Annotated in this window: 37 protein-coding genes; 22 read left to right on the forward strand and 15 right to left on the reverse strand. The window is 61.5% G+C overall.

The genetic code is table 11. From position 1 onward, the window contains the following. Positions 1 to 124: 124 nt before the first annotated feature. Genes MKS85_RS26420 through MKS85_RS26430 form a run of 3 tightly spaced genes read right to left on the reverse strand, consistent with a single transcriptional unit; the run spans position 125 to position 2,937 of the window. Positions 125 to 874, reverse strand: coding sequence for an enoyl-CoA hydratase-related protein (locus MKS85_RS26420; protein WP_160893284.1), 750 nt, complete (start codon positions 872 to 874; stop codon positions 125 to 127). 28 nt (positions 875 to 902) lie between these two features. After that, positions 903 to 1,838 carry an iron-sulfur-binding ferredoxin reductase gene (locus tag MKS85_RS26425; RefSeq protein WP_188250900.1) on the reverse strand — a complete coding sequence of 312 codons (936 nt, stop codon included), beginning with the start codon at positions 1,836 to 1,838 and terminating at the stop codon, positions 903 to 905. After that, the gene (locus MKS85_RS26430; RefSeq protein WP_047227128.1) at positions 1,831 to 2,937 is read right to left on the reverse strand and encodes a diguanylate cyclase; all 1,107 of its coding nucleotides are present in this window, start codon (positions 2,935 to 2,937) and stop codon (positions 1,831 to 1,833) included. The genes MKS85_RS26425 and MKS85_RS26430 overlap by 8 nt, the downstream gene beginning before the upstream one ends. 467 nt (positions 2,938 to 3,404) lie before the next feature. Between MKS85_RS26430 and MKS85_RS26435 the strand changes: the two genes are divergently transcribed. The 6 genes from MKS85_RS26435 (at position 3,405) to MKS85_RS26460 (ending at position 18,610) form a co-directional block, all read left to right on the forward strand. Continuing rightward, the gene (locus MKS85_RS26435) at positions 3,405 to 4,928 is read left to right on the forward strand and encodes a fumarate hydratase (RefSeq protein ID WP_047227110.1); all 1,524 of its coding nucleotides are present in this window, start codon (positions 3,405 to 3,407) and stop codon (positions 4,926 to 4,928) included. A 357-nt stretch (positions 4,929 to 5,285) separates the two neighbouring features. Beyond that, the gene (locus MKS85_RS26440) at positions 5,286 to 9,743 is read left to right on the forward strand and encodes a SpvB/TcaC N-terminal domain-containing protein (RefSeq protein ID WP_310663164.1); all 4,458 of its coding nucleotides are present in this window, start codon (positions 5,286 to 5,288) and stop codon (positions 9,741 to 9,743) included. Between the two features lie 3 nt (positions 9,744 to 9,746). Then, entirely contained in the window at positions 9,747 to 12,554 is a 2,808-nt protein-coding gene (locus tag MKS85_RS26445; protein ID WP_188250902.1) for an RHS repeat domain-containing protein, read from the forward strand. A gap of 65 nt (positions 12,555 to 12,619) precedes the next feature. Continuing rightward, entirely contained in the window at positions 12,620 to 15,433 is a 2,814-nt protein-coding gene (locus MKS85_RS26450; RefSeq protein WP_188250903.1) for an RHS repeat-associated core domain-containing protein, read from the forward strand. Between the two features lie 77 nt (positions 15,434 to 15,510). Beyond that, the gene (locus MKS85_RS26455; RefSeq protein WP_188250904.1) at positions 15,511 to 17,277 is read left to right on the forward strand and encodes an ATP-binding protein; all 1,767 of its coding nucleotides are present in this window, start codon (positions 15,511 to 15,513) and stop codon (positions 17,275 to 17,277) included. Next, positions 17,270 to 18,610, forward strand: coding sequence for a sigma-54 dependent transcriptional regulator (locus MKS85_RS26460; RefSeq protein ID WP_107321951.1), 1,341 nt, complete (start codon positions 17,270 to 17,272; stop codon positions 18,608 to 18,610). Before MKS85_RS26455 ends, MKS85_RS26460 begins: the two co-directional genes overlap by 8 nt. A 118-nt stretch (positions 18,611 to 18,728) precedes the next feature. Here the strand turns inward: MKS85_RS26460 and MKS85_RS26465 are convergent, their stop codons facing one another. Beyond that, on the reverse strand, positions 18,729 to 19,058 hold the full coding sequence (locus MKS85_RS26465; RefSeq protein ID WP_139049252.1) for a hypothetical protein: 330 nt from the start codon (positions 19,056 to 19,058) through the stop codon (positions 18,729 to 18,731). Positions 19,059 to 19,392: 334 nt separating this feature from the next. Here MKS85_RS26465 and MKS85_RS26470 point away from each other — a divergent pair, with 334 nt between their 5' ends. From MKS85_RS26470 to MKS85_RS26500, 7 genes are all read left to right on the forward strand, one after another. Then, on the forward strand, positions 19,393 to 20,148 hold the full coding sequence (locus MKS85_RS26470) for a fimbrial protein TcfA (protein WP_188250905.1): 756 nt from the start codon (positions 19,393 to 19,395) through the stop codon (positions 20,146 to 20,148). Between the two features lie 88 nt (positions 20,149 to 20,236). Then, positions 20,237 to 20,734 (forward strand): CS1 type fimbrial major subunit, encoded by a 498-nt coding sequence (locus MKS85_RS26475; protein WP_047227118.1) that lies wholly within the window; start codon positions 20,237 to 20,239, stop codon positions 20,732 to 20,734. A 65-nt stretch (positions 20,735 to 20,799) separates the two neighbouring features. Then, on the forward strand, positions 20,800 to 23,487 hold the full coding sequence (locus MKS85_RS26480) for a TcfC E-set like domain-containing protein (protein ID WP_076383661.1): 2,688 nt from the start codon (positions 20,800 to 20,802) through the stop codon (positions 23,485 to 23,487). Then, positions 23,484 to 24,629: a CfaE/CblD family pilus tip adhesin gene (locus tag MKS85_RS26485; protein ID WP_188250906.1), complete on the forward strand. Its 1,146-nt coding sequence runs from the start codon at positions 23,484 to 23,486 to the stop codon at positions 24,627 to 24,629. Before MKS85_RS26480 ends, MKS85_RS26485 begins: the two co-directional genes overlap by 4 nt. A gap of 297 nt (positions 24,630 to 24,926) precedes the next feature. Further along, positions 24,927 to 26,246 (forward strand): MFS transporter, encoded by a 1,320-nt coding sequence (locus tag MKS85_RS26490; RefSeq protein ID WP_047227120.1) that lies wholly within the window; start codon positions 24,927 to 24,929, stop codon positions 26,244 to 26,246. 302 nt (positions 26,247 to 26,548) lie between these two features. Further along, the gene (locus MKS85_RS26495; RefSeq protein ID WP_310663165.1) at positions 26,549 to 26,842 is read left to right on the forward strand and encodes a hypothetical protein; all 294 of its coding nucleotides are present in this window, start codon (positions 26,549 to 26,551) and stop codon (positions 26,840 to 26,842) included. A 338-nt stretch (positions 26,843 to 27,180) separates the two neighbouring features. Further along, entirely contained in the window at positions 27,181 to 27,801 is a 621-nt protein-coding gene (locus MKS85_RS26500; RefSeq protein WP_107321946.1) for a flavin reductase family protein, read from the forward strand. Between the two features lie 115 nt (positions 27,802 to 27,916). Here MKS85_RS26500 and MKS85_RS26505 read toward each other — a convergent pair whose 3' ends face one another. Further along, the gene (locus MKS85_RS26505; protein ID WP_310663166.1) at positions 27,917 to 28,162 is read right to left on the reverse strand and encodes a hypothetical protein; all 246 of its coding nucleotides are present in this window, start codon (positions 28,160 to 28,162) and stop codon (positions 27,917 to 27,919) included. 41 nt (positions 28,163 to 28,203) lie between these two features. Further along, positions 28,204 to 28,557, reverse strand: a complete 354-nt coding sequence (locus MKS85_RS26510) for a putative quinol monooxygenase (protein WP_107321945.1) — start codon at positions 28,555 to 28,557, stop codon at positions 28,204 to 28,206. 327 nt (positions 28,558 to 28,884) lie between these two features. Between MKS85_RS26510 and MKS85_RS26515 the strand changes: the two genes are divergently transcribed. Continuing rightward, positions 28,885 to 29,814 carry an AraC family transcriptional regulator gene (locus MKS85_RS26515; protein ID WP_047230390.1) on the forward strand — a complete coding sequence of 310 codons (930 nt, stop codon included), beginning with the start codon at positions 28,885 to 28,887 and terminating at the stop codon, positions 29,812 to 29,814. A gap of 133 nt (positions 29,815 to 29,947) precedes the next feature. On the opposite strand, the gene MKS85_RS26520 is transcribed toward MKS85_RS26515, so the two are convergent. Both MKS85_RS26520 and MKS85_RS26525 read right to left on the reverse strand, forming a co-directional pair. Then, positions 29,948 to 31,396: an aldehyde dehydrogenase family protein gene (locus MKS85_RS26520; protein WP_310663167.1), complete on the reverse strand. Its 1,449-nt coding sequence runs from the start codon at positions 31,394 to 31,396 to the stop codon at positions 29,948 to 29,950. Further along, positions 31,393 to 33,030, reverse strand: a complete 1,638-nt coding sequence (locus MKS85_RS26525) for a 5-guanidino-2-oxopentanoate decarboxylase (RefSeq protein WP_188250908.1) — start codon at positions 33,028 to 33,030, stop codon at positions 31,393 to 31,395. Before MKS85_RS26525 ends, MKS85_RS26520 begins: the two co-directional genes overlap by 4 nt. Before the next feature lie 115 nt (positions 33,031 to 33,145). On the opposite strand from MKS85_RS26525, the gene MKS85_RS26530 reads away from it, so the two are divergent. Continuing rightward, the gene (locus MKS85_RS26530; protein ID WP_188250909.1) at positions 33,146 to 34,027 is read left to right on the forward strand and encodes a LysR substrate-binding domain-containing protein; all 882 of its coding nucleotides are present in this window, start codon (positions 33,146 to 33,148) and stop codon (positions 34,025 to 34,027) included. Positions 34,028 to 34,194: 167 nt separating this feature from the next. On the opposite strand, the gene MKS85_RS26535 is transcribed toward MKS85_RS26530, so the two are convergent. Next, the gene (locus MKS85_RS26535; protein ID WP_188250910.1) at positions 34,195 to 35,214 is read right to left on the reverse strand and encodes an alpha/beta fold hydrolase; all 1,020 of its coding nucleotides are present in this window, start codon (positions 35,212 to 35,214) and stop codon (positions 34,195 to 34,197) included. A 170-nt stretch (positions 35,215 to 35,384) separates the two neighbouring features. Then, a complete protein-coding gene (gene metE, locus MKS85_RS26540) occupies positions 35,385 to 37,697 on the reverse strand; it encodes a 5-methyltetrahydropteroyltriglutamate--homocysteine S-methyltransferase (protein WP_188250911.1) in 2,313 nt (770 codons plus the stop codon). Positions 37,698 to 37,804: 107 nt separating this feature from the next. Here metE and metR point away from each other — a divergent pair, with 107 nt between their 5' ends. After that, positions 37,805 to 38,722, forward strand: a complete 918-nt coding sequence (gene metR, locus MKS85_RS26545; RefSeq protein ID WP_047230407.1) for a transcriptional regulator MetR — start codon at positions 37,805 to 37,807, stop codon at positions 38,720 to 38,722. 246 nt (positions 38,723 to 38,968) lie between these two features. On the opposite strand, the gene MKS85_RS26550 is transcribed toward metR, so the two are convergent. The 4 genes from MKS85_RS26550 to MKS85_RS26565 all read right to left on the reverse strand — a co-directional run bounded on the left by MKS85_RS26550 (position 38,969) and on the right by MKS85_RS26565 (position 42,072). Then, on the reverse strand, positions 38,969 to 39,466 hold the full coding sequence (locus tag MKS85_RS26550; protein ID WP_188250912.1) for a GNAT family N-acetyltransferase: 498 nt from the start codon (positions 39,464 to 39,466) through the stop codon (positions 38,969 to 38,971). Then, positions 39,463 to 40,101, reverse strand: coding sequence for a LysE family translocator (locus MKS85_RS26555; protein WP_188250913.1), 639 nt, complete (start codon positions 40,099 to 40,101; stop codon positions 39,463 to 39,465). Before MKS85_RS26555 ends, MKS85_RS26550 begins: the two co-directional genes overlap by 4 nt. 24 nt (positions 40,102 to 40,125) lie before the next feature. After that, complete coding sequence (locus MKS85_RS26560; protein ID WP_047230398.1) at positions 40,126 to 40,542, reverse strand: NUDIX domain-containing protein; 417 nt, start codon at positions 40,540 to 40,542, stop codon at positions 40,126 to 40,128. 165 nt (positions 40,543 to 40,707) lie between these two features. Continuing rightward, positions 40,708 to 42,072 carry an HD domain-containing phosphohydrolase gene (locus MKS85_RS26565; protein WP_047230399.1) on the reverse strand — a complete coding sequence of 455 codons (1,365 nt, stop codon included), beginning with the start codon at positions 42,070 to 42,072 and terminating at the stop codon, positions 40,708 to 40,710. Positions 42,073 to 42,301: 229 nt separating this feature from the next. Here MKS85_RS26565 and MKS85_RS26570 point away from each other — a divergent pair, with 229 nt between their 5' ends. The 6 genes from MKS85_RS26570 to MKS85_RS26595 all read left to right on the forward strand — a co-directional run bounded on the left by MKS85_RS26570 (position 42,302) and on the right by MKS85_RS26595 (position 52,486). Further along, positions 42,302 to 44,593: an EAL domain-containing protein gene (locus tag MKS85_RS26570; RefSeq protein ID WP_188250914.1), complete on the forward strand. Its 2,292-nt coding sequence runs from the start codon at positions 42,302 to 42,304 to the stop codon at positions 44,591 to 44,593. After that, entirely contained in the window at positions 44,590 to 46,464 is a 1,875-nt protein-coding gene (locus MKS85_RS26575; protein WP_160893306.1) for a bifunctional diguanylate cyclase/phosphodiesterase, read from the forward strand. The genes MKS85_RS26570 and MKS85_RS26575 overlap by 4 nt, the downstream gene beginning before the upstream one ends. Positions 46,465 to 46,509: 45 nt before the next feature. Next, positions 46,510 to 47,469 carry a cytochrome c peroxidase gene (locus MKS85_RS26580; RefSeq protein ID WP_310663168.1) on the forward strand — a complete coding sequence of 320 codons (960 nt, stop codon included), beginning with the start codon at positions 46,510 to 46,512 and terminating at the stop codon, positions 47,467 to 47,469. Beyond that, complete coding sequence (locus MKS85_RS26585; RefSeq protein ID WP_188250916.1) at positions 47,466 to 49,271, forward strand: DAHL domain-containing protein; 1,806 nt, start codon at positions 47,466 to 47,468, stop codon at positions 49,269 to 49,271. Before MKS85_RS26580 ends, MKS85_RS26585 begins: the two co-directional genes overlap by 4 nt. Further along, positions 49,264 to 50,670: an ATP-binding protein gene (locus tag MKS85_RS26590; RefSeq protein ID WP_107321936.1), complete on the forward strand. Its 1,407-nt coding sequence runs from the start codon at positions 49,264 to 49,266 to the stop codon at positions 50,668 to 50,670. Before MKS85_RS26585 ends, MKS85_RS26590 begins: the two co-directional genes overlap by 8 nt. Before the next feature lie 196 nt (positions 50,671 to 50,866). Then, positions 50,867 to 52,486 (forward strand): FMN-binding glutamate synthase family protein, encoded by a 1,620-nt coding sequence (locus tag MKS85_RS26595; RefSeq protein WP_047230405.1) that lies wholly within the window; start codon positions 50,867 to 50,869, stop codon positions 52,484 to 52,486. 108 nt (positions 52,487 to 52,594) lie between these two features. Here the strand turns inward: MKS85_RS26595 and MKS85_RS26600 are convergent, their stop codons facing one another. Continuing rightward, positions 52,595 to 54,016, reverse strand: a complete 1,422-nt coding sequence (locus tag MKS85_RS26600) for an amino acid permease (protein WP_047230406.1) — start codon at positions 54,014 to 54,016, stop codon at positions 52,595 to 52,597. Positions 54,017 to 54,409: the final 393 nt, after the last annotated feature.

Consider the following 54,409-nt stretch of genomic DNA (forward strand, 5'->3'; position numbering starts at 1 on the left):
CGACGCCTTCGCGAGCAAGCTCGCTCCCACAGGGGAGCTGTGGTGTTCATGGCTAATGTGTTCAACACAAACCCAATGTGGGAGCGAGCTTGCTCGCGATGAGGCCAGCCCATGCGCTACAAAACTAATGCCTGTTGATAAACCCCGACAGCGCCGCCACCGCCTCCGGCGAGCGCAGTCGCTGGGTGAACAGCCTGCCCTCCTCTTCGATCACGGCGCGCAGTTGTTCCCGATCCGGGGCCTTCATCAGTTGTTTGCTGATGCGCACCGCTTCAGCCGGCAGCGATTCGAAGCGCAGTGCCACGTTCCGCGCCTTGGCCAACGCCGCCTCGCCACTGTCCAGCGCCTCGGTGGCGATGCCCCAGGCTGCCGCCTGTTCGCCGCTCAAGCCCTCGCCCAACAGCAGCAACTGCGCAGCCCTGGCCTGGCCGAGCAGCCTCGGCAGAATCAAGCTGGAGCCGAATTCCGGGCACAACCCCAGGTTGACGAACGGCGTTCGCAGCCGCGCGTCCCGGCTGACGTAGACCAGGTCGCAATGCAACAACAACGTGGTGCCGATGCCCACAGCCGGCCCGGCCACGGCGGCGATTACCGGTTTACGACAGTCGAGCAGGCTGAGCATGAATTCGAATACCGGGTTGTCGAGATCGGCCGGCGGCTGTTCGAGAAAGTCGACAATATCGTTGCCGGCGGTGAAGCAATCATGAGACCCGCAGATCAGCACCGCGCTGATCTGCGGGTCGGCGTCAGCCATCGCCAGGGCTTGGGCCAATTGGCTGTACATGGCCCGGGTCAGGGCGTTTTTCTTTTCCGGGCGATTGAGGCGCAGGGTCAACAGGCCGCGTTCGCGCTCAAGTAGCAGGGTGTCGGTCATGGTCGGTCTCGCGTCTGAAGATCAGCGCTCAACCACGGGTCAGGAAGACATCGGCCAGCAGTTGATTACGCGGCAGGCCAGCCAGGTAGAGGCGCTTGGCAAAGGCCTCGACCCGGTCGGGATGGCCGCAGAGTAAGGCCTGGGTTTGCCGGGAAACAAGCCGCAGTTGCGCCAACGCAGACGGCGCCTCGGCCGTGGTCAGCAGCTCCACGGTGAGGTGTTGATGCTTGGCCGCCAGCGCTGCCAGCGGTTTGGCCAGATAGTGCCCGGCGGCATCATGGGCTACGTGAATAAGACGAATCGTGCCTTGGTGATGCTGATGCAGGGCTGAGCGCAAAAGACCGAACAACGGTGCCAGGCCGGTGCCGGCCGCCAGTAGCCACAGCGGCTTATCGTGCCACTCGGGATCGTAATGCAGGGCGCCGCCGCGCAATTCACCGAGAAAAATCGGGTCGCCCGCTTTCATCTGTCGCGCCGCATTGATGAACTGGCCGGGCTCGCGGCAATCGAGGTGAAACTCCAGGAAGCGGTCTTCTTCGGGCAGGCTCGCCAGGGAATACGGCCGGGCGACATCGCCGGCCCACAACACCAGGTGCTGGCCCGCCCGATAACGCAGCGCCCGCTCAGGAATAATGCGCAAGCGCAGCACGTCGGGGCTCAGCCAATCCGCGGCGGTCACCTGGGCGGCACGGCCGTCGCGTTGCGGGTCAAAGGTGTGGATCTGCACATCCTCGATCACCTGGCACTGACACGCCAGCCGCCAGCCTTGCTCGCGCTGCGCGGGGCTCAAGGCGTCGGGCCGACTGTCGCGCACGTCACCGTTCACGCACTGCACCAGACACGCATGGCAGCTGCCGGCGCGACAACTGTAGGGCACGGCCACGCCGCCCTGATTCAACGTGTCCAACAGATTGCTGCCCGCCGCCACCGTCCACTGCCGGTCGGCGACTTTTACTTCAGGCATCGACATTCTCCCAGGCAGCGGCGCACTGATTGCGGCCGTCTCGCTTGGCACGGTACAAGGCCTGGTCGGCACGCTGCAATGCGTTGTCCAGATCGTCGCCGGTCTCCAGCATCGTCATGCCCACCGACAGGCTGAGGGAGCCGATCTGCAAGCCGATCAACTCGACTTCAGTAAATGCCAGGCGCAGCCGCTCGCAACAGGCCGTCAGCCGCGAGGGGTCGCAGGCCGGCAGCAGCATGACGAACTCTTCGCCACCGTAACGGGCCAGCACATCACCTTCGCGCAGGCAGGCCGTGGCGATGCTGGCGAACGCCTGAAGCACCTGATCACCGGCGGCGTGGCCGTGCAGGTCATTGATGCGTTTGAAATGGTCGAGGTCGATCAGGGCCAGGCCATGGGCAACATTGGGCCGGAGTGTGTTGAGCTCACGGGACGCCAGGCGCAGGAAGTGCCGGCGGTTGAATAAGCCGGTCAGTTCATCCGTGGCCACCAGGTCTTCGAGCTGACGCATCATGCCGCGCAGGGTGTCCTGATGCGCCTGCAAGGCAAACCGCCGCTGACGCATGCGTTGGCGCGAGTTCTGTACGTAACTGGCATAGAGCACCAGCCACACCAGCACGATAAACAGCACGCACACCTGTAACGCGGCCAGCGTGGGGTCAGGAAGCCTGAAGAAGTAACCGTCCCAGAGGGTAATGGCGGTGAAACTGAAAAACACCAGCATCGCGCAGCGCACGAAAGCCCGACGGGACAAGTGGAACAGCCCGAACAGCAGGATCAGCACATAGAACACCAGGAACACGCCCCGAGCCTGGTCCAGATGCGCCATCATCCAGGTCTGCCAGCCCAGGCCAATCAGTACCTGTATTTCAGTAAGACTGGGGTCGGCGAACCGCAGATTGCGGTCGGTGATAAACAGCGCGAACAGCCCTGCCTGGCACAACACCACCAACACGCTGCCGATGATGACATCGCGCAACGAATCGAGGTAATGACCACTGAAATATGCCAACCACAACAACACCAGTGCCAGCGCGTAAGTCGCGGCCGCCAAGGCGAAGCGTTTCAGCAAAAGACGTTGAATGGCGTTATGGGTCAATCGTTGACTCACCATGGGAAAGGAACTGACAGGAGGCGTCCTACGCTACAGGCCAGACGCCACTTTAGTGGCGTGCAGGGCAAATGACCATTCAATTCTGGAGCAGAAAAATGGCGTCAAAGCAATGGCCTAAATTGACGCAGTTGTTCGAGGCTGGCTGGTCCCCTTGTGGTGAGGGGATTTATCCCCGTTGGGCTGTGAAGCAGCCCGAAAATGACTGAAGGCAAACAACCTGACACACCGAGGTGACTGACTTTCAGGGCTGCTGCGCAGCCCAGCGGGGATAAATCCCCTCGCCACAAAGGCAGCTCGCTCCCACAGGGTGCTCGCCTGCGATATACTGCCGCGCCTTTTTAGTGTCGCGCCAGCATGCCCGGCGTGCCTTAAGAGGTGCCGTCCGTCGACCGATGCACCCAAACGGACGGCACCTTATTGAATGTTCCCGTCTTTAGAGAGGAGCGCGACTCATGACCGTGATCAAGCAAGATGACCTGATTCAGAGCGTTGCCGACGCCCTGCAGTTCATTTCCTACTACCACCCCGTGGATTTCATCCAGGCGATGCACGAAGCCTACCTGCGCGAAGAATCGCCAGCGGCCCGTGACTCCATGGCGCAGATCCTGATCAACTCGCGCATGTGCGCCACCGGCCATCGGCCGATCTGCCAGGACACCGGCATCGTGACCGTGTTCGTGCGCGTGGGCATGGACGTGCGTTGGGATGGCGCGACCATGAGCCTGGACGACATGATCAACGAGGGCGTGCGTCGCGCCTACAACCTGCCGGAAAACGTCCTGCGCGCGTCGATCCTCGCCGACCCGGCTGGTGCGCGTAAAAACACCAAGGACAACACCCCCGCGGTGATCCACTACTCCATCGTTCCGGGTAACACCGTGGAAGTGGACGTGGCGGCCAAGGGCGGCGGTTCCGAGAACAAGTCCAAGATGGCCATGCTCAACCCATCCGACTCCATCGTGGACTGGGTACTGAAAACCGTACCGACCATGGGCGCCGGCTGGTGCCCACCGGGCATGCTGGGTATCGGCATCGGCGGCACTGCGGAAAAAGCCGCCGTCATGGCCAAGGAAGTGTTGATGGAGTCCATCGACATTCACGAACTCAAGGCCCGCGGCCCGCAGAACCGCATCGAAGAGATGCGCCTGGAGCTGTTCGAGAAGGTCAACCAACTGGGCATCGGCGCCCAGGGCCTGGGTGGCCTGACCACCGTGCTCGACGTGAAGATCATGGACTACCCGACCCACGCCGCGTCCCTGCCGGTGTGCATGATCCCCAACTGCGCCGCCACCCGCCACGCCCACTTCGTGCTGGACGGCACCGGCCCGGCGTCGCTGGAGGCACCACCGTTGGACGCTTACCCGGAAATCGTCTGGGAAGCCGGTCCATCGGCGCGCCGCGTGAACCTCGACACCCTGACACCTGAAGACGTGCAGAGCTGGAAACCGGGCGAAACCGTCCTGCTCAACGGCAAGATGCTCACCGGTCGCGACGCGGCGCACAAGCGCATGGTCGAGATGCTGAACAAGGGTGAAACCTTGCCGGTGGACCTCAAGGGCCGCTTCATCTACTACGTCGGCCCGGTCGATCCGGTAGGCGACGAAGTGGTAGGCCCAGCCGGCCCGACCACCGCCACGCGGATGGACAAGTTCACCCGCCAGATCCTCGAACAGACCGGCCTGTTGGGCATGATCGGCAAGTCCGAACGCGGCCCGACCGCTATCGAAGCGATCAGGGACAACAAGGCGGTCTACCTGATGGCCGTCGGCGGCGCCGCTTACCTGGTGGCTCAGGCGATCAAAAAGTCCAAGGTTCTGGCGTTCGCCGAACTGGGGATGGAAGCGATCTACGAGTTCGAGGTCAAGGACATGCCCGTGACCGTTGCGGTCGATAGCAAAGGCGAGTCGGTACACATCACCGGCCCGGCGATCTGGCAGAAGAAAATCAGCGACAGCCTGGCGGTAGAAGTGCAGTAACACGCACGTTGACGCCGTAAAAAAGGCCGGTGGGCGACAAACTCACCGGCCTTTTTTTATCAGCAGAAAACCTGTGGGAGCGAGCCTGCTCGCGATAGCGGTGGGTCAGCTTGCATCCATGTTGGATGTGCCTCAGTCATCGCGAGCAAGCTTTGCTCCCACACTGGATCTTCAGTGGACCCCGACCTATGTTCAGCCAAGCCTCCCACACAATGCTCCCCGCCGGGCGTGAGTAGAGCCGTTCATCGGCATGCCCGCCTACCTGTCAGATCTGACAGGTTACCCAAGGACCATCTCTTGGCATCCTGAAGTCATGCCGGGTATTCGCCCTGGCGTCGGCTAACAGAGATGATCCCGATGGCAGAACAAGCGCCCCTCCAGATCGTGACCCCGACCATCGCCGGCAGTGCTTCTATCGCCACCCTCGGTAACAGCCTCGGCCCTGTCGGTACGCGAGGGGCAAGTTCTTTTGAACTGCCGTTACCCCTGTCCGCCGCCCGCCACCTGACGCCGGCGCTGACCTTGAATTACAGCAGCCAGGGCGGCAACGGCATCTTCGGCATCGGCATGCAGCTTTCCATCGCCAGCATCACGCGCAAAACCAGCAGAGGTGTGCCGCACTACGCTGATGAGGATGTCATGGTCGACGCCGATGGGGTTGACCGCTGGCCCGAATTCAACGCCGAACCGCTCATTCGCCCCCTGGCGGGCCCCGGCAGTGCAACGTGCTCGGTGGTGCGTTATTACCCCAGGACTGAAAGCAGCTTCGATATTTATGAGCTGTGGACACCCACCGACGGCCAGGCACCCTTCTGGCGTGTCCAGGGCAGCAACGGCCATGTGTATTGCTACGGTAAAACCGAAGCGTCGCGCATTGCCGAACCTGAAGCCGAACCCGAGCCCGATCCCCCAAAACCACCACGCATCGCCGAATGGTTGTTGCTCGAAGAAGTCAGCCCGGCAGGCGAGCACATCTATTATGAGTACCAGGCCGACCCCGGCGCGCTGGACGGCCCCCACGACTATCGCGCCCAGCGCTACCTGCGGCGGGTGTGCTATGGCAACGCCAGCGCCAGTGACACCCTGTACTGCTTCGAAGAGCCCGACCCGGCCCAGCACAACTGGCACTTTCACCTGCTGTTCGACTACGGGCAACGCACCCTCGATCTTGCGCAACAACCTTCCTGGCAAGCCCCCGAAGAGGCGCCCTGGCTGCTACGCAGCGACCCGTTTCACACCTATCGATACGGTTTTGAGGTCGGCACCCGGCGCTTGTGTCATCAGGTGTTGATGTTCCACCACTTCCCCGCCGTGGCCGATACTGAACCTGCCCTGGTCCGGCGGCTGGTGCTGGAATACACCGCCACTGCGCTGGGTTACAACCTGCTGACGGCCGCCCACTATCAGGATTGGGACACTGAAGGCGGTGTCGATTACAGCCCTCCGGTGGAATTGCAGTACACCGATTTCGACCTCAATCTGGCACCCGAAAAATTCTTCGACCTGGAGACAATGCCCGCCCTCGAAGGCAACCGGCATTACCAATGCGTGGACCTGTATGGCGAAGGTCTGCCGGGGTTTCTGTGCCGTTACACCGATGCCTGGTACTACCGCGAGCCTGAGCGCGCCGGGCCCGATGACGATGCCATCGGTTATGGCCCGTGGTCTCGCCTGGACAGTATCCCGGTCGCCAGCCAAAACCCGGCCGTGATGCAGGTGCTGACTGACCTGACCGGCAGCGGCCGCCTCAATTGGGTCATTGCCCAACCCGGCATGAGCGGCTTCCATACCCTCAACCCGGACCGTAGCTGGTCGACCTTCACCCCGTTTGATCGTTTTCCGACGGAGTTCCTGCACCCCGCCGCGCAACTGGACGATTTGACCGGCGACGGTTTACGCTCACTGGCCATGGTCGGCCCCAAAAGCGTTCGGTTGTACCCCAATCTCCGCGAACAGGGGTTCGCCCCAGGGGTGAATGTGCCCCATGAACCGGACAGCCCCCTGCCATTGTTCAGCGACTCGCGCAGCGAGCTGGTGTTGTTCGGCAATTTGCTGGGCAGCGACAGCACCGAGCTGTGCCGGATTCGCTTCGATGAAATCAAGTGCTGGCCGAACCTGGGTCACGGGCGTTTCGGCGAAGGTTTTGTCATGAGCGCCCTGCCCTTCAGCTACGGCCAATTCGACGCTGACCGGGTGCGGATCGCCGACCTGGACGGCGCCGGAGCGCCCGCGCTGATCTACCTTAACAGCGACTGTTTCGATATTTACCTCAACCACGGCGGCAATGGCCTTGAGCAAACTCCCGTCAAGGTGCCATGGCCGGCGGGCGTGCGGTACGACAATCTGTGCCAGGTCAGCCTGGCCGATCTGCAGGGGCTGGGTTGCGCCAGTCTGATTCTGAGCGTGCCCCACATCTCCCCCGATATGAAGCCCAGGCATTGGCGTTATGACTTCGTCGCGGCGCGGCCCTATCTGCTCAACGCCACCCATAACAACATGGGCTGCAGCACCACCCTGACCTATCGCAGCAGTGCGCAATACTGGCTGGATGAAAAACAACAGCGCCGGGCGCAGGGCGAGCAATTGGCCTGTTATCTGCCCATGGCCCTGCCGTTGTTGGCACGTCAGCAACAGCTGGATGAAATCACCGGCAATTGCCTGACCCAGCGCTTCACCTATTTCGAGGGCGACTACGACGGCTATCACCGTGAGTTCCGGGGCTTCGCTCGGTTGTACCAGGTGGACAGCGAGTTGCCCGACGGTGAAGTGCAAAGCGGCTTTACCGCGCCAGTACTGGTCAAGACCTGGTTCCACACCGGCCGAACCGTCAACCAGCCTCTGAAGGACTGTTTCGACGGCGACGATGACGCCGTGCCGCTTGGCCCGGCGCTGTTGAGCTGTTTTCATGAAGGCGACGAGGCCGACGAGATTATCGTGCCCGACCCTGAGACCGCCCGGGATATGGCTTATGCCTTGGGCGGCCAGGTGTTACGCACAGAAATCCATCCCGCCGAATCGGACGATACGGCCCGGCCCTACACCGTGACGCAACAACGCTATCTGCTGCGCCAGCACCATCCCCATCACAAAAGCCTGCTGGTATTGGAACTGGAGGCGCTCAGTCATCAATATGACGGCTTTACCAATGACCCGCAGAGCCAGCACGGCATCAATCTGAAATGGAATCTCTACGGCCAGCTTGTTCACGGCTTCATCGTCCATTACGCCCGACGCCTTACGCCGCTCGATCCGCCCCCCTTCGACGATGAAGACGAGAACACCTGGTGGCTCGACGCCCATGATGAGCAGCAGCAGGTGTTCCACCTTGTCGAGAGCCGGGCCGAGCACCTGCACCTGTTCGACGAAACCGGGTGGCGTCAGCGCCTGGGCCTGCCCTGGCGCAGTCGAGCCAACGCTTTGCAACGCCCCAAGGGCGAACTGCCGCAAGGCCTCAACCCTCGCCAGATCAGCTATGAAACCTTCCTCGCACATCACGACTCCCCGCAATGGCAAGCCGCACGGCAATTGGTTGCGCTTGAGGAACAGAACTACCTGCGTGACGACCAAGGCGATATTGCCTTCCAGGCGTTGCTCGGCCCGCTGGAGACGGCCGAGTTTGACAAGCAGGCACTGGACGCCTACGACGCCGTGCCACCGCCGTTCGACATCCGCGGGCAACTGGAAGAAATCGGCTTTGAGCCCATGCAGCTGTTTCTGCCTGAAGATCCGGACGAAGACACCGCCGAAAATCTCTGGTCGAAAAAGAGCGGTTTTGCCACCTACCAATCGCTTGATGGTTTCTTCCAGATCCACGCCCTGCAAGAAACCCAGAGCCATGGTGTTACAACCCTGACGTACGATGCCTATCACCTGATGACCACCGCCATTACCCTGCCGGACGGCTGTACGACCCAGATCGAATACGACTATCACTCGCTGTTGCCGCAGAGCATCATCGACGCCAACGACAACGTGCAGCAAGCGCTGTATGGCCCCGACGGCGTGCCTTTGGGCATTACGTTTTTCGGCAGCGAAAATGGCCTGCCGGCAGGCTTCGATGCCATCGACACCTACGAGCTGCCCGACGACCTGACACCGGCTTATGCCATCGAACACCCCGAAGCCACCCTGGGCAGAATCGCCAGTGCCGTGCGCACCGACGAGTTCAGCTGGATGGGCGCGCTTGACCTCGCCCAAGTCTCCCTTGCGCAGCGCAACGAGTGGATCAGCGCCCGCTACTTGATGCCCAGCGGCCATGTCCGCGCCAGGGCACGCATTCACCTGGCGCGGCTGGCCGAACGCAGCGCCGCCGAAGAACAGTTGTGGACGCTGATCCAGGCCACGGCCCGGGAGCCGGTTCACAGCGTCGTGCTGAGCGCCGATCGCTACCCGGACGATCCATTGCAACAGGTCCGCATCACCCTCAGCGCCATCGACGGATTCGGCCGCACCTTGCAAACCAAGCAGCGGGTCGAACCCGGGGAGGCCTATGCCGTGGCCGAGGACGGCTCGCTGGAGCTACAGAACGGGCAACCGTTGCAGCACCTGGCCGACCCGCGCTGGCGCGTCAGCGAACGGGTCGAGTACAACAACAAGGGTCTGGTCACGCGGGTCTATCGGCCGTATTTCGCCGACGCCTGGCGCTACATCAACGACGCCTCGCTGCGTCTGCACGGCTACCACGACCAGCAGTTCTACGATCCACCAGGACGCCTGGTCAAGGTCATCAATGCCAAGGGCTATGAAGCCTGGCATGTGCATCATCCCTGGTACTTGTGCGACCACGACTACAACGACACGGACCCGGGAAGCTGACGAGTGAGCAGGCTAACTCATGGCGGTACACCGGTCCTGTCGGTACTTGACGCACGAGCAGGCTCGGTCAGGCGAGTGGACTACTGGCGCCGATCGCCGAACGACGACACCCAAACGCTGGTCACGGCCCAGGCGTATGACGTCGCCGGGCGCCTTATCGCCCGATGGGACCCACGTTTCTACGGTACGGACACGGCCAACCTGCGCAACGACTACAACCTCACCGGTCAGCCGCTGCGTACCCGCAGCGTCGATGGCGGATGGCGCCTGGCATTACCGGGCCTGGCGGGTGAAACCTTGCAACGCTGGGATGAACGCGGCAGTCATTGGCGTATTGCCTATGACCCCCAACTGCGTCCGGTGGCTCTGGAGGAAAACAGTCAGGTCGCAGTCGATACCTTCATCTACGCCGATGCCACGGCCGATGCCGATCACAACCTTCGCGGTCGGTTGCTCGAGCAGGTCGACCCCTCGGGTACGTTGCTTCTGGACAGTTATAGCCTGGTCGGCCTGCCGCTCTGTGAGACGCGTATTTTTCACGACAGCAAGGCGTTTACCAGCCGTCGTCTCTTCGGGCCTTCGGGGGCTGTGCTTGAGCAGACCGATGCCGGTGAACACCAGCAACAGTCGCGCTACGATCTGGCCGGGCAGCTCAAGCAGGTGCAGTTGCGACTCAAGGGGCAAACCGACTGGCAGACGGTGTTGCACGATGCCCAATACAATGCCGCCGGGCAAATCATCGAACAGCACGCAGGCAACAGCGTCATCAGCCACTGGAGCTATGACCCGGCCAGCGCTCGCCTGCTCAGACAACGTTCACAAAAAGCCCCGGCCACCGCACTGGTGGACTTCGAATATGTCCACGACCCGATGGGCAACATCACCCGCATTCTGGACCATACCTATACGCCTACCCATTTCGCCAACCAACGAGTCGATGGCCATCGTGCCTTCAGCTACGACTCGCTCTATCGGTTGACCAGTGCCAGCGGTTACGACGATGGCCCGCCCTCGGATATACCTGGCCTGCCCCAGCCAACCGACCCCAACAACCGGCTCAACTACCTGCAAACCTATGAATATGACGAGGGCGGCAATCTGACCAAGCTCACCCATGTGCGTGAGGGTGCCGGCTACACCCGGCAGATGTTCATCGACCCGGGCAGCAATCGAGGGGTGCGATACCAGCCTGGAGATCCTGCCCCGTCATTCGACACACTGTTCGATCGCCATGGCAATCTCCTGGCATTGCAGCCTGGGCAGAACCTGCAATGGAACGCTCGGGACCAACTGGAAATGGTCACCCTGATCGACCGCGAAAACGCCGCCAATGACCAGGAACATTACCGCTATAGCCAAGGGACCCGGGTCTACAAACGTCACGAAACCCATACCGCCAAGCGCGACCATTTCCAGGACGTGCGCTATCTCCCGGGCCTGGAGATCCGCACCCGGGACAATGGCGAAGAACTGCACATCATCATCCTCGACACGGGCTTGATCAACGTCCGCTGCTTGCATTGGGTAATGGGCAAGCCGGCAGATATCGACACCGATCAGTTGCGCTACAGCCTGGAGGACCACTCAGGCTCAAACATGATGGAGCTCGATCAGCATGCGCAACTGATCAGTCACGAAGGCTATTACCCGTTCGGCGCCACGGCGTGGCTGATAGCCCGTCCCGGCGTAGAGGTCAGTTACAAGACCGTGCGCTATTCGGGCAAGGAAATGGACATCAGCGGGCTGTATTACTACGGCGCACGTTACTACGCGCCGTGGCTGCAGCGTTGGGTCAGTGCCGACCCGGCAGGGGATGTGGACGGGCTGAACAGGTATGCGTTCGTGGCCAACAATCCACTGCGTTATGTGGATACGGACGGGCAGGCAAAAGCCGAGAGCGTGATCGTGCTTTATTCAGGCTTTCTCTCCGAACTCAGTGGAGAGTCCAGCCAACTGCTCGGGCAGCTTCACAACATCATCCAGCAAAAAGGCGTGTTTAGAAGCCTGATGGGGAATCTGGGGGGAGAGCTGGTCAAAGGCGTCTTCGGCTATGAGACAGGCGTGCTGGGTGGCGAGGTGGTCGATCTGGTGCTGCCTGATGCCCCTTTCACAACGCCCTACACCACCACGGGTGGACTGATCGGTGGCAACGTCGGCGGCGATGTGGCCGGCGAGATCGCCGATCCGTTCGTGCATAGCGCAGGGTTGGTGGGCGCGCTCATACCGCAGACCTCAAAAATATCCGTTGAGGCGATCGATCGCAGACTCGGTATCGAGGGTGCGGTTAAAGACATCAAGAACTGGCGGCAGATGAAAGATGAGGTGATCCACCCGGCGCTCAACTCAGTCCTCAACCCCAGCTTCGTGATGAACCGGGTGATGGGGTCGTGGATCCCGATCATCGGCGGCACACTCAATATGTTCGCCCGGGCCATCGAGGGCGAAGACATCAAAAACCGCCTCGACCCCGTCAAGATCGGCAAAATCGAAACGCTACTCGCCGACTGGAAAACGGCTGTGGAGCAACGCGCTGCCTGGGCCGAAAATGCTTTCGATGCGTTAGGCTCCGATGTCATCTCCCCCGCAGACCTGCTGCCCAACGTTAACTTCATGACGTCCAAGGAAGCCCTGGCACCGATCAGTCGCGCCGCCTTGCGCAAAAGAACCCAAGCCACCCTGGCCAACATCAAGGCCGCGCAGCAGGGAATCACCGCTTACAAGGAAATGGGCACGACGGACAATTTGTGGGCGAGTTGGCATGCGCATCCTGTCGGCCATGGCAAGGGCCGCCCGAAATGGATGACCACGTGATCCAGGCAGCGCGGCTCCTCGTGCATCAAGGTTCAGACTGACACCCCTCTGGAGGCCAGAGCCCCATGAGTACCGTGCATTTGCGCACTCCAGACGTCGTTGCCGTGGATGGCCGTGGCTTGCCTGTGCGGCAAACCACTTACTTGCGCAACCAGGCATCGCCCCCCGCCGTCGCGCTGATATCGCGCCAGCACCACAAGAGCATCGGCCATCTCGTCGAGCGGTGGGACCCTCGCCTCTTCGGTCACGCGCCCAAACCCAACCTGACAACGCTGCATAGCCTCACCGGTCAGCCGCTGCATACCGACAGCGTCGATGCCGGATGGCGCCTGACATTACCGGGGCTGGCGGGTGAATCCCGACAGCGCTGGGATCAACGCGCCCATCATTGGCGCGTGACTTATGACCCTCAGTTGCGCCCGATAGCCCTGGAGGAAAACGGCCAGGCTGAAGTCGACACCTTCATCTACGCCGATGCCATGGCTGATGCCGATTACAACCTGCGCGGGCAATTGCTTGAGCAGAGCGATCCCTCCGGCACGGTGCAGCTGGACAGTTACGGGTTGACGGGCGAGCCGTTACGCCAGGTCCGCCGTTTTGCCGATGCCATCCCCCACATCTGCGAGCAGACCCTCGACGCCCTTGGCACGCCCGTGAGCCGGACCGACGCCGCTGGCCACCGGCATTACTTGCGGCTGGACATCGGCGGGCAACTCAAACAGGTGGACCTGCAACTCAGGGACCAGGACACGCCACAACCGATTCTGCTGGACGCCCGCTACAACGCCGCCGGCCAGATCGAGCGCCAGGATACGGCCAACGGCGTGACCAGCCGCTGGACCTATGACCCGGCCAACGATCAACTGAGCAGCCTCAAGACCGGAAAATCCGGACAAGCCCTGCTCCAGAACCTGACGTACTTCCATGACCCCATGGGCAATGTGCTGCGTATCGAAGACCATACCGTCGCCCCCCTGTACTTTGCCAACCAGCGCGTAGACGGTCATCGCGACTTCACCTACGACTCGCTCTACCGTTTGATCAGCGCCAGCGGTTTCGAGGGCGAGACACCTCAGCTGCATCCCGGCTTACCCGAGCCGATCGTCCCCATCGACCCCGGCCACCGTTTCAACTACACCCAGCTGTATGACTACGACACCAGCCACAACCTGACCCGACTGCGCCATGTTCGCGACGGCAACAATCACACCCGGACACTGCGCATCGACCCTCACAGCAACCGAGGCGTGCAGTGGACCGAAGGCGATCCGGAGCCGGATTTCGACGCGCTGTTCGATGCCCATGGCAACCAGCTTTACCTGCAACGCGGCGCGCAGTCGCTGGTGTGGGACGCCCGCGACCAGCTCACTAAAGTCACGTTGCTCAAACGCGACAACGGGTTGCTGAACGATGACGAAACCTGCCTCTACAGCCAGGGCGAACGGGTCAGCAAGACCCACACCACCGCCAGCACTCGCCACGAAACGCGATATTTGCCAGGCCTTGAAATCCGCACCAGCAGCCACGGCGAACAACTGCACGTGGTCACCTGTGCATTGGCCCATGGCAGTGTTCGTTGCCTGCATTGGGAAGCCGGCCAGCCAAGCGACATCGAAGCCGACCAATTGCGCTACACCCTCGACGATCATTTGGGTTCCAGCACCTTGGAGCTGGACCGTCACGGCGCCTTGATCAGCCTCGAGCACTACTACCCCTTTGGCGGCACCGCCTGGCACGCCGCTCGTTCCAGAATTGAAGTCGACTACAAGACCCTTCGTTATTCAGGCAAGGAAATGGACAGCAGCGGGCTGTATTACTACGGCGCACGTTACTACGCCCCGTGGTTGCAGCGCTGGGTCAGTGCGGACCCGGCGGGGGATGTGGATGGGTTGAATCTGTATGGATTTGTCGGCAATAACCCGATGACGTTGACCGACTACCAAGGGTTGATACTAGAGACCCCGGCGCAGAGAGACGCTAGAAAAGCGCAGAGCGCAGCCTATTGGCAACGCTGGAAAAACTATAACCGGCTGGACAGGGAGATCAAAAAGTTCACGGACATCATGAAGCTGACTTCACGCAGAGCCAGCGAAGCGCAAACTCAACTGGCCAGCCATCGCTCGGCAACAGCGCACGCCCAGGCCTCTGCGGTACGTGTGGGTAGTCACGTCGGTGCACAGGTTGTCAGCTACGGAACGGGACTCGCGGTAGGCTTCGGCGCCGCGGCGCTGGGCAGCGTGGCGGGACCACCCGGCATCGTCATGGGCGCCGCGCTGGGGTTCGTCACCAGCAAAGCGGTGAGCGTTGGCCTGGATTATGCGCTGGAACGATTGAGCCTGAGCGCAGCGGTCAACTTCAAGAGCCGGAAACTGGACCCTGAAAAAATCGTCAAGAAAGGCGAATACAAGAATCTTGACCTCTTTCACTATGCCAAGGCAAAAGCCCGGGATCTGGCCCACGCCGTCAGCGCGCCCACCCAGAAAAACGTCCTGAAAGCGGGAAAGGAAGTGACCAGCACTGGCACCAAGATCGCGCTGAAAGCGACAGGAACCGTGGCCTCCAGCGAAATAGGAGCCGTGACCAGCATTGTTTTGGGAACCATTGAGATCATTCATGAAATTGGCGCCGCAAGCCATGAACTGACCGAGGAGAAAATCGCTCGGGCAGATGCGCACATCAACGGCATGGTGGAAATATTGAACGCACAAATGGCCCACATCGAGACGCTGTTTGCCGAGGCGGAACTTGACGCAGTCAATACCTACCGACCGCTCAGCAAAGTAATCGGCCAGTCCAGTGGCGACACGCCTCAAAGCCTGAGAAGGGAGATGGAAGCAACCATCGGCCGCTTGAGGAAGACACAAAGCATGCTCCGATAACGCCGGAGCGAGGCGCATCACCGCGGGCAGACGGCATGCTATCGTGCCTGTCCCTGCCCAGTCCTTGAAACAGTCACATGCCGGCAATGCCTCGTCCCTTGCGTCTGTCGTTGTACACCCTGCTGATCCTCAGCGGCGCCATCATTGCCGCAACCCTGGCCGTGCGGCACGCCGAACGCCAGGCACTGGAAGAGGATGCCAGCCGTGCGAACCAGCAACTGGCGTTGTACGCCAACTCCCTGCATACCCTGATCGAGCGCTACCGCGCCCTGCCCGCCGTGCTGGCGCTGGACCCCGAGTTGCGCTCGGCCCTCAAGGGGCCGGTCAGCACCGCGCAACAGGACGCGCTGAATCGCAAACTGGAACAGATCAACGGCGCCGCAAAGTCTTCCACACTGGAATTGCTCGACCACACCGGCCTGGCCGTCGCGGCCAGCAACTGGCGTCTGCCCAGCAGTTATGTCGGACACAATTATGGCTTTCGGCCGTATTTCCTCCAGACCCGCACCCAGGGCACCGGACGGTTTTATGCGGTGGGTGTGACCAGTGGCATTCCGGGCTACTTCCTGTCCAGCGCAGTGACCGACGACAACGGTGAGTTCCTGGGGGCGATGGTCGTGAAGCTGGAGTTTCCCGAGCTGGAACGCGAATGGCGGCAGGGCAGCGACACCCTGCTGGTCAGCGATGCCCGGGGCATCATTTTCATCGCCAACCGAGAGGGCTGGCGTTATCGCCACTTGCAGCCGTTGACCGACAGCGACCACGCCGAGCTCAAGGCCACTCGCCAATACGACAAGCAACCGCTGCAACCCTTGGCCGTCAAGCCGCTGCGACGCTTTGACGACAACAGTCATCTGGCCCGGGTCGAGGCCCCCGACGGTGCCGTGGATTACCTGTGGGAGTCCCTGCCATTGACCACCGAAGGCTGGACGCTGCACTTGCTGCGCCGCCCGCAGATCGCCTTCGAAGACCGTCGCAACGCCGGGCTCGCCGCCGCCGGGCTATGGCTGGCCCTGGTGTTTCTGTTGCTGTTTCTCAACCAGCGCTGGCGCCTGGCAAAGCTGCGCCAGCGCAGTCGTGAAGAACTCGAACGGCTGGTAGAAGAACGTACCCGGGATTTGCGCACCGCCCAGGACGGACTGGTGCAATCGGCCAAACTCGCAGCCCTGGGACAGATGTCGGCGGCCCTGGCCCATGAAATCAACCAGCCGCTGACGGCCCAGCGCATGCAACTGGCAACCCTGCGCCTGTTGCTGGACCATGGCCGGGTCGATGATGCCTACAAAGCCATCAAACCCCTGGACGACATGCTGACCCGCATGGCCGCCCTCACCGGCCACCTGAAAACCTTCGCCCGCAAAAGCCCCAGCGGCCTGCGCGAACGCCTCGACCTGGCGGTGGTGGTGGATCAGGCACTGCAACTGCTGGACACACGCCTGCGGGACGAACAGGTCAGTACGGTGCTGCACCTGACCCGCCCGGCGTGGGTGCGTGGCGATGCAATCCGTCTGGAACAGGTTTTGATCAACCTGCTGCGCAACGCGCTCGATGCCATGGCCGGCCAGCCGCTCAAACGCCTGGAAGTGCGCCTGGAAGCCGATGAGCAATTGTGGCGCCTGACGGTCAGTGACAGCGGCACCGGGATCGCCGAGGAACACCTGAGCCAGGTATTCGACCCGTTCTTCACCACCAAGGCAGTGGGCGACGGCCTGGGTTTGGGCCTGGCGGTTTCCTTTGCAATCATTCATGAATCCGGTGGCCGACTGACGGCGGACAACCATGAAAACGGCGCACAGTTCTGCGTGACCTTGCCGATCGATCAGGAGGCGCAGTTGCATGCTTAACCCTTGCACATTGAAAAAGGTCATCGTCGTCGACGACGAGGCCAGCATCCGCAGCGCCGTGGAGCAATGGTTGAGCCTGTCGGGTTTTGAAGTGCAGTTGTTCAGTCGCGCCGAAGAATGCCTGGCGCAATTGCCAGGACATTTCCCGGGGGTGATTGTCAGCGATGTGCGCATGCCCGGGCTCAGCGGCCTGGAGCTGCTGGCCGAAGTGCGCCGACGCGACCCGGATCTGCCGGTGATCCTGTTGACCGGCCACGGCGACGTGCCGATGGCCGTGGAAGCCATGCGCGACGGCGCCTACGATTTCCTGGAGAAACCCTTCACGCCCGAAACCCTGCTCGGCAGCCTGCGCCGGGCGTTGGACAAGCGCACGCTGGTATTGGAGAACCGTCGTCTGCACGAGCAGGCCGACGTCAAGGACAAGCTCGATGGGACACTGCTTGGGGTTTCACGGGCGCTGCAAAACCTGCGTCGCCAGGTGCTGGACCTGGCGACACTGCCGGTCAACGTGTTGATCCGCGGCGAAACCGGCAGCGGCAAGGAACTGGTCGCCCGTTGCCTGCACGACTTCGGTCCTAGGGCAAACAAACCCTTCGTGGCCTTGAACTGTGCGGCCATCCCCGAACCGCTGTTCGAGGCCGAACTGTTCGGCCATGAAAGCGGCGCCTTCACTGGCGCCCAGGGCAAGCGCATCGGCAAGCTCGAATACGCCGACGGCGGCACGCTGTTTCTCGATGAAATCGAGAGCATGCCCCTGGCTCAACAGGTCAAGTTGCTGCGGGTGCTACAGGAACAGAAGCTCGAACGCCTGGGCTCGAACCAGAGCATCCATGTGGACCTGCGCATCATCGCCGCCACCAAGCCCGACCTGCTCGACGAAGCCCGCGCCGGACGTTTTCGCGAAGACCTGGCCTATCGCCTGAACGTCGCCGAGCTGCGCCTGCCGCCATTGCGTGAACGGCGCGAGGACATTCCTTTGTTGTTCGATCATTTCACCCACAACGCCGCCGAACGCCTGGGTCGCCCCGCCGTGCCCTTGAGCGGTGCGCAGTTGAGCCATTTGCTCGGCCACGACTGGCCGGGCAATGTGCGTGAACTGGCCAACGTCGCCGAGCGTCACCTGCTGGGACTGGATCAACCCCGCGTCCTCGACACGGAGCCGGGCCAATCCCTCGCCGCCCGGCAGGAAGCCTTCGAAGCTCAATGCCTGCGCGCCGCCCTGACGCGGCACAAGGGCGATGTGAAAGCCGTGCTCGAGGAATTGCAGCTGCCGCGTCGCACCTTCAATGAAAAGATGCAGCGGCATGGGTTGAGCCGGGAGATGTTTTTGTAGGGTTGGCGTTTTTTGTGGCGGCTGTACTGGCCTCATCGCGAGCAGGCTCGCTCCCACAGAAGTGATGTGTACACAGGTCGAAATGTGGGAGCGAGCCTGCTCGCGATGAGGCTGCCCGCTAGCCCGAAATCAAGCCGGCGAGCATTCGTTTCCGGTCGCCCACGTCCAGTGCCCGGTAGGCCTCCAATAGCATTTCCTCATCAGGCGTCAATGGCGGCTTGGCGATTTGGGCGCGCTCACCGACCAAGACGTACTGCGCGTCCACGCCGATAACCACCAGCTTGGCCACCAGATCGGCCGGACATTTCTGCCGCCCCGATACCACTTCTTTCAAACGCTGCGGACTGGATTCACCAGCGGCACGGGATGCCGCAGCCAATGACAACCCACAACGGTCAATCTCCTCGCGCAGACGAACGTGGATATATCCCACCAAATCTATTGACATGGTGTAACTATCCCACCAAAATAATTCGGACAAACAGCAATCATCTTCGCCTCACAGGAGTCACCACCATGGCCCGTACCGACGCTGTACACCCGGGAAGTCACCTCAAATCACGGGAGCAAGCGTGTCGGAGCGTCAGGGCTGGAATCTACTCTGGAAATTTCCTACATGGAACAGAGAAGCATCTGTAGCACAAAAGGAAGTGTCGTAAATATAGCTCGCCTCTAGTCGTGAGACTCTTCCCTCTCGTCACCGACCTTCATCGAAGGCAAGAGCGCTTCAGCAGACGCATTGAATAACGTTGAGTTTTTAGCTTTTTTACTTGAGGTCTGACATGGATTTGAATCAAACGTTTACCCACCGTTGGGCTGCCTTGGGCAAGCTGGCGCTTTTGATGCTGGCGTTCGGCTTATCGTCGCCGGCGACCGCCAATCTGGTGGTTTATCCGATGACCAGCACGATCGGCGCCGAGCAGGATGGTATTGGACAGATCCAGCTACATTCCAAGTCGGACAAAGTGCAGTACATCAAGGTCAGTGTGGTCCAGATCCAGCGCCCGGGCACGCCGGATGAACACGAAAGCCCAGTGTCTGCGGCCGATACGAAGGGTATCGTCGTGTCGCCACAACGCACGGTACTCGCTCCCGGCGCCAGCCGCACGGTACGGATTATCGCGCAGGCGATGCCCAGCGAGGAAACCGTCTACCGGGTTTATTTCGAGCCAGTGGCCGCTCCACAAGATCTGGCGGCAGAAGACGACGACCCGAAAGGCACGCAACCCAGAATCGGCGTAAACCTGATCTGGGGCGCGCTCGTGCGCCTACTGCCCGATGACCGTCAAATGAGCGTCGGCTTGCAACAAAGCGGTGACGCGCTACGCAATGACGGCAACGTGCGCATCGGTGTATTGCAGGTCGGACGCTGCACCGACGTCAAGGGCGAAAAAGACTGCCTCTGGAACGATGTCAATCGCAGCTTGTATCCGGGCAGCACGCTCCCTGTCCAGACATCCGGCACAAGCGGCAATCTGCTCATGCGCTTTGTGACCAGCGACGACAAACGGCCACGGACTTTGGCCGTGCTGCCGTAACCCACTCCCCCCTCACATTTTTCAATCTGAGCCATGTGCCTGCACATGGCTGGGCCCCTGTTCACCCATAGAAAAGAGGAAACACCCCATGAAACTGCTCAAATTCGCCCCGTTGGCACTGGCCGCACTGGTCTCGATGCCCGCCCTGGCGGTTGAGAAAAGCATCCTGGTCTATGCCGATGTCGATCCGACACTGGAGTTGCTCCAATCCGATGGCAGTGCCCTGCCGCCCTCCATGGAGATGAGCTACCTGCCGGGTGCGGGTCTGCAACCCACGCGTCTGGGCACGCGGGTCTTCAGCAATGACACCGATAAGGACATGACCATCAGGCTGATCACCAGCCCCGTCCTGGCCAACATGACCAACCCGGCTTCCACCGCGGTTCCCCTGTCCGTCACCTTTGGCGGCAGAACGTTGAGCACCACCGGCGTCGCCTTGTCGGCGGCCGACCTGTTCCCCGGTGGCGACCCGACCAGCGGCTCGATCGAGCAGATGCTGGAGATCAAGCAAACCACCGTTGGCGCTATCGCAAACGCTGGCCGCTATGAAGGCATCGTCAGCCTGGTGCTGACTCAGCAACCGTAAACACAACCGTTCCTCCCAAGGGGGTACGGCGTCGTCGTACCCCCTTTCCTGCATCAAGGCCACGTATGAAACGCCACTTCACAGCTATCTCCATCTCCCTTTCATGGGCGCTGGCCGAAGGCGCCTGGGCCGCGACCGACGCCTTGACTCAGGTGCCGGCCGGCTTCGAAGCCTTGGTCGAAGGGCAGGTGGAACAGCTCGAACTACAACTGTTCAACCGCAATCTCGGCGTGCACCCGGTGCTGGTCCAGCCCGGCCGGATCGAATTCAAGCAGCCTGAGCGCATCGCGGCCCTGCTGGTGGAAGCCGGCGTACTGGCCTCGCCTCAGGAACTGCTGCCATTACTGTCACAGCCCTTGCCCAGCAATAGCCAGCTGGCCTGCTCCTACGGCCTGGCCAGCGAGGCAAGTTGCGGCTATCTCGAAACCGAGGCAGTGGCCGTGATTCTCGACGAGGCCGGCGCCCGTCTCCAGGTCCTGCTGCGCAAGGACTGGCTGCCGACCAACGAGGCCTCGGCCCTGCGGCTGCATACACCGAGCGAGGCAGAGAATGCCCTCGTCCACCGGCAAAACATCAATATCGCCCAGTCCGACAGTTACCGCGCCCTGGGTGCCAGCGGCCTCGGCGCACTCGGCCTGGGAGAAAACAGTCATCTGGGGTTCACCTGGACCTATCAGGCCAACCAGAACAAGCGCGGCAGTGACAGCAACCTGGAATTCAACAACGCCTACTACCGGCGAGACTTCGACCGTGAACACTACGCACAGGCGGGACGCATGGACATGAGCAACCTGTCCAGCGCCGAAGGCGGCAACTTCAACTTCAGCCTGCTGCCCCTGGGCCGGATCGACGGTGCCCGTGTCGGCACCACCCTGGCCTACCTCAATCGCGACGTCGTCGGACAGGGCACGCCCATCTCCCTGATCCTGACCCAACGCGCCCGCGTCGATGCCTTTCGCGGCGAAGAATTGCTCTCCACTTCTTATCTGGATGCCGGTGTGCAGAACGTCGACACCCGGACCTTCCCCAACGGCAGTTATCCGGTGACCCTGCGGGTGATCGAAAACGGCCAGGTAACCCGTACCGAAACCGTGCCCTTCAGCCGCACCGACGGCAACGGCCTGGGGGATGACACCGTGCAATGGTTTTTACAGGGTGGGCGCACGGCCGAGCATTCCCTGTACGAACAAGATCCCGCCGCCGTGGCCCAGACCGGCCTGCGGGTACCGCTGCTCGATAACCTGGCGCTCACCAGCGCGATCACCTGGCTGGACACCGCGTTCTACAACGAAAGCCGCCTGGACTGGGCCGGCACGCTGGGCGCCAGCAGTTGGTCGCTGTCGGCCGCCCTCCTGGAGGGCAACGACGGGGCGAGCGGCAACAGCCAGCAGTTCACGTTCAACCATGGCCTGTCCTGGAACCTCTATCGCTACTCGCTGCGCAGCCCGTCCTGCGAGCACAACCGCCGCACCTACCAGCAGAGTGGCTGCAACGAATCGCTGACGGCCAGCGCATCGCTGCCGTTGGCCGGCGGCGCCCTCACCGCCGGCTATAGCTACAACCGGTATGCCCAGGTGAATCCGTCCTACTACTGGAACACGTTGCCCGGCGAGCCGGACCTGACCGACGAACTGACCACCGCCACCTGGGCCCGCACCCTGCAGGTGGGGTTCTCCCGCGGGCATCGCCTGGGCCAGTTCCACCTCACCCACCGTGTGGGCGCGTTTCGCAATCAGAGCGGCAATCGGCCGACCGACCACGGCCTGTACCTGAGCCTCAGTCTGTCCCATAACCAGCGCTCGACATCCGGTGGCTTCCGGCAGACCAGTGTCGGCCTGGACGCGCGCCGCGAGCAGGCCGCCAGCGACAGCGTCCGGACCAGCCTGGCCCACACCCGTGTCTGGGACAGCGAGCAAGGTCGCAACGAGATGAATACCGGGCTGGGTTACGACGACCTGGGCCGCTGGGACGCCGAACTGGCCGGGCGACTCGAACGTAGCTGGGGCGAAACGAGCCTGGCGATGTCACAGCGCGGCGGTGACCGGCATGATTCACGCCCTGGGCTCAGCGGCAACCACTCTTCCTCACTGGCACTGGGGCGCGAAGGTTTCTTCTGGGGCCCCGGCCAGGGCGGCACAGGCCCTGGTGCCGCCGTCGGCATCGTCGCTGCGCCAATGGAAAACGCCACCGGCGCCGCGGCCAAGGTCAGTGGCGGCTACGGCGCCCAGACCAGCATCGGCTTCGGCGAGAAACGGCTGATTCCGATCAATGGCTTCGAGGTCTCCCAGACTCGCATCAGCGATGCCGATGCCTCGCGCCAGAACCTGAGCTCGGTGAATGTCGGCAACGGCAGCCGCGACTGGTTCCTGCCACCCGGCAAGCTGGCGGTACAGCGCATCGAGTCCAGCCTCAGCTACACCTACATCGGACGCCTGGTGGACGCCCGGGGACAACCGCTGGCACAGGCGGCCATCCTCAACGCAGCGATGATGGAAACCGCCGAGGACGGCAGCTTCGTCGTCGATCTCAACAAACCCCCGCAACCGTTGTTCGCCCTGGACCTGAACGGTGTGCATGCCTGCGCCGTGCAGTCGGCCACCGCTCGCAGCAGCTTGCGCCAGGTCGGCACGCTGACCTGCCAGAGCACCACCCTGGACGCTCTGCCCAGAGACCTGCGCGACCCCGACCGACTGGAACGCTGGACCGCGCGCCGCAGCGCCGCGTTATCGTCAGACAAGAGAAACCAGCCATGAATCTGATCTTTCACCGTTGGGCCCGTCGCCTTGGCGCATTGATTGGCGCGTTCGCTGCGCTACCGGCGCTCGGGGACATCCATCCCGGCAACCACTATCAATCCGAGATGCTGCAATTCGACCGCTCGACTCCGCCCGCCGATCATTACATCTGGACGCGGATGACCCATGGCTGGCACGAACAGCCCGTGGCAGGCGCAGGCTATAAGACAATGCATTTTGTCTGTCTGTCCAACACCGATCCAGCAACAGGCCAGTGCCTGACCACCACCGGAGGCAGATATGGCACCACCGAGATAAAGCTGCGTTTCACGGAGAAACGCAGCCGACTGTCCGTGGTTCTGACCGTCAAAGGCAACATTACACGCAGACTCCCGATCCACAGCCCCTGCGGGGTGTGGGGTTCCAGCACCTGGATGCTGACCTCGACATCACATGGCAATTGCGAGGGAGTGGATGCGACGGGCACGGCCTCCACCCTCTGGATTCCTCGGTCAGAACTCGCCAAATTGCCTGCCGGTGGCATCTGGACGGCGCAATTGGTCATGAAGCTCAGGAGGTTCTACTCGCAGCCAATCGGAGACGCCCATATCTACACCGTCGATTTCAAGCTGGACGTGACCGATCACAATAACGTGCAGATCTACCTGCCCGCCCACGGCATCAGCACCCCGCAGGTGGACCTGAACCTGCGCACCCGCCCGTTGATCAATGGCCCCGGAGGTATCGTCTCCGGCCAGGCTGTCGTCGATGCCTGCCTCTACGACGGCTACAACTCCAACAGCCAGCGTTTCGAAATGCGCGTCACCGACAAAAACCCCGTACCCGGCATGGCCGGGCGCTTCTTCGTGAAGCACACCTCCGGGGGGACGGACGAACGTAACCGTATCGAATACCGAGTTCGCACCCGCACCGCCAACCTGGGCGAGACACAGCATGTCTCAGGTCAACCGGTGACCTTTACCGGTATCAACAATGCCGATATCCGCGCCGTGCGCTTGCCCAACGTCCCCTTCCCGGTCGTGTGCACGCCCTGGCCGATCACCCTGGAGACGCCGCAGTTTCGGCAGATCGACAAGAATACCGGGCAATATCGGGGAGAGCTGAACCTGGAGTTCACGCCTTCAACCTCGTCGCCCTGAGCCTTTGGGTGTCGGTACTGGCGCCATCGCGAGCAGGCTCGCTCCCACAGGGTTCTGTGTATGCAGGTCCAATGTGGGAGCGAGCCTGCTCGCGATGAGGCCAGCAGCCAAGCATGATGACCTTCAGAATGAGCGGATTCCCGCTCATTCCACCGCCAAAATGAGCGCCTATCCGCTCACCCAGCATTCAAAACCCCTCTAGACCGGCCTTCTCCCACCTGGCACAGCTCCTGCTATAGCCCTGGCAGGCTGCGTTCCCACGCGCTCCACAAAAACAATTAAACGAAGGATCCTTCAATGGATAACTCCAACGCCCTTCCCCTCGGGTCGGCCGCCGCGCCCGCCCGTGAAAGAACCACTGCCAGCCGGATCAAATCGATTTTCAGCGGTTCGGTCGGCAACATGGTCGAGTGGTATGACTGGTACGTCTACGCCGCTTTCTCGCTGTACTTCGCCAAAGTATTCTTCCCGGCCGGGTCCTCCACCGCGCAACTGATGAAAACCGCCGCGATCTTCGCCGTGGGCTTCCTGATGCGCCCGATCGGTGGCTGGCTGATGGGCCTGTACGCAGATCGCGCCGGGCGCAAGGCGGCGCTGATGGCCTCGGTATACCTAATGTGCTTCGGCTCGCTGATCATCGCCCTGAGCCCCGGCTATGAAACCATCGGCGTCGGTGCCCCCATCCTGCTGGTAGTGGCCCGCTTGCTTCAGGGCCTGTCGGTGGGCGGTGAATACGGCACCTCGGCAACCTATCTGAGCGAGATGGCCACCAAGGAACGTCGCGGCTTCTTCTCCAGCTTCCAGTACGTGACCCTGATCTCCGGCCAGCTCATCGCCCTCGGCGTGCTGATCGTGTTGCAACGGTTCCTCACCACCGAAGAGCTGTATGCCTGGGGCTGGCGCATTCCATTCGCTATCGGCGCGTTGTGCGCGATAGTGGCGTTGTACCTGCGTCGCGGCATGGAAGAAACCGAGTCGTTCACCAAAAAGGAAAAAGCCAAGGAAAGCGCCATGCGCACCTTGATGCGCCATCCAAAAGAGTTGATGACTGTGGTCGGCCTGACCATGGGCGGCACGCTGGCGTTCTACACCTACACCACCTACATGCAGAAATACCTGGTGAACACGGTCGGCATGAGCATTTCCGACTCCACCACCATTTCCGCCGCCACCCTGTTCCTGTTCATGTGCCTGCAACCTTTGATCGGCGGTTTGTCGGACAAGGTCGGTCGGCGGCCGATCCTGATCGCCTTCGGCATCCTGGGGACGCTGTTCACCGTACCGATCCTGACCACCCTGCACACCATCCAGACCTGGTGGGGCGCGTTCTTCCTGATCATGGCCGCGCTGATCATCGTCAGCGGCTACACCTCGATCAACGCCGTGGTCAAAGCCGAGCTGTTCCCCACCGAGATCCGCGCCCTGGGCGTCGGTTTGCCGTACGCCTTGACCGTATCGATCTTCGGCGGCACCGCTGAATACATCGCCCTGTGGTTCAAGAGCATCGGCATGGAAACCGGCTACTACTGGTACGTGACGGCGTGCATCGCCGTGTCGCTGCTGGTCTACATCACCATGAAAGACACCCGCAAGCATTCGCGGATCTTGACCGACTGACCTGCGCACACACAAAAACGAAAGGGGCGAACCTGTACGGGTTCGCCCCTTTTTTTGTGCTTCGTGTCTGAAGATTTATCCGACATTAATCTCTGGTTAATGCCCGCCCTACATCCTCATCCTCACCAAAACGCTGTTCGGGTACGCCGGTGATGACATTTATCGCCGATCAGTAACAACGAGCAACCAATCGATAAATACGATTTGTTTGAGCATTTTTTTGCGCTTTTTAATCGATTTAACAAGCGTAATATGAATTCCACACCCAAGGCGATCAACGCCAACCACTTCGGAGAACGACCATGAAAACCAAACTGATCCTCGCCCTGACCCTGTCCGTATTGGCCGCCAACACCTTCGCCGCCGATGGCTTCGACCGCACTCAGTCGGCCATTGCCGCTGACGGTTACGACCGCACCGGCGCTGCCACCGTTGCCGCCGACGGCTTCGACCGCACCGGCTCCAACGCTATCGCCGAAGACGGCTTTGACCGCACTGGCTCGAACGCTATCGCTGAAGACGGCTTTGACCGCACCGGCTCGAACGCTATCGCTGAAGACGGCTTTGACCGCACCAACACCGCCTCTCTCAGCTAATCCCAACGAGGCTCTCTCACAGCCCGGCTTCGGCCGGGCTTAGTTGTTTTTGGGGTACAGGAAAACGGTCAGCCTCAAGCCCAACACAAAAGTGGTCTCACTGAAGAACAAATTGTGGGAGCGAGCCTGCTCGCGAAGAGGTCAGCACATTTAACCCCTACGTCCCCTGCTACACCGTCATCGCGAGCGGGCTCGCTCCCACAGGATTGTGTGGCAGACGAAGTTCCGTGAACCCTGAAGAGCAAATGAGTGAGCAGGCTTGCCAGGTGCTGACAAAAACAGTCGCCCCCTGCACTATCCACAACATCCTCAAAATCCATCCCCAGGACCCTCGCCTCATGCCCGACGACATCCACTACTACGAACCCGCCCAGGGCCACGGCCTGCCCCACGACCCGTTCAATGCCATCGTCGGCCCACGCCCCATCGGCTGGATTTCCTCCCAGGACGCCGAAGGGCACCTGAACCTGGCGCCCTACAGTTTTTTCAACGCCTTCAACTACATTCCGCCGATCATCGGCTTCTGCAGCGTCGGGCGCAAAGACAGCCTGAACAACATCGAACAGACCGGCGAATTCGCCTGGAACCTGGCGACACGCCCGTTGGCCGAGCAGATGAACCAGAGCTGCGCCATGGTCGCGCCAAAGGTCAATGAATTCGAACTGGCCGGTTTGACGCCAGCGCCATCACGGGTGATCCAGGTGCCACGCGTGGCGCAAAGCCCGGTGTCCTTCGAATGCAAGGTCACCCAGATCATCCAGTTGCAGCGCGCGGACAAGGCATTGGTGCCCAGTTGGCTGATTCTCGGCGAGGTGGTCGCCGTGCATATCGCCAAATGGTTGTTGAAAGATGGGGTATACGACACCGCCGCTGCCGAGCCGATTTTGCGCGGCGGCGGGCCGGCGGATTATTTCCAGCTGGGTCCCGAGGCGCTGTTCAAGATGCACCGTCCTCAATAGCAGTGCACGACACAGCGTTTATCTGTGGGAGCAAGGCTTGCCCGCGATGAAGACAACGCGGCCTGTCTTTTGAACCGAGGTGACTGCATCGCGGGTAAGCCTTGCTCCCATAATGTTAATCTCGCGGGTTCCAGATCAGCTCGCCCTCATCGCCCACACCCTTGAGATGGGTCAACTCAATGACCGCCGCCGAGTCGGCATCAGTGGCCGTCTTGAACGTCTGATCTTCAAGCACCTTGTTAAAACGCGGCGCACCGGAACCACCAATGGCTTTGGTGGCAATCGCCGCGTAGTAGCCGCCGCCCTCTTTGGGAACGACCGCGGAAACAGCTTCGAAGGTTTCAAAGGCTTTACGTGCCATATTGCGCATCCTGGCGATGGAAAATGACGCTCATTAAACCTTCAACCCGCCAGTTTGTGTACCTTCGCCAGGCACCCTTCGGTCGCCTGGGCGGCGGACACTTCCCGGAAGGTGTGGAAATCCAGGCTGCTCACCACCAGGTCCTGTACCAGCTCGGCGAAGATCGCCATGGCCGGTGAGTTGAAATAAGCATCCATCGCCTGTTGATTGACCCAGAGCCCGGACACCAGCCACAGATCGGCGTCGCATTGCGATTGCTGCAAGGCAAAATGCAGGCATCCGGGAGCCTGGCGCGAAGGCGCGATCAGCGTACTCAGGCGTGCACCCAATGGCTTGGAGCAACCGGAACGGGCCCGCACAAAGGCCATATGACTGACGGGGATCTGTGTAGACATGTTCAACCCTCCCAGGTAATCCGTTGTGCAGCCCGGGACAGGCTGCGACAGGATCAAAGGTTAAGCGTCACGACACCAGGCTCGTTAGTCGATTCCTGCCGACCCATTGCACGATCCTGCGCGAAAGCGGGACCCAATCGGTCCTCCATCCGCGAGGATCCGGGAAAGTTGAAACAAAAGGTTTCAAGCAAGTTTTTGTCACATTAAGCCATGGTGAATCGATGCACCGTGCAGGATCAGGCAAGCTTTCGACAGGATGTGGCTACCACTGCAACTTGCACAAACATAAGCTCTGCTCATCGCTCCCCCTTTCCCGAGGATTCCGGCATGTCGCCGCTTGACCACGCCCACGTCCCGCTGGACACGTATCTGGAACAACAGCGCGCCGAACTGGCGTCGATCATCGCCCGCAATACCAGTGAAGACGGCAACTACGCCACAGCCATCGACTCGCTGAATCTGTCGCGCCACAGTCAAGCCCATCAATTCGCACCGGTGCTGGCGCGACCGGCGCTGTGCATCATGGCCCAGGGCAGCAAGCAGGTGCGCCTGGCGGATGAGTTGTTCAACTACGATCCGCTCCATTACCTGGTGGTCTCGGTCTCGATGCCCCTGAGTGGTTGCATCGCCAGCGTCTCGCCCGATCAGCCGATCCTGGCCCTGCGCCTGGACATCGATCCGGCGGAAATCACCGCGCTGATTGCCGACGCAGGCCCCCTCGGCGTACCCACGCGCCCCACCGGTCGCGGCCTGTATGTAGAACGCTTGGACACGCCGATGCTCGACGCCGTGTTGCGCCTGACGCGCTTGCTGGACAGCCCGAAAGACATCGCCATGCTTGCGCCCCTGGTGCGCCGGGAGATTCTGTACCGCCTGCTGCGCAGCCCTCAGGGCTATCGGCTGTACGAAATCGCCATTACCAATAGTCAGAGCCATCGCATCAGCCAGGCGATCAAATGGCTCAATGGCCATTTCGAGCAACCGTTGCGCATCGATGACCTGGCCCGGGAAGTGAACCTCAGCGTCTCGACCCTGCATCACCGCTTCAAGGCCATGACGGCCATGAGCCCGCTGCAATACCAGAAACAACTGCGCCTTCAGGAAGCCCGGCGACTGATGCTGGCCGAAGGGCTGGAAGCTTCGGCGGCGGGGTATCGGGTGGGGTATGAAAGCCCTTCGCAGTTCAGCCGCGAGTACAGCCGCCTGTTCGGCGCGCCGCCGCTGCGGGATCTGGCGCGGTTGCGGATGACTGTCTGAGCTGATTTTTGGGTTGGCTGTGCCGGCCTCATCGCGAGCAAGCTCGCTCCCACATTTTGACCTGTGTATGCAGGACCCTGTGGGAGCGAGCTTGCTCGCGAAAGGGCCAGAGCAGACAACGAACATCTAGCATTCAAACCGCCCGCACCACATGCTTGATCTCCTGAAACGCCGCCAGCCCCCAAGGCCCCAACTCGCGGCCCATGCTGCTCTGCTTGTAACCACCCCACGCCGCCTGGGGAAAGATCACTTGGGGGGCGTTGATCCACACCAGTCCCGCCTGCAGTGCATTGGCCACCTGTTCGGCAACTTCGGTATCGCGATTGACAACACTGGCCACCAGGCCGAAACGGCTGTCATTGGCCAGGGCAATCGCTTGCTCCAGGGAGGTGAAACGGCGCACACACAGCACCGGCCCGAAGATTTCTTCGCACCACAGCTCGCTGTCCACCGGCACGTCGGTGAAGACTGTCGGCTGTAGAAAATAGCCGCGCGGCAAATGCGCGGGGCGTTGTCCGCCGCACACCAGCGTCGCCCCGGCGCTCAAGCCCCGGTCGATATGCCCGAGCACGCGCTGGTATTGCGCCTGGTTGACCAGCGCGCCCATCTCCACGTCAGGGTCAAACGGATCAGCCACGCGAATCGCTTCGGCGCGAGTCTTGAGCCGTTGCAGGAACTCATCGGCCAACTCTTCAGCGACCAGCACGCGACTGGTGGCCGAGCACATTTGTCCCGCGTTGAAGAAACCACCACCACAGGCCAGCTCCACCGCCAGCTCCAGATCAGCGTCGGCCAGCACCAGCAGCGACGACTTGCCACCTAATTCCAGGCTGACGCCCTTCACCGTTTCCGCCGCCCGTTGCATCACCTGCACCCCCACCGCATTGCTGCCGGTAAAGGAAATCTTCGCCACGCGCGGATCTGTCGCCAGCGGCGCGCCCACGGCCAGCCCCGTGCCGCAGATCAGGTTGAACACGCCGTGGGGTAAGCCGCACTCGGCGATGATCGACGCCAGCTCCAACTCCGGCAGCGGTGTCACCTCCGAAGGTTTGAGCACCACACAACAGCCGGCAGCCAAGGCCGGGGCGAGCTTCCAGGCGGTGGTGACCATCGGGAAATTCCACGGCACGATCAAGCCCACCACACCGCAGGGTTCGCGGCGCAGGCGTGCCCTGAAGTCATCGCTGGGCAATGCCAGTGGGCTGTCCTGCCGGGCGTCCAGCCCTTCGGCCAGTTCGGCGTAATACTCGAAGGTGGCGACCACGTCGTCGACATCGATGGCCGCTTCGAACAGGGGTTTGCCGTTATTGCTCGATTGCAGATGCATCAAGCGCTCACGAGCGGCCCGCACGCCGGCGGCGATACGGCGCAGAAGCGCCCCGCGCTCGGCGCCGGTGGTGTTCGACCATTGCGCCAAAGCCTGGGTCGCCGCGTTCAAGGCCTGATCGACGGCGCGCTCATCGCCGCCATTGACCGTGGTCAGCAGCGCCTCGGTGACCGGGTTGATCACCCGCAAATGCTGATCGCCCGATGACCATTGGCCGTTGATGTACAGGCCGTACTGGGTGGTGAGGAAATTCATTGGGCCACCCCCAGCATCCAGCGCGCCTGATCGATTTCGATCAGGGTCGGGCCCTGGCGGTCGTGGGCCTCCAGCAATGCGGCGCGCAATGGCGCCACGCCGTCGACTGCCTGTGCAAAGCAGCCCAGGGCCTTGGCCACGCCAATGAAATCCGGGGTGTAGATGTCCACGCCCACCGGTTCAATGGCGCGGTTGACCATGTATTTCTTGATCTCTTCGTAACCCTGGTTATTCCACAGCAGCACGATCACTGGCACGCCTGCTTCCACGGCGCTGGCAAGCTCCGGCAGGGTGAACTGCAAGCCGCCATCACCGATCAGGCACACCACGGGCGGACGCCCCTTACCCGAATCGATGCCGCCGAGCCAGGCGCCGATGGCCGCCGGCAAGGCATAGCCGAGGGTGCCGTAGCCGGTGGAAGCATTGAACCAGCGACGTGGATGTTCCGGGTTGAAGGTCAGGTTGCCGGTGTACACCGGTTGTGTGGAGTCACCGACGAATACCGCGTCGGGCAAGGCCTGCAAAACCGTGTCGATGAACAAGGTCTGCGCGCGGGTCGCGACGTCCCAGTCCCGGTCCAGATCCGCCCGTAACCGCGCGGCACGCACCTGGCCCCAATCGCTGTTGCGCTGGGTCAGGGATTGTTGCTTCAACCCATCGAGCAAGGCCTGGCTGGCGCTGCGGGCATCGGCCACCAGCGCCAGGTGCGGCGGGTAGTTGCGCACGGTCTGGTCCGGGTCGATGTCGATGCGCAGCAATGCACCGGGGATTTCGAAGCCGCCGGCGAAGGTGATGTCGTAGTCGGTCTCGGCCAGCTCCGTGCCGATGGCCAGCACCACGTCGGCCTCGGCCACCAGTGCGCGGGTGGCCACCAGGCTTTGCGTGGAGCCGATCAGCAGAGGATGACGCGACGGCAACAAGCCTTTGGCGTTGATGGTCAATGCCACGGGGGCGCCGAGGCATTCAGCCAGTTCGGTCAGTTCGCGGGCGGCATCAATGGCGCCGCCACCGGCCAGGATCAGAGGCCGCTGGGCCTTCGCCAGCATCGCCGACATCTGCGCCACGGCACTCGGCGCGGCCCCGGCACGGCTGATGTTCACTGGCCTTGTGGCGAGCAAGGCATCGGCGTCTTCGACCAGAACGTCCAACGGAATTTCAATGTGCACCGGCCGCGGGCGACCGGCCTGGAACAAGGCGAAAGCCCGGGCCAGCACTCCCGGCAACTCAGCGGCGGACATCAGCGTGTGGGAAAACGCCGCCACGCCACTCACCAACGCGCTCTGGTTCGGCAGTTCATGGAGTTTGCCGCGCCCGCCGCCCAACTGGCTGCGGGACTGCACGCTGGAGATCACCAGCATCGGGATCGAATCGGCGTAGGCCTGGCCCATGGCGGTGGTGATGTTGGTCATGCCGGGGCCGGTGATGATGAAGCACACACCGGGCTTGCCGCTGACGCGGGCGTAGCCATCGGCCATGAAGCCGGCGCCCTGTTCGTGACGCGGCGTCACATGGCGGATGCTGGAACGGGCCAGCCCACGATACAACTCGACGGTGTGCACGCCGGGAATCCCGAACACCTGCTCCACGCCATAACCTTCGAGTAACTTGACCAATACTTCGCCGCACGTCGCCATTGCCACTGACCTTCTTGTTTTCGGGGAATGGCGTTATTGGAACGGCCAGGCCATAGCCGCAACAATGGATAAAAAGTCATACTAGCCATGTCCCTACATCATGGCTCGATTCCAAATGAAACGACTTCCTCCGCTCCCGGCGCTGCACACGTTTCTGATCACCGCCCAGTGCTGCAACTTCACCCGGGCGGCGGAACAGTTGCACATCACCCAGGGCGCGGTGAGCCGGCAGATCGCCGGGCTGGAGGAGCATTTGGGTTACCCGCTGTTCCTGCGTCAGGCACGGGGCCTGAGCCTGACGCCGCAGGGACAGGCGTGGTTGCCACGGGTGCAACAGGTGTTCGGCCTGATCGCGGAAGCGGTGGAGCAGATCGGCGAGAAACGCCAGAGCGTGCGACTCAAGGCGCCGACCTGCGTGCTGCGCTGGCTGATGCCGCGTTTGCTGCAATGGCAAAAGGTACGACCGGACATACCGGTGGAGTTGACCACCACCGTCCGCCACGGCGTGGATTTCCAGCGCGAAACCTTCGACGCCGCGGTGGTCTACGGGCCGCCGCCCGCGCCTTCATTGACGAGCCTGCACTTGTTCGACGAACAACTGACACCGGTGTGTTCGCGTCCACTGCTTGAAGGTCCGGTGCCGCTGCGCTCACCCGCCGACCTGCAACACCATCTGCTGCTTCATCCCACCAGTGACGAGCGCGACTGGAACGCCTGGCTGGAGGCTGCGCAGGTGCAACTGAGCAACGTCAGCAAAGGCCAGCATTTCGAAACCCTGGACCTGGCGATGTCCATGGCCTCCCAAGGCACGGGCGTGGCGATTGGCGACTGGTCGCTGATCGGCGACGACCTGAACGCCGGGCGACTGGTGATGCCCTTCGAACTGAAGGTCAGGACCGGGTTGGCCTATCACCTGGTGTATCCGCGCAAGCCCGGAGCGTCGGAGCAGTTGCAGGCGCTGATGGAGTGGTTGGTGGAGCAGGCGCAGACACGGTAGGAGCCTTGTGCCATCCCCTGTGGCGAGGGAGCTTGCTCCCGCTGGATTGCGAAGCAATCCCATAATCTATCCAACCACCTGGGTCTCTCAGGCTGAACCCTAGGGGGCTGCTTCGCAGCCCAGCGGGAGCAATCTCCCTCGCCACAAAAAACTAGGAAGACCGTTTATCAGAGCACGTTAGGCACCTGCACCGGCTCGATCTGCGCCCAATGCGAGGTGTCTTCGCGATGCTGCTGCAAGTAGGGCAACACCGCCCCCAGCAACGGTTCCTTGAACGCGTCTTGAAACCGGTGGGCCAGGCCCGGTATCAGCTTCAGGCGGCTGCCACGGATGTGCGCCGCCAGGTGCACACCGTGCATCACCGGCAACAACGGGTCCGCGGTGCCATGAACCACCAGGGTCGGCACGCGCAGTTGATTGAGCAGCGCCACCCGGCTCGGCTCGGCCATGATCGCCATGATCTGGCGTTGCACGCCTTCGGGGTTGAAGGCCCGGTCATAGGCCTGGGCGGCCTGATGCAACAGCACCTGACGATCATCCACCACCATCGGACTGCCCAGGGCGGCCAGCAGATCGGCCTGTTGTTCCAGGGCCACTTCACGATTCGGCGCACTGCGCCGGGACAACAGCTGCACCAGGGTTTCGCTGGGTGCCGGCAGGCCTTCGGCACCCGAGCTGGTCATGATCAGGGTCAGGCTCTCCACCCGCTGCGGCGCCATGGCCGCCATGTGCTGGGCGATCATCCCGCCCATGCTCACCCCCAGTACGTGAAAGCTTTGCACCTGCAACGCGTCCATCAACCCCAAGCCGTCGTCGGCCATGTCGGTCAAGGTGTAGGGAGCGGCCACGGGCAGGCCCAGCTTGTAGCGCAAGGCTTCAAAGGCCAGGTTGGCGCTGCCGGGCGCCTGACGCCAGGCGGACAAGCCCACGTCGCGGTTGTCGTAGCGAATCACCCGAAAGCCCTGCTCGCACAGGGCCGCCACCACCTCGTCCGGCCAATGTATCAACTGCCCGCCCAAGCCCATCACCAGCAACAACGCCGGGTCGGAGGCACGGCCGATGCTCTGGTACGCCAGGCTGACCTGATCCAGATCGACCCGTTGGGTCGCAACGTTGACATCACATCGAGAAGCCGCAATCGACGGCAGGCCGAACAACAACGCGGCCAGAAAGATAAATACACGCATGAAGAAACACCAAAACGCAGAACCCCAGTAGAGCGCGAGTCTGATGAAGTTTGTTCAAGCGCGCTGCCACAGTTGCGTGACAGTTTGATGAAGATTGCCGAGTGGTCGCTCCACCCGGTCAAATGAAGCAAAGCAGAGCACTCCCCCTGACCTGTGAGAGTATTCGGGCTTCAGGCCAACTGACTGCGCAACTGCCGCGCCGCCGCCACCATGTTCACCAACGCCGCTTCTGTCTCCGGCCACGCCCGGGTCTTCAGGCCGCAATCGGGGTTGACCCACAGCCGGTCCGCCGCAATCCTCTTCACCGCCTTGCTCATCAACGCCACCATCTCGGCCGTGTCCGGCACCCGTGGCGAGTGGATGTCGTAGACACCCGGGCCGATATCGTTGGGATACTCGAACGCTTCGAAAGCCTGCAGCAACTCCATGTCCGAACGCGAGGTTTCAATGGTGATCACGTCGGCGTCCATGTCGGCGATGGCCTTGATCACATCATTGAACTCGCTGTAGCACATGTGGGTGTGGATCTGGGTTTCGTCGCTTACACCCGATGCGCTCAAGCGGAAGGCCTCCACGGCCCAGTCCAGGTACGCCTGCCATTGCCCGCGTCGCAGAGGCAAGCCTTCGCGGAAGGCGGCCTCGTCGATCTGCACGATTTTGATCCCGGCCTTTTCCAGGTCCAGCACTTCGTCACGCAGGGCCAGGGCCAGTTGTTGCGCCTGAACCTGACGCGAGACGTCCTCGCGAGGGAACGACCACATCAGCATGGTCACGGGGCCGGTGAGCATGCCCTTCATCACCTTGTCGGTCAGGCTCTGGGCGTAGCGGATCCAGTCGACGGTCATCGCTTTCGGGCGGCTGATGTCGCCGTAGATGATTGCCGGCTTCACACAACGCGAACCGTAGCTCTGGACCCAGCCGAAACGGGTGAAGGCATAGCCGTCCAGTTGTTCGGCGAAATATTCCACCATGTCGTTGCGTTCGGCTTCGCCATGTACCAGCACATCCAGGCCCAGGCGTTCCTGGATCTGCACGGCATGGCGGATCTCAGTGTGCATGGCGTCCTGATAATCGTTGGCCGACAGCTTGCCTTGCTTGTAGGCCTGGCGCGCCAGGCGAATCGCCGGAGTCTGCGGGAAGGAACCGATGGTGGTGGTGGGAAAGGCCGGCAGTTTCAGACGGGCGCGCTGCTGCTCCATGCGCTGGGCAAACGGCGAGCGTCGCTGGCTGTCCTGTGGTCGTATCGCGGCGAGGCGGGCCTGAACCTCGGCTTTGTGAATGCGTGTCGAGCCGGCACGACGAGCATGCACGTCGCGGCTGTCGGCCAAGGCGTGTTGCACACCGGGTGCCTGTGGATCGTTGAGCGCATCACGCAGTACCGCCACTTCACCGCATTTCTGCACGGCAAAGGCCAGCCAGCTCTTGAGTTCAGGGTCCAGTCGGTCTTCACGCTCCAGGTCCACGGGGCTGTGCAACAGTGAGCAAGAGGTGCTGACCCAGAGGTTGTCGCCAAAACGCTCCTGGGCCGGCTGTAATTGCGCCAGGGCCTGTTCCAGTTCACAGCGCCAGACGTTGCGGCCATTGACCAACCCCACCGACAGGATTTTGTAGGTCGGCAGTCGATCGAGCACCTGACCCAGTTGTTCCGGCGCCCGTACCGCGTCGATGTGCAAACCGTCCACCGGCAGGCTCACCGCCAGGCCGAGGTTGTCTTCCAGACCACTGAAATAGGTCGCCACCAGCTTTTTCAACGGCGAATACTGAAGGATGTGATAAGCCCGCTCGAACGCGCTTTTCCAGGCCAGGGGCAGGTCGAGGGTGAGGATCGGCTCGTCGATCTGCACCCATTCAACGCCCTGGGCCTTGAGGCGATTGAGGATTTCACCGTAGACCGGCAACAGACGTTCAAGCAGGTCGAGCTTGTCGAAGTCCTCGCCCTTGGCCTTGCCCAGCCACAGATACGTCAAAGGGCCGATGATCACCGGTTTGACCCGATGTCCCAGGGCATGGGCCTCGTCCACTTCCTCGAACAATTGCTCCCAACTCAGGGCGAAGCGCTGGTCGGCGGAAAACTCCGGGACCAGATAGTGGTAGTTGGTGTCGAACCACTTGGTCAGTTCCTGAGCGTATTGGGCTTGCCCGTGATCAGCTCCGCAGCAGGCAGCAGTGGCGCCTCGGGCCATGGCGAACAGGGTGTCGAGGGTCGGCTTGGCCTGGGCGTCGAGGGTGTTGTGGAATCGCGACGGGACGGCACCCAGGGTCAAAGTGTGGCTGAGCACCTGGTCGTACCAGGCGAAATCACCGACCGGCAGCAGGTCGATGCCGGCCTCTTTCTGCAGTTGCCAGTGCCGGGCCCGCAGTTCACGGCCCACCGCTTGCAGCGCGGCCGGTGCCAGGTCGCCCTTCCAGTAGGCTTCGAGGGCTTTTTTCAGTTCGCGGTCGGCGCCGATGCGAGGAAAACCTAAGGTGTGGGCCAGGGCCATGGTGTGTGTCCTCCTGTAAAAGATGGCGCCATTGTCGACAGCCAGCCCCACATGAGACAAACTCAACCTTTTCGTGTTGATCACGAGTTTTACTCATGGAGCCCACGGTGCTTGAAATCCGCCACCTCAAGACCCTGCATGCCCTGCGCGAAGCCGATAGCCTGGTCGAAGCCGCCGAACGCCTGCACCTGACCCAGTCCGCCCTTTCCCACCAGTTCAAGGAACTGGAAGAACGCCTGGGCATGCAGCTATTCGTGCGCAAGACCAAACCGGTGCGTTTCACCAGTGCCGGCCTGCGCCTGCTGCAACTGGCCGACGCCACCCTGCCGTTGCTGCGCAGCGCCGAGCGGGACATCGGTCGGTTGGCCGGAGGCACCGCCGGGCGCTTGCACATGGCCATCGAGTGCCACAGTTGCTTTCAGTGGCTGATGCCCACCATCGACCAGTTCCGCGACGCCTGGCCGGAAGTCGAGCTGGACCTGGCCTCGGGCTTCGCCTTCGCCCCACTGCCGGCCCTGGCCCGGGGCGACCTGGACCTGGTGGTGACCTCCGACCCGCTGGAACTGGCGGGCATCACCTACGTGCCGCTGTTCACCTACGAAGCGATGCTCGCCGTGGCCAACCAGCACCGACTGGCGAACAAACCCTACATCGTGCCCGAAGACCTGGTCAGCGAAACCCTGATCACCTACCCGGTGGAGCGCGATCGCCTGGACATCTTCACCCGTTTCCTGGAACCGGCCGACATCGAACCGGCCCAGGTGCGCACGTCTGAACTGACGGTGATGATGATGCAACTGGTGGCCAGCGGTCGTGGCGTCTGCGGCATGCCCCATTGGGCACTGCATGAATACAGCTCGCGGGGCTACGTGAAGGCCAAGCGACTGGGAGAGAAAGGTTTGTTCGCCACGCTGTATGCCGCCGTGCGCACCGACATGCTCGATGCGCCCTACATGCGCGACTTTCTGCTGACGGCCAAGGACACTTCGTTTTCGACCCTCGACGGCGTCAGTGCCGTGCGCTGAGTGCTTTTGTGGCGAGGGAGCTTGCTCCCGCTCGATTGCGCAGCAATCGCAAAAAATGGGGCCGCTGCGCAGCCCAGCGGGAGCAAGCTCCCTCGCCACAAAAACTCGACAACCCTCATTCATCAAAAACTCGAGAACTCATCTCTGAGCGACTCAGAGCTCTAGCCACATATGGATCTTGTCGAGGTAGTCCNAAACTCGACAACCCTCATTCATCAAAAACTCGAGAACTCATCTCTGAGCGACTCAGAGCTCTAGCCACATATGGATCTTGTCGAGGTAGTCCTCGTCCACCCGTATCGCCATCGGCTCCAGGCCGTACAGCACGAAACCGCAGCGCTGGTAGAGCCTGACGGCAGGATCGTTGCCGGCGGTGACGGTCAGTTGCACCAGCCGTAAAAACGAATGGCGTCGGGCTTCTTCGAGTGCCGCCTGCACCAGTTGGTAGCCGAGGCCAGCATGGCGATGAGAGTCAGCGACGTACATGCCGAACAACGTGGCCTTGTGCCGGGCTTTTTCCCGCGGCTCCAGGGACAGCCCGACAATGCCCACCAGTTCATGCTCGACAAACGCCCCCACCAACACATCCAGCCGACTGCTCAGACGTGATTCCCACCACCTCATGGGCATCGCCGCTCGCTCGCTGACGCTGGAGGTGAAAGCTTGGGGATGAAGCGCGTAGGCCTGGAGCATCAGGTCGCGATACGCCTGGGCATCACCCGCTGCAAGCCGTCGAATGTTCACGCCGAACGCCGTTGTTCAAGCATCAGGCGCAACGCCAGCGCGCCGAGCACAAACCCCATGAAGTAGCGCTGCGCCGCCAACCAGGTGGGGTTATGGACGAACCAGGAGGCAATGCCGGCGGCGAACAAGGCAATCAGCAGGTTGACGCTGAAACTGACGCTGATCTGGGTCAGCCCGAGGATGATGCTCTGGGTGAACAACGAGCCGTGTTCCGGGCTGATGAACTGCGGGAACACCGACAGGTAAAACACTGCAATCTTTGGATTCAGGGCACTGGTGAGGAACCCCATGGTGATCAGCTTGCGCGTCGAGTCCGCCGGCAGTTGCTGGGCCTGGAACGGCGAACGTGCGCCGGGCTTGACTGCCTGCCAGGCCAGCCACAACAGGTACAGCGCGCCGGCCCATTTCAACGCCTCATAGGCCATGGGCACCGCCAGGAACACCGCCGTCAGCCCCGCCGCCGCGGCAAACATGTGCACGAAGAAGCCCGCCACCACCCCCAGCAGGGAGGTGACGCCGGCCTTGCGGCCCTGGCAGATCGAACGGGAAATCAGGTAGATCATGTTCGGGCCGGGCGTGAGCACCATCAGCAACGCGGCGGCGGCGAAAATCAGCAGGTCCGGCAATGGAATCATGGGCGTCAGTCCTTGAGTCTGGGGTCAGCACGTCTCGAGAAGGCTGGCTCGATAAAACGGCAGGATCACCTCGCCTGTCAACGGCGCCAGCAGCAGATCGCTGTCACTGGCCGGGTCGATCCAGCGCACTTCTTCAATCTCGGCGGCGGGAGAAACCGGCGCATCGATGCTCAGTAAAAAAACGTCAGCCTGCACGACAAAACCCGGCTCGTTGGCGGCCGGGGCACTGAACGCCCCCAGGTAACGGGCCTGTGCCGGATCAATCGTCAAGCCAAGCTCTTCGTCCAGCTCACGGGCCAAGGCCTGGACCGGTTGCTCATGGGCCTCGATCTTGCCGCCCGGCTGCATGAAGGCCTGGGTGCCGCGCTTGCGCACCAGTAAGGTCCGGCCGTCCGGTCCGATCAACAGAGCGGCGGCGATGCGGATGATGGGAGTGGTCATGATGAAATGCCCTGGGCAGAAAAATGCTCGCAAGGGTACAGAGCGCAGCGACGGGAGCAAAGCCCGGCGCCGCCTTCAGACGCCACACAAAACCACTGTGGGAGCAGTTTTTGTGGGAGCCAAGCTCGCTCCCACAGGATGACTGTACTCTCAGTCAGATCTGCATCACCCCAACATCGGCTTCGGCACCGAAGGGTCTGCCTCTTCGGGGATTTTGACGAACACGCTGTAGCGCGCCCCTTCCATCGCTTCGAAAGCAATGAGCTTTTCCACCAGAGGCGCGCTCAGCACCTTGCCGGCGTTGAGCAACAGCATGCCGTTGTCGGCGTTGAGGTTGCGCGCCAGGATCATGCCGGCCGTCAGGTCGCGGGTTGTCATGACCTGCACCGTCGGATCCGACAAGGTCACGTCGTCCAGGTATTCACCACACGCCTTGATGAAGTCCTCCACCATGCCCGGGTCGTACAGTTTGCCGGCGTATTTGCGGATGTAGACCAGCGCCTCATCGCTGTTCATCTGCCGCTCCAGGATCAACCCGCGCTGCAGTTCGATGAAGTCCACCGCCAGTTTCAACAGCCGCGAACCGAACGGAATGGCCTCGCCTCGCAGATGGTCGGGAAAACCGCTGCCGTCCCAACGTTCCTGGTGATGGAGGATGATGCGCGCGGCGTCTTTCATCGGGTCCAGGGTCATCAGCAGCGACTCGCTCTGCTTCGGATAGGCCCGGTAGAGATCAAGCTCGGTGTGGTGCAGCATGTCGGCGGGCGTGACCATCATGTTGTCGGTCCAGCTCAATTTGCCGATGTTGTAGAGCGCCGCGGCCATGGTCAGGTCGCGGTCGGTGGACTCGTCCAGAAAGTGCAGCCTGCTGTAGACCCGGATCAGCTCGATGATCTGCCGGTTGGTCTGCTTGGCCTTGGGCAGGCGCAGGTTGGCGATCAGCGAAAACACTTCGGTGCCGGTCACATAGCTGCGCTTGAGCTCGTCATAGGCCAGGTCGAGCATGTCGGCGGTCTGCTGCAGCTCGGCGGTGCGCGACGCCACGCGTTTTTCCAGGGTGGTGTTGAGTATCCGCAGCTGTTCGTTCTGTTCACGGTTCAGCGCTTCGAGGCGCTGGCGCTCGCTTTCGGAGTGCTGGTGCGCCAGGGCCTGACGCAGGGCCTGCACCAGTTCCTCGTCGTTCCAGGGTTTGCTGAGGTAGCGATACAACTGCCCCTCGTTGATGGCCTTGGTCATCATGTCCACATCGGCATAACCGGTGAGCAGGATGCGCAAGGTCGATGGATAAAGCTTGCGAATCTGCGCCAACAAAGTGGCGCCGTCCATGTTGGGCATGCGGGCATCGGTCATGACCAGGTCGACCGGCCGCTCCTTGAGGATTTCCAGGGCTTTGGCGCCACTGTCAGCCAGCAGGATTTCGTACGGCTGGCTGCGCAATAACCGACGCAGGCTATTGAGAATCGACTCTTCATCATCGACCAACAGTACCGTCGGCTTCCTGACCGGTACATCCTGCGATTGATCTTCCATTGGACCCCCCTCCTGTTAACGACACCTGTTCTACGCTACCCCCGAATTAGAGGCTAGTAGATTGCGTGAATTTAGACACGATTTTGCCTTGACCGGCCGAGCGCATCTCAATGAGACAGCTATGCTGTAGACCATGAAGGGCCAAGTACAGGCCAGAATACTCATGCCAACGGAAGGGATATCAGATGTATCCACGGTTCAACAGTCAGCATCGCGACGGTGCACGGCCATGAGCCTGCCGACGGAAAGGGCCAACCGGCGGATCCTGATCGTCGATGACACTCCGACGATCCACGAGGATTTTCGTAAGATCCTCAGCCCCCATGCTACCCCCGAGGACAGCCTGAGCAGCGCTGAAGCAGCCCTGTTCGGCGCGCCTGTGGCGGTTGCCAGCCAGAGTTTCGTGCTCGATTCGGCCTTCCAGGGCATGGAAGCCCTGAACAAGGTCGAATCTGCCTTGGCCGAGGGCAAACCCTACGCCATGGCGTTCATCGACATGCGTATGCCCCCTGGCTGGGACGGCCTTGAAACCATCGAACGGCTATGGCGCGTCGACCCCAAGCTGCAAGTGGCGCTGTGCACCGCCTATTCCGATTATTCCTGGGAAGACATCGCCGAGCGCCTCGAACTGGGCGACCGCCTGCTCATCCTGAAAAAACCCTTCGATGCCATCGAGATCCGCCAGATGGCCAGTACCCTGACCGTCAAATGGCAGATGACCGAAGACGCGGCGCTGAAAATGGACATGCTCGAACGCGCGGTGCAGGAGCGCACGCGGGAGCTGGCCGACGCCAACATCATCGTGCAGAACAGCCCGACCATCCTGTACCGCCTGCGTGGCGAGCCGCCGTTCGCGCTGATGTACATTTCCCACAACATCACCAAGTTCGGCCACGCGGCGGCGCAACTGGTCAACTCGCCGGATTGGGCGCAAACCCTGATCCATCCCGACGACCAAAGCAAGATCGACGACGCCATGGTCCGCGTCTTGAACCGCGACACGGCGGGGGCGTCCATCGAGTTCCGCATGCGCACGGGCGACGGCACGTTCCGCTGGGTGGAAAACCGCTACATTCCGGTGCGCAACGAACAGGGCCTGCTGCTGGAAGTGGAAGGCATCATTCTTGACATCACCGAACGCAAGCTGGCCGAGGAGAAAATCGCCCTGCTGGCCCGCACCGACGGCCTGACCGGGCTGGCCAACCGCGCCACCATGATCGAGCGCCTGCATCAAGCCTTTGCCGCGGCTCGCCGGGGAGCGGCGCCGTTTGCGATGTTTTACCTGGACCTGGACCATTTCAAGCGGATCAACGACACCCTGGGTCACCCGATCGGCGACCTGCTGCTGCAGGAGGTCGCCGCACGCATCAAGGGCTGTACACGGGAAAACGACGTGGTAGCGCGCCTGGGTGGCGACGAGTTCGCCATCCTGCAACTGGATGTCCACGAAGCGACCCATTGCGCCGCACTGGCCGCCAAGATCCGGGATGCCCTGGTGGCGCCCTATTCCCTGGACGGCAACGAAGTGCGGATCTCCGTGAGCATCGGCATCAGCCTGTATTCCTCCCAGAGCCAAAGCGCCGACAGCCTGATGGCACAGTCCGACATGGCCTTGTACCGGTCCAAGGAAAAGGGCCGCAACCAGTACCATTTCCATAGCGAGGAGATTAATCAGGAAGTCACCGACCGCGTCGCCCTGGCCAATGACCTGCGCCAGGCCATCGAAAACAACGAGCTGCATTTGCACTACCTGCCGGAGGTCGACCTGGGCACTGGCAAAATCCTGGGCATGGGCGTGCAAGTGCGCTGGAACCACCCTGAGCGCGGCTGGCTGGAGCCGGCATCGTTCATGCCGGCCGCCGAGAAGACCGGGATCATCGTTGGCCTGGGGCATTGGGTGCTGGACCAGGCCTGTCAACAGATGCGCCAGTGGCGTGACCAGGGCATGGCGCCCCCGGTGATCGCCATCGACCTGTCCCTGACGCAACTCAAGACCGGTCCCGAGCTGATCTATGACGTGCTGCGTACCACCGCCCGCTGGGAACTGGCCCCTTGGGACCTGCGCTTTGATGTCACCGAAGCCACCCTGGCGCAAACCAAGTGGACCCACAACGACGTGCTGCCACGTCTGTGCGAACTGGGCGTACAAATTGCCATCGATGATTTCGGCACCGAGTACTCCTCGTTCGATTACCTCAAGACCTACCGGGTCAACCATCTCAAGCTCGCCCAACGGTTTCTCGACAGCGCCAACGCCGACCCCGAGAACGCAATGACGCTGCGAGCGATCATCAATTTCGCCCGGGATGTGGGCATCGGGATCATTGCCGAGGGCGTCGAAACCCAGGAGCAACGCACCACGCTGATGTCCAGCGGCGGGTCGATGCAGGCCCAGGGGCATTACTTCAGCACTGCCGTAGACAGTGGGCAAGCCAGCGAACTGCTCAAGGCCGGCACCATCGTTCCCGTGACGGACCATTGGACCCGGCCTGCCAGCCAGTTATCGGAGAGCAACCCATGAACCCCATGTCGGTGCCGGCGAACAGGCGAATCCTGGTGGTGGACGACACGCCGGCGATCCACCAGGACTTCCGCAAGATCCTCAGCCCGGGCGCCGGTAGCGACGACTCGCTGGACGACACTGAAAGCCTGCTGTTTGGCACACCCCAGGTCAGCCGTCTGCAATTTCAGATCGATTCGGCCTATCAGGGCGAAGAGGCGTTGGAACTGGTCAAGCGCGCCCAGGCCGAAGGCCAGCCCTATGCGCTGGTGTTCGCCGACATGCGCATGCCGCCGGGCTGGGACGGCCTGCAAACCATCGAGCGTTTGTGGGAGGCCGACCCACGGCTGCAAATCGCGCTGTGCACGGCGTTTTCGGATTATTCCTGGGAAACCATGTCCGAACGCATCGAGTTCGACGATCAGTTGCTGATCCTGAAGAAACCCTTCGACACCCTGGAAATCCGCCAGATGGCCAGTGCCATGACCTGGAAATGGCAACTGGCCCAGGATGCGGCGAGAAAAATGCGCAGTCTGGAGCGCACCATCGAGGAACGGGTCCAGGAGTTGCTGAAAGTCTCCCACTTGCTGCAATACGACGTACTCACCGAGCTACCCAACAGCATGTTGCTCGGTGATCGCCTGACCCAGGCCATGGCCCAGTGCCGTCGCCACGACCGGCAACTGGCGGTGATGTTCATCGGCATGGACCGTTTCAAGCGTATCAATAACGCACTGGGGCACCCGGTGGGCGACGAAATGCTCAAGCGGGTGGCCCGGGCGCTGGCAACGGTGGTGCGTGAATCCGACTCGGTGTTTCGCTACGGCTCCGATGAGTTCGTGGTGATACTGGGAGACATCACCGACTCGCAACAGACCAAAGGCGTGGCCGACAAACTGCTGACGGCCATCAGCACGCCCCACCCCATCGACGGACACGACCTGACCGTTACCGCAAGCCTGGGCATCAGCATGTATCCGGCCGACGGTTTCGATGCCGTGGCGTTGATCAAAAAAGCCGAAACGGCGATGCGCAACGTCAAGGAAACCGGCCCCAACGACTACCGTTTTTTCACTGAAGACATGAACCGTCGGGCGCGACAGCAGCAAACCATCGAATCGGGCCTGCGCCTGGCCTTGCAACGCAAGGAGTTCGTGCTGCACTACCAGCCCAAGATCGATCTGAGGAGCGGCAAAGTGGTCGGCGCCGAAGCGCTGGTGCGCTGGAACCGGCCTGACATCGGCTTGATCTATCCATCGGACTTCATCCCCGTGGCCGAAGACAGCGGCCTGATCGTCCCGCTGAGCCAATGGGTGCTCCAGGAAGCCTGCCAGCAGGCCTGTCGCTGGCAAGCCGATGGCATGCGCCCGCTCTACCTGTCGGTCAACGTCTCCACCATCGATTTTCGCCAGCGCGGTTTCGTCGAAGGCATCGCCCGGACCCTCAAGGAAACCGGTCTCGACCCGACACAGTTAGAACTGGAGATCACCGAAAGCGTACTGATGCAGAACGTCGACACCACCGTCGCCATCCTCAAGGCCGTCAAGCGCCTGGGAATACGGCTGGCCATCGACGATTTCGGCACCGGCTACTCGAGCCTGAGCTACCTGCAGAAATTTCCGGTGGATGTGTTGAAGATCGATCAGTCGTTCGTCGGCGACCTGAGCATCGACAGTAATGACGCAAAGCTGGTGAGCACCATCATCAGCCTGGGCAAGAGCCTGAACCTGCACATCATTGCCGAAGGCGTGGAAACCCTTGAGCAACTGGAGTTCCTCAAGGCTCACCAGTGCGAGGAAGCCCAGGGGTACTACTTCAGCAAGGCCGTGGAGCCACAAGCCTTTGCCCTGTGGATGAGCGAGTGGGAACAACACCACAACCCGTTTGCGTGAACACACCTGAGTTCCATCAACCAAAAGTTTCAAGGAAAGCATCCCATGGCGTCACATGGACTGATTCTGGCTCTCGGCCTGCTGGTGGGATTGAGCGTGACCGTTCACGCCGAGCCGTTGGATGAACCGCTCAAACCACTGCCTCCCGTGCCGACTCTGGACCCCAAGCGCGTCCAGTTGGGCCTGCGGCTTTTCAACGACCCGCGGCTGTCGGTCAACAACACCCTGTCCTGTGCCAGTTGCCATCGCCTGGACAAGGGTGGCGCCGACGACAAACAGTTTTCCCTGGGCTTCGACGGTAAACCGGTGGAGTTCAATACACCCACGGTGTTCAACGCCAGCCTGAACTTCCATCAGTTCTGGGACGGCCGCGTCGACACTCTGGAAGAACAGGTGCACATCGTCGTGACCAGCCCGGCGGAAATGGGCAGTACCTGGGAAACGGTGCTCAAGCGCATCGGCCAGGACCCGGACTACGCCCGGGATTTTAACGATGCCTACCCCGACGGCGTGACCCAGGCCAACATCCAGGGTGCCCTGGCCGACTATGAACGCACCCTGCTGACCCCAAATTCACGTTTCGACCAGTACCTGCTGGGCAACACCGACATCCTCACACCCCGGGAAAAGTTCGGTTACCAGCGCTTCAAGGAATACGGCTGCATCGCCTGCCACCAGGGCGTGAACATCGGCGGCAACATGTTCCAGAAATTCGGCGTGATGGGCGACTACATCCAGGACCGGGGTAACCCTACCCGGGCCGACGAGGGCCGCTTCAACGTCACTGGCGACGAGGCTGACCGCCAGGTTTTCAAGGTGCCGAGTCTGCGTAACGTCGCCATCACCGCCCCGTACTTTCACGCCGGGTCAGCGCCTACCCTGGAGAACGCGGTGGAAGTGATGTTCAAGTACCAGTTGGGCCGTGAACCCTTGAAGAACGACACGGAACTGATCGTCGAATTCCTCAAGACCCTCACCGGCGAATGGGAGGGCAAGCCGCTATGACCGCCCTGCGTCGCCTCGGTCTGGCATTCGTCGGCCTCTTGCTGGCGTCAGTCCTGCTGTTCATGTACATCCAGTCGAGTGCACAGCAGGCCGCCTCGTACATTGAATCTCGGGACCTGATCCGCCTGCTCAAACAGCAGGACGCCATCTGGGACAACGAAGTCCTTAAATCCCGGATGGCTTTGAGCCAAAACTATGACCCCCTGGTCTCGCCCCTCAATGAGATGGCGCGTCTGTGGCAGCGCCTCGACGCCATCGAATCGGAACCGGCTCGCCACGCACCGTCAAGCTGGGAACAGGAGCGCGACGAATACCTCAAGGCGGTGAAGGAGAAAACCCGTCTGGTGGAAAGATTCAAATCCCACAATGCGGTATTGCGCAACTCCCTCGCCTTCCTGCCCACCGCCGAAGATGACATCCAGGCCCAGTTCGGCGAACTTGCGGACGCCGACAAACTGCAGCTGCAAAACGTTGCCATCGACACCTACGATCTGTTGCTCAGCGCCATGGAGTTCGCTCATCTGACCACCCGTGAGCAAGCCGCCGAAGTGCTGCTAGGCCTGAACCGGCTGGACGTCAACAAGGAGCGTCTGCCGGTGGGTCTGCAAAAATCCGTCGATATCCTGAGCAGGCACATCGCGCTGATCTTGCGCGAACAACCCAGGGTCAATGACCTCTTGCAGGGAATCGAAGCCGTTCCCGTGGCCGGCCGGCTGGACACCATCACCAGCCTGCTGGACAAAGACCAGGAGAAAGCTGCCGCCAGGCATCAGCGCAACCATATTCTTCTGTTGGTTTTCGCCACGTTCCTGGTGTTGATCCTGATCGGGCTGGCAATCCGGTTGATGCGCAGCTTCGCCGAAACCAAACGCGCCAACAACGCCCTGCAAACCGCCAACGACGAGCTGGAGGTACGGGTCGAAGAGCGCACCCGCCAACTCAAGGACACCCAGAGCGAACTGATGGACACCGCCCGTCAGGCCGGCATGGCGGAAATCGCCACCAACGTGCTGCACAACGTTGGCAACGTGCTCAACAGTGTGAACATCTCCGCCGACCTGATCAGCCGTAAACTGCGCAGCAGCAAGGCCCTGGGGCTGGGCAAGGCGATGCAACTGATCAATGAACACCCCCACGACCTGGGGCACTTCCTTACCGAAGATGAAAAAGGCAAGCTGTTGCCCGGCTATCTGAACCAGTTGGTGGACGCCATCGCGGTCGAACAGCAAGGCCTTTCCGACGAGTTGGCCCAGTTGAGCAAGAGCGTGGATCACATCAAGGATATTGTCTCCACCCAGCAATCCTATGCCGGCGCCAACAGCCTGGTGGAGCCTTTGGTGGTCAGCGAACTGCTCGAAGACGCCCTGCGCATGAACTCCGGCGCCCTGACCCGACACCACGTGACGGTGCTCAAGGAATACGGCGACGTGCCGCGGATCCTGGGCGACAAACACCGCTTGCTGCTGATTCTGATCAACCTGATCAGCAACGCCAAATACGCCATGGCGGGGGTTTCCAACCACGCACGGAACATGACCCTCAAGGCCACGGTGATCAATGACGATACCCTGCAGATCAGCGTCAAGGATGAAGGCGAAGGCATCCCGGCGGAAAACATGACGCGTATCTTCGCCCATGGTTTTACCACCCGTAAGGAAGGCCACGGGTTCGGTTTGCACAGTTGCGCGCTCGCGGCCATTGAGATGAACGGCCACCTCACCGCTCACAGTGAGGGACCAGGCACAGGAGCAACGTTCGTGTTGCAACTGCCCTTGAAACTCGCAGAAGGTGAGCATGAATAATCTGAGCAACCGCCGCATCCTGTTGATCGACGATACACCGGCCATCCATGACGATTTCCGCAAAATCCTCACGCCGGAGGATCAGGTCAATGTCGATCTACTGGACATGGAAAACGCCTTGTTCGGCGACGCACCGAAACCGGCCGGCACCGTATTCGAACTCGACTCAGCCTACGGCGGCCAGGAAGGTCTGAACAAACTGCTGCAAGCGCTCGCAACGGAGCACCCTTATGCATTGGCCTTTGTCGACATGCGCATGCCCGAGGGCTGGGATGGCGCCAAAACCATCGAGGAACTCTGGAAGCACGACCCACTGTTGCAAGTGGTGGTCTGCACCGCCTACTCGGACTATTCCTGGGACGAACTGCTGGACCGCCTCAATGGCCATGACCGGTTACTGATTCTGAAGAAACCCTTCGACAACATCGAAGTCCAGCAAATGGCCAACACCCTGACCACCAAGTGGGAAATGACTTCCCGCGCGCAATTGCAGATGAGCAAACTCGAGGAGCTGGTGGAGCAGCGGACCCAGGCGTTCAAACAGGCCAGTTCTTTGCTGCAGATGGAAATCGACGAACGCAAGATGCTGGAAAGCCAGTTGGTCCAGTCGGAAAAACTCGCCTCGCTGGGCCAGTTGGCCGCCGGGGTCGCTCACGAAATCAACAACCCGATCGGTTTCATTTCTTCCAATCTGGGGGCCCTGGATGGCTACTTTGGCAAACTCCAGGAGATGCTCCAGGCCTATGACAGTGCCGAGCAAGCCATTTCTTCGCCGGAACTGGTAGTGAATCTGAGAAAGCTGCGCGAGCAGGTGGAGCTGGACTTCCTCGTCGAGGACATTCCACTGCTGATCAAAGAGTCCAAGGACGGCATCAGCCGGGTCGGGCAGATCGTCAAGGACCTCAAGGACTTCTCCCGCGTCGACTCCAACCAGGAATGGCAGATGGCCAACTTGCAACAAGGCCTGGATTCGACGCTGAACATCGTCGCCAATGAAATCAAGTACAAGGCCGACGTGATCAAGCAATACAGCCCGTTGCCGGAAGTCGAATGCCTGCCGTCGCAGATCAACCAGGTGATCATGAACCTGATCGTCAACGCCGCCCAGGCCATCGGCCCCGAGCGTGGCACCATCACCTTGCGCAACGGCATTGAAGAAGACACCGTGTGGATCGAAGTCGCCGACAATGGCTCGGGCATGCCGCCTGAGACACTGCAAAAAATCTTCGACCCGTTCTTCACCACCAAACCTGTCGGCCAGGGCACGGGACTGGGACTTTCACTGTCCTACGGCATCGTGAAAAAACACAACGGCGAGATCACAGTGCGCAGCGAGGTCGGGGTGGGAACTACCTTCCGCGTGGAGTTGCCGGTGCGGCAGATGAAACAGGCGAGCTGAGATCGCGCTGTGTGGGAGCAAGGCTTGCCCGCGATGGAGGCGATGCGGTCTTCAGAAACCGAGGCGCCTGTTTAGCGAGCAGGGGTTGCCCCCACCCCAGCGAGCATAAATCCCCTCGCCACAGTTGCCCGCCCTTTCACTGCCAGCGCAGAATGCCTGCACCGCCCCACCCCATCGCTCACCCGAAGGAAACCGCATGAGCCTGTCTTTACTGAGCCGTTACGCCTTCTTTGCCGGCTGCGTAGTTTTCACCCTCGCCAGCCTGCCGTTTCTGCAACACGACTGGCTCTGGCCGATCACGCTGGTGACAGGTCTGTTAAGTCTGCTGGGACTGTTCGACCTGCTGCAGAACCGCCATGCCGTGCGTCGCAACTACCCGATCCTGGGTAATATCCGCTATCTGGTCGAAGGCATCCGCCCGGAAATTCGTCAGTACCTGCTCGAATCCGACAGCGACGCCCTGCCCTTCTCGCGCGCACAGCGTTCCCTGGTGTACTCCCGGGCCAAGAACGAAAGCGCCGACAAACCGTTCGGCACCCTGATCGATGTTTATCAGACCGGTTTCGAATTCATCGGCCACTCCATGCGCCCGGCTCCGTTAAGCGACCCCAGCGGTTTTCGCGTGACGGTCGGCGGACCGCAATGCACCCAACCGTATTCAGCGTCGGTGTTCAACATCTCCGCCATGAGCTTCGGTTCCCTGAGCGCCAACGCCATTCGGGCGTTGAACCAGGGCGCCAAGCTCGGCAATTTCGCCCACGACACGGGCGAAGGCAGCATCAGCCCTTATCACCGCGAACACGGCGGCGACCTGACCTGGGAACTGGGCAGCGGCTATTTCGGCTGTCGCACCCGTGAAGGTCGCTTCGACCCGGAGCGCTTCGCCGCCCAAGCGCAGAACCCGCAGGTGCGGATGATTGAAATCAAGATGAGCCAGGGCGCCAAACCAGGCCATGGCGGAATTCTGCCCAAGCACAAGGTCACCCGGGAAATCGCCGAAACCCGTGGCATCCTCATGGGCGAGGACTGCGTTTCACCGTCACGCCACAGTGCTTTCTCCACACCGATCGAACTGATGCAGTTCGTCCAGCAATTGCGCGAACTGTCCGGTGGCAAACCAGTGGGTTTCAAGTTCTGCCTGGGCCACCCCTGGGAGTTCATGGGCATCGCCAAGGCCATGCTGGAAACCGGCATCCTGCCCGACTTCATCGTGGTGGACGGCAAGGAAGGTGGCACGGGTGCAGCGCCAGTGGAATTCACCGACCACATTGGCGTGCCGTTGCGCGAGGGCCTGCTGTTTGTCCACAACACCTTGGTGGGCCTGAACCTGCGGGACAAGATCAAGCTCGGCGCCAGCGGCAAGATCGTCAGCGCCTTCGACATCGCCAGCGTCCTGGCCATCGGTGCCGACTGGGCCAACGCCGCGCGGGGCTTCATGTTCGCCATCGGCTGCATCCAGTCGCAAAGCTGTCATACCAACAAATGCCCCACCGGCGTCGCCACCCAGGACACCCTGCGCCAGCGCGCCCTGGTTGTGCCGGACAAGGCCCAGCGGGTCTACAACTTCCACCGCAACACCCTCAAGGCCCTGGCCGAAATGCTCGCCGCCGCCGGCCTCGAGCATCCTTCACAACTGCAACCCAAGCATCTGGTACGGCGCATGTCCGCCACTGAAATCAAGCTGTTTTCCCAGTTGCATGTGTTCTTGAAACCGGGGGAATTGCTGACGGGTGAGGTCAATGGGGAGTTTTATTCGCGGATGTGGCAGATGGCGCGGGCGGACAGTTTTGAGCCGCAGGAAGTCGCCGCCGCTTGACGGCAGTGCCATCAGGCATGAGACAGGATCCTCCACGGTACGAGGGGTATCCCCTTGAGAAAAAGCCCCGATCATTCGACCGGGGCTTTTCGTTTTATTGCCGGCAATTTATGAAGCGGTATCCATCGAACCCTGCACATCACCCGTGGGCTGCAACTTGAAGGTATAAAACAGCACCGTCAGCAGCACCAGGAACGCCGGGCCCACGTAGAGGGCCACGCGGGTGTCGGGGAAGTAGGCCATCAGGCCCACCACCAGCACCAGGAACGCCAGCGCCAAATAGGAACTGACCGGGTACAGCCACATGCGGTATTTCAGGGCCGCACGTTCCGAAGCGCTCAGGCTTTTACGGAATTTGAGCTGGGCCAGCAGGATCATCACCCAGGTCCAGATCGCGCCGAAGGTGGCGATGGAGGTCACCCAGACGAAGACTTTTTCCGGCACCAGGTAGTTGAGCAGCACGCCCAGCAGCAGCGCGGCGATGGACAGCAGCAACGCGCGGCGCGGCACGCCGTTGGCCGAGGTGGTGGCGAAACCAGCCGGGGCCTGGCCGTTCTGCGCCAAGCTGTAGAGCATGCGCCCGGTGCTGAAGATACCGCCGTTGCAGGACGACAGCGCCGCAGTGATCACCACGAAGTTGATGATGCCGGCGGCGGTCTTGATACCCAGGCGCTCGAAGGTCATCACGAACGGGCTGCCCTGGGTGCCGATCTCGTTCCAGGGGTAGATCGACAGGATCACAAACAGAGCACCGACGTAGAACAGCAGGATCCGCCAGAACACCGAACCGATGGCGTTGGGGATGGTTTTCTGCGGGTTCTTCGCCTCACCGGCGGTCAGGCCGATCATTTCCACACCCAGGTAGGCGAACATCACCATTTGCAGGGACATCAACACACCCTGCACGCCGTTGGGCATGAAACCGCCGTGCGTCCAGAGATTGGAAATACCCAGGGCCACGCCGTCGTTGCCGAACCCGAAAGCGATGATGCCCACGCCGCCGATGACCATGGCGATGATGGTGACGATCTTGATCAAGGCGAACCAGAACTCGAATTCGCCGAAGGCCTTGACCGCGATCAGATTGATCGAGCCCATGCTGATCAGTGCCGCCAGGGCCCAGATCCAGCGGGGCACGTCGGGGAACCAGATGCCCATGTACACCGCCACCGCGGTGATTTCCGCCACGCAGGTAACCAGCCACAGGAACCAGTAGTTCCAGCCGGTCAGGAATCCCGCCAGCGGCCCGAGGTAGTCCTGGGCATAACGACTGAACGAGCCGGCCACCGGGTTGTGCACGGCCATCTCACCGAGCGCACGCATGATCACCAGGATCGCCAGGCCGCCAATGATGTAGGACAGCATGATCGCCGGACCGGCCATTTCGATGGCCTTGGCCGAGCCGAGGAACAGCCCGACACCGATGCAAGCGCCGAGCGCCATCAGGCGGATATGCCGCTCGCCGAGTTCACGTTTGAGCGGACCACCCTGAGCGGTCTCGCCATGGGGCAGATGATTGCCGACAGGCATAGGGATACAACCTCGTTTTGTTATTGGATTGACCACCGAGTCTCCAAAGCCGCAAGCCGATAAGCCTGCCACCTTGCCGAAACCGGGTCTGTTTTGTGGACAGACCGTCCTGTAGAACAAACGCCGCAGGATCAGCGGGCCGTGCAGTATAAAAAGCCAGAGGCAGAGAGTTTCACTGTAAAACCAGGGAAAATCAGGGATAAACCTCATCCCTATACCCATCTATGGAGACGTATTGCCTGGGATTACAGCCAATTCGTAAAACGGCGCCGAGTATTGCACAGCGATGGTGCAGCGTCATGCCCGGGGGACATGCCGATGGCTCTAGCGCAGGGTTCTTGGGCTGAACAGCCCCTGTGGCGAGGGAGCTTGCTCCCGCTGGGTGGCGCAGCC

The sequence above is a fragment of the Pseudomonas sp. JL2 genome (assembly GCF_031570495.1).
Classification (GTDB): Bacteria; Pseudomonadota; Gammaproteobacteria; order Pseudomonadales; family Pseudomonadaceae; genus Aquipseudomonas; species Aquipseudomonas rhizophila.

Excerpts from the sequence above, each read along its gene's own strand:
- MKS85_RS26505 (WP_310663166.1), bottom strand. The coding sequence starts at position 28,162 with ATGGCACGTAAAGCCTTTGAAACCTTCGAAGCTGTTTCCGCGGTCGTT.
- MKS85_RS26585 (WP_188250916.1), top strand. The coding sequence starts at position 47,466 with ATGACCGCCCTGCGTCGCCTCGGTCTGGCATTCGTCGGCCTCTTGCTG.
- MKS85_RS26500 (WP_107321946.1), top strand. The coding sequence starts at position 27,181 with ATGCCCGACGACATCCACTACTACGAACCCGCCCAGGGCCACGGCCTG.
- MKS85_RS26510 (WP_107321945.1), bottom strand. The coding sequence starts at position 28,557 with ATGTCTACACAGATCCCCGTCAGTCATATGGCCTTTGTGCGGGCCCGT.
- MKS85_RS26515 (WP_047230390.1), top strand. The coding sequence starts at position 28,885 with ATGTCGCCGCTTGACCACGCCCACGTCCCGCTGGACACGTATCTGGAA.
- MKS85_RS26520 (WP_310663167.1), bottom strand. The coding sequence starts at position 31,396 with ATGAATTTCCTCACCACCCAGTACGGCCTGTACATCAACGGCCAATGG.
- MKS85_RS26480 (WP_076383661.1), top strand. The coding sequence starts at position 20,800 with ATGAAACGCCACTTCACAGCTATCTCCATCTCCCTTTCATGGGCGCTG.
- MKS85_RS26490 (WP_047227120.1), top strand. The coding sequence starts at position 24,927 with ATGGATAACTCCAACGCCCTTCCCCTCGGGTCGGCCGCCGCGCCCGCC.
- MKS85_RS26495 (WP_310663165.1), top strand. The coding sequence starts at position 26,549 with ATGAAAACCAAACTGATCCTCGCCCTGACCCTGTCCGTATTGGCCGCC.
- MKS85_RS26530 (WP_188250909.1), top strand. The coding sequence starts at position 33,146 with ATGAAACGACTTCCTCCGCTCCCGGCGCTGCACACGTTTCTGATCACC.
- MKS85_RS26425 (WP_188250900.1), bottom strand. The coding sequence starts at position 1,838 with ATGCCTGAAGTAAAAGTCGCCGACCGGCAGTGGACGGTGGCGGCGGGC.
- MKS85_RS26525 (WP_188250908.1), bottom strand. The coding sequence starts at position 33,030 with ATGGCGACGTGCGGCGAAGTATTGGTCAAGTTACTCGAAGGTTATGGC.
- MKS85_RS26420 (WP_160893284.1), bottom strand. The coding sequence starts at position 874 with ATGACCGACACCCTGCTACTTGAGCGCGAACGCGGCCTGTTGACCCTG.
- MKS85_RS26575 (WP_160893306.1), top strand. The coding sequence starts at position 44,590 with ATGAACCCCATGTCGGTGCCGGCGAACAGGCGAATCCTGGTGGTGGAC.
- MKS85_RS26565 (WP_047230399.1), bottom strand. The coding sequence starts at position 42,072 with ATGGAAGATCAATCGCAGGATGTACCGGTCAGGAAGCCGACGGTACTG.
- MKS85_RS26470 (WP_188250905.1), top strand. The coding sequence starts at position 19,393 with ATGGATTTGAATCAAACGTTTACCCACCGTTGGGCTGCCTTGGGCAAG.
- MKS85_RS26590 (WP_107321936.1), top strand. The coding sequence starts at position 49,264 with ATGAATAATCTGAGCAACCGCCGCATCCTGTTGATCGACGATACACCG.
- MKS85_RS26580 (WP_310663168.1), top strand. The coding sequence starts at position 46,510 with ATGGCGTCACATGGACTGATTCTGGCTCTCGGCCTGCTGGTGGGATTG.
- MKS85_RS26455 (WP_188250904.1), top strand. The coding sequence starts at position 15,511 with ATGCCGGCAATGCCTCGTCCCTTGCGTCTGTCGTTGTACACCCTGCTG.
- MKS85_RS26570 (WP_188250914.1), top strand. The coding sequence starts at position 42,302 with ATGAGCCTGCCGACGGAAAGGGCCAACCGGCGGATCCTGATCGTCGAT.
- MKS85_RS26450 (WP_188250903.1), top strand. The coding sequence starts at position 12,620 with ATGAGTACCGTGCATTTGCGCACTCCAGACGTCGTTGCCGTGGATGGC.
- MKS85_RS26460 (WP_107321951.1), top strand. The coding sequence starts at position 17,270 with ATGCTTAACCCTTGCACATTGAAAAAGGTCATCGTCGTCGACGACGAG.
- MKS85_RS26600 (WP_047230406.1), bottom strand. The coding sequence starts at position 54,016 with ATGCCTGTCGGCAATCATCTGCCCCATGGCGAGACCGCTCAGGGTGGT.
- MKS85_RS26560 (WP_047230398.1), bottom strand. The coding sequence starts at position 40,542 with ATGACCACTCCCATCATCCGCATCGCCGCCGCTCTGTTGATCGGACCG.
- MKS85_RS26435 (WP_047227110.1), top strand. The coding sequence starts at position 3,405 with ATGACCGTGATCAAGCAAGATGACCTGATTCAGAGCGTTGCCGACGCC.
- MKS85_RS26555 (WP_188250913.1), bottom strand. The coding sequence starts at position 40,101 with ATGATTCCATTGCCGGACCTGCTGATTTTCGCCGCCGCCGCGTTGCTG.
- metE (WP_188250911.1), bottom strand. The coding sequence starts at position 37,697 with ATGGCCCTGGCCCACACCTTAGGTTTTCCTCGCATCGGCGCCGACCGC.
- MKS85_RS26440 (WP_310663164.1), top strand. The coding sequence starts at position 5,286 with ATGGCAGAACAAGCGCCCCTCCAGATCGTGACCCCGACCATCGCCGGC.
- MKS85_RS26535 (WP_188250910.1), bottom strand. The coding sequence starts at position 35,214 with ATGCGTGTATTTATCTTTCTGGCCGCGTTGTTGTTCGGCCTGCCGTCG.
- MKS85_RS26465 (WP_139049252.1), bottom strand. The coding sequence starts at position 19,058 with ATGTCAATAGATTTGGTGGGATATATCCACGTTCGTCTGCGCGAGGAG.
- MKS85_RS26485 (WP_188250906.1), top strand. The coding sequence starts at position 23,484 with ATGAATCTGATCTTTCACCGTTGGGCCCGTCGCCTTGGCGCATTGATT.
- MKS85_RS26595 (WP_047230405.1), top strand. The coding sequence starts at position 50,867 with ATGAGCCTGTCTTTACTGAGCCGTTACGCCTTCTTTGCCGGCTGCGTA.
- MKS85_RS26475 (WP_047227118.1), top strand. The coding sequence starts at position 20,237 with ATGAAACTGCTCAAATTCGCCCCGTTGGCACTGGCCGCACTGGTCTCG.